The sequence below is a fragment of the Deinococcus aerophilus genome (assembly GCF_014647075.1).
Lineage (GTDB): Bacteria > Deinococcota > Deinococci > Deinococcales > Deinococcaceae > Deinococcus > Deinococcus aerophilus.
In genome coordinates, this window is the sequence record NZ_BMOM01000012.1 from 1 (window position 1) to 53,917 (window position 53,917).

At 69.1% G+C, this 53,917-nt stretch carries 58 protein-coding genes and 1 tRNA gene (1 of these 59 cut by a window edge); 28 read left to right on the plus strand and 31 right to left on the minus strand.

The window, feature by feature from the left end:
- Positions 1–661: 661 nt before the first annotated feature.
- From IEY21_RS08785 to IEY21_RS08805, 5 genes are all read left to right on the plus strand, one after another.
- Positions 662–1,084 (plus strand): hypothetical protein, encoded by a 423-nt coding sequence (locus tag IEY21_RS08785; protein WP_188903490.1) that lies wholly within the window; start codon positions 662–664, stop codon positions 1,082–1,084.
- An 88-nt stretch (positions 1,085–1,172) separates the two neighbouring features.
- Positions 1,173–1,898, plus strand: coding sequence for a guanylate kinase (gene gmk, locus IEY21_RS08790; protein WP_188903492.1), 726 nt, complete (start codon positions 1,173–1,175; stop codon positions 1,896–1,898).
- Between the two features lie 16 nt (positions 1,899–1,914).
- A complete protein-coding gene (locus IEY21_RS08795) occupies positions 1,915–2,460 on the plus strand; it encodes a macro domain-containing protein (RefSeq protein ID WP_188903494.1) in 546 nt (181 codons plus the stop codon).
- Between the two features lie 130 nt (positions 2,461–2,590).
- Positions 2,591–2,770, plus strand: a complete 180-nt coding sequence (locus IEY21_RS08800; RefSeq protein WP_188903497.1) for a hypothetical protein — start codon at positions 2,591–2,593, stop codon at positions 2,768–2,770.
- 12 nt (positions 2,771–2,782) lie between these two features.
- Positions 2,783–3,553, plus strand: a complete 771-nt coding sequence (locus tag IEY21_RS08805; RefSeq protein WP_229752994.1) for a monofunctional DNA glycosylase — start codon at positions 2,783–2,785, stop codon at positions 3,551–3,553.
- Positions 3,554–3,578: 25 nt separating this feature from the next.
- On the opposite strand, the gene IEY21_RS08810 is transcribed toward IEY21_RS08805, so the two are convergent.
- The 4 genes from IEY21_RS08810 to IEY21_RS08825 form a co-directional block, all read right to left on the minus strand.
- Complete coding sequence (locus IEY21_RS08810) at positions 3,579–4,193, minus strand: hypothetical protein (protein WP_188903499.1); 615 nt, start codon at positions 4,191–4,193, stop codon at positions 3,579–3,581.
- 73 nt (positions 4,194–4,266) lie between these two features.
- Positions 4,267–5,202: a methionyl-tRNA formyltransferase gene (fmt, locus tag IEY21_RS08815; protein WP_188903501.1), complete on the minus strand. Its 936-nt coding sequence runs from the start codon at positions 5,200–5,202 to the stop codon at positions 4,267–4,269.
- Positions 5,199–5,882 (minus strand): peptide deformylase, encoded by a 684-nt coding sequence (gene def, locus IEY21_RS08820; RefSeq protein ID WP_188903503.1) that lies wholly within the window; start codon positions 5,880–5,882, stop codon positions 5,199–5,201. The genes fmt and def overlap by 4 nt, the downstream gene beginning before the upstream one ends.
- 75 nt (positions 5,883–5,957) lie before the next feature.
- Positions 5,958–6,218 (minus strand): hypothetical protein, encoded by a 261-nt coding sequence (locus IEY21_RS08825; RefSeq protein ID WP_188903505.1) that lies wholly within the window; start codon positions 6,216–6,218, stop codon positions 5,958–5,960.
- Between the two features lie 92 nt (positions 6,219–6,310).
- On the opposite strand from IEY21_RS08825, the gene aguB reads away from it, so the two are divergent.
- The 3 genes from aguB (at position 6,311) to IEY21_RS08840 (ending at position 8,208) form a co-directional block, all read left to right on the plus strand.
- Positions 6,311–7,219, plus strand: coding sequence for an N-carbamoylputrescine amidase (gene aguB, locus IEY21_RS08830; protein WP_188903507.1), 909 nt, complete (start codon positions 6,311–6,313; stop codon positions 7,217–7,219).
- Positions 7,220–7,294: 75 nt separating this feature from the next.
- Positions 7,295–7,966, plus strand: a complete 672-nt coding sequence (locus IEY21_RS08835) for a class I SAM-dependent methyltransferase (RefSeq protein WP_188903509.1) — start codon at positions 7,295–7,297, stop codon at positions 7,964–7,966.
- Between the two features lie 86 nt (positions 7,967–8,052).
- A complete protein-coding gene (locus IEY21_RS08840) occupies positions 8,053–8,208 on the plus strand; it encodes a hypothetical protein (protein WP_188903511.1) in 156 nt (51 codons plus the stop codon).
- On the opposite strand, the gene truA is transcribed toward IEY21_RS08840, so the two are convergent.
- The gene (truA, locus tag IEY21_RS08845; protein ID WP_188903512.1) at positions 8,183–8,962 is read right to left on the minus strand and encodes a tRNA pseudouridine(38-40) synthase TruA; all 780 of its coding nucleotides are present in this window, start codon (positions 8,960–8,962) and stop codon (positions 8,183–8,185) included. The two genes, IEY21_RS08840 and truA, sit on opposite strands and share 26 nt — an antisense overlap.
- Before the next feature lie 61 nt (positions 8,963–9,023).
- Here truA and IEY21_RS08850 point away from each other — a divergent pair, with 61 nt between their 5' ends.
- Positions 9,024–9,857 (plus strand): LysM peptidoglycan-binding domain-containing M23 family metallopeptidase, encoded by an 834-nt coding sequence (locus IEY21_RS08850; protein ID WP_229752995.1) that lies wholly within the window; start codon positions 9,024–9,026, stop codon positions 9,855–9,857.
- Between the two features lie 14 nt (positions 9,858–9,871).
- Positions 9,872–10,102: an antibiotic biosynthesis monooxygenase family protein gene (locus IEY21_RS08855; RefSeq protein WP_188903516.1), complete on the plus strand. Its 231-nt coding sequence runs from the start codon at positions 9,872–9,874 to the stop codon at positions 10,100–10,102.
- 10 nt (positions 10,103–10,112) lie between these two features.
- On the opposite strand, the gene surE is transcribed toward IEY21_RS08855, so the two are convergent.
- On the minus strand, positions 10,113–10,895 hold the full coding sequence (surE, locus tag IEY21_RS08860) for a 5'/3'-nucleotidase SurE (RefSeq protein WP_188903518.1): 783 nt from the start codon (positions 10,893–10,895) through the stop codon (positions 10,113–10,115).
- A 126-nt stretch (positions 10,896–11,021) separates the two neighbouring features.
- The gene (locus tag IEY21_RS08865; protein WP_188903520.1) at positions 11,022–12,218 is read right to left on the minus strand and encodes a tetratricopeptide repeat protein; all 1,197 of its coding nucleotides are present in this window, start codon (positions 12,216–12,218) and stop codon (positions 11,022–11,024) included.
- Between the two features lie 253 nt (positions 12,219–12,471).
- Between IEY21_RS08865 and IEY21_RS08870 the strand changes: the two genes are divergently transcribed.
- Positions 12,472–13,170: a DsbA family protein gene (locus IEY21_RS08870; protein ID WP_188903522.1), complete on the plus strand. Its 699-nt coding sequence runs from the start codon at positions 12,472–12,474 to the stop codon at positions 13,168–13,170.
- On the opposite strand, the gene IEY21_RS08875 is transcribed toward IEY21_RS08870, so the two are convergent.
- From IEY21_RS08875 to IEY21_RS08895, 5 genes are all read right to left on the minus strand, one after another.
- Positions 13,094–14,317: a GNAT family N-acetyltransferase gene (locus IEY21_RS08875; protein WP_188903524.1), complete on the minus strand. Its 1,224-nt coding sequence runs from the start codon at positions 14,315–14,317 to the stop codon at positions 13,094–13,096. The two genes, IEY21_RS08870 and IEY21_RS08875, sit on opposite strands and share 77 nt — an antisense overlap.
- Entirely contained in the window at positions 14,302–15,357 is a 1,056-nt protein-coding gene (locus tag IEY21_RS08880) for an agmatine deiminase family protein (protein ID WP_188903526.1), read from the minus strand. The genes IEY21_RS08875 and IEY21_RS08880 overlap by 16 nt, the downstream gene beginning before the upstream one ends.
- A gap of 69 nt (positions 15,358–15,426) precedes the next feature.
- Positions 15,427–15,834, minus strand: a complete 408-nt coding sequence (locus tag IEY21_RS08885) for a hypothetical protein (RefSeq protein ID WP_229752996.1) — start codon at positions 15,832–15,834, stop codon at positions 15,427–15,429.
- A gap of 90 nt (positions 15,835–15,924) precedes the next feature.
- Positions 15,925–16,197, minus strand: coding sequence for a hypothetical protein (locus IEY21_RS08890; RefSeq protein WP_188903528.1), 273 nt, complete (start codon positions 16,195–16,197; stop codon positions 15,925–15,927).
- Between the two features lie 334 nt (positions 16,198–16,531).
- Positions 16,532–17,914 carry a ribonuclease R family protein gene (locus IEY21_RS08895; protein WP_188903530.1) on the minus strand — a complete coding sequence of 461 codons (1,383 nt, stop codon included), beginning with the start codon at positions 17,912–17,914 and terminating at the stop codon, positions 16,532–16,534.
- 214 nt (positions 17,915–18,128) lie between these two features.
- Between IEY21_RS08895 and IEY21_RS08900 the strand changes: the two genes are divergently transcribed.
- From IEY21_RS08900 to IEY21_RS08910, 3 genes are all read left to right on the plus strand, one after another.
- Positions 18,129–19,007 (plus strand): DUF4097 family beta strand repeat-containing protein, encoded by an 879-nt coding sequence (locus tag IEY21_RS08900; RefSeq protein ID WP_188903532.1) that lies wholly within the window; start codon positions 18,129–18,131, stop codon positions 19,005–19,007.
- Complete coding sequence (locus tag IEY21_RS08905; RefSeq protein WP_188903534.1) at positions 19,004–19,651, plus strand: SHOCT-like domain-containing protein; 648 nt, start codon at positions 19,004–19,006, stop codon at positions 19,649–19,651. Before IEY21_RS08900 ends, IEY21_RS08905 begins: the two co-directional genes overlap by 4 nt.
- Positions 19,652–19,739: 88 nt before the next feature.
- The gene (locus tag IEY21_RS08910; protein ID WP_188903536.1) at positions 19,740–20,093 is read left to right on the plus strand and encodes a DUF2089 domain-containing protein; all 354 of its coding nucleotides are present in this window, start codon (positions 19,740–19,742) and stop codon (positions 20,091–20,093) included.
- A 183-nt stretch (positions 20,094–20,276) separates the two neighbouring features.
- On the opposite strand, the gene IEY21_RS08915 is transcribed toward IEY21_RS08910, so the two are convergent.
- The gene (locus tag IEY21_RS08915) at positions 20,277–20,972 is read right to left on the minus strand and encodes a Crp/Fnr family transcriptional regulator (protein ID WP_188903538.1); all 696 of its coding nucleotides are present in this window, start codon (positions 20,970–20,972) and stop codon (positions 20,277–20,279) included.
- Positions 20,973–21,257: 285 nt separating this feature from the next.
- On the opposite strand from IEY21_RS08915, the gene IEY21_RS08920 reads away from it, so the two are divergent.
- The 7 genes from IEY21_RS08920 (at position 21,258) to IEY21_RS08950 (ending at position 29,329) form a co-directional block, all read left to right on the plus strand.
- A complete protein-coding gene (locus IEY21_RS08920; protein ID WP_188903540.1) occupies positions 21,258–23,093 on the plus strand; it encodes an acyl-CoA dehydrogenase C-terminal domain-containing protein in 1,836 nt (611 codons plus the stop codon).
- A 133-nt stretch (positions 23,094–23,226) separates the two neighbouring features.
- A complete protein-coding gene (locus tag IEY21_RS08925; protein WP_188903542.1) occupies positions 23,227–24,249 on the plus strand; it encodes a C39 family peptidase in 1,023 nt (340 codons plus the stop codon).
- 160 nt (positions 24,250–24,409) lie between these two features.
- The gene (locus IEY21_RS08930) at positions 24,410–25,279 is read left to right on the plus strand and encodes a peptidoglycan-binding domain-containing protein (RefSeq protein ID WP_188903544.1); all 870 of its coding nucleotides are present in this window, start codon (positions 24,410–24,412) and stop codon (positions 25,277–25,279) included.
- Between the two features lie 220 nt (positions 25,280–25,499).
- Entirely contained in the window at positions 25,500–27,329 is a 1,830-nt protein-coding gene (locus IEY21_RS08935; protein WP_188903546.1) for an N-acetylmuramoyl-L-alanine amidase, read from the plus strand.
- Entirely contained in the window at positions 27,329–27,688 is a 360-nt protein-coding gene (locus IEY21_RS08940; protein WP_229752997.1) for an MGMT family protein, read from the plus strand. The genes IEY21_RS08935 and IEY21_RS08940 overlap by 1 nt, the downstream gene beginning before the upstream one ends.
- 97 nt (positions 27,689–27,785) lie before the next feature.
- The gene (locus IEY21_RS08945; RefSeq protein WP_188903548.1) at positions 27,786–28,475 is read left to right on the plus strand and encodes a c-type cytochrome; all 690 of its coding nucleotides are present in this window, start codon (positions 27,786–27,788) and stop codon (positions 28,473–28,475) included.
- A gap of 92 nt (positions 28,476–28,567) precedes the next feature.
- Positions 28,568–29,329: a class I SAM-dependent methyltransferase gene (locus IEY21_RS08950; RefSeq protein WP_188903550.1), complete on the plus strand. Its 762-nt coding sequence runs from the start codon at positions 28,568–28,570 to the stop codon at positions 29,327–29,329.
- On the opposite strand, the gene ubiE is transcribed toward IEY21_RS08950, so the two are convergent.
- The 7 genes from ubiE to IEY21_RS08985 form a co-directional block, all read right to left on the minus strand.
- Entirely contained in the window at positions 29,326–30,054 is a 729-nt protein-coding gene (gene ubiE, locus IEY21_RS08955; protein WP_188903552.1) for a bifunctional demethylmenaquinone methyltransferase/2-methoxy-6-polyprenyl-1,4-benzoquinol methylase UbiE, read from the minus strand. The two genes, IEY21_RS08950 and ubiE, sit on opposite strands and share 4 nt — an antisense overlap.
- 109 nt (positions 30,055–30,163) lie before the next feature.
- On the minus strand, positions 30,164–31,354 hold the full coding sequence (locus IEY21_RS08960; RefSeq protein WP_188903554.1) for a glycine C-acetyltransferase: 1,191 nt from the start codon (positions 31,352–31,354) through the stop codon (positions 30,164–30,166).
- Between the two features lie 69 nt (positions 31,355–31,423).
- Positions 31,424–31,858: a GNAT family N-acetyltransferase gene (locus IEY21_RS08965; RefSeq protein WP_188903556.1), complete on the minus strand. Its 435-nt coding sequence runs from the start codon at positions 31,856–31,858 to the stop codon at positions 31,424–31,426.
- Between the two features lie 250 nt (positions 31,859–32,108).
- The gene (lpdA, locus tag IEY21_RS08970; protein ID WP_188903557.1) at positions 32,109–33,512 is read right to left on the minus strand and encodes a dihydrolipoyl dehydrogenase; all 1,404 of its coding nucleotides are present in this window, start codon (positions 33,510–33,512) and stop codon (positions 32,109–32,111) included.
- 179 nt (positions 33,513–33,691) lie between these two features.
- On the minus strand, positions 33,692–34,867 hold the full coding sequence (gene hemW, locus IEY21_RS08975; RefSeq protein ID WP_373290500.1) for a radical SAM family heme chaperone HemW: 1,176 nt from the start codon (positions 34,865–34,867) through the stop codon (positions 33,692–33,694).
- 98 nt (positions 34,868–34,965) lie between these two features.
- Positions 34,966–35,460 (minus strand): hypothetical protein, encoded by a 495-nt coding sequence (locus IEY21_RS08980; protein ID WP_188903559.1) that lies wholly within the window; start codon positions 35,458–35,460, stop codon positions 34,966–34,968.
- Between the two features lie 42 nt (positions 35,461–35,502).
- Positions 35,503–36,429 (minus strand): AEC family transporter, encoded by a 927-nt coding sequence (locus IEY21_RS08985; RefSeq protein ID WP_188903561.1) that lies wholly within the window; start codon positions 36,427–36,429, stop codon positions 35,503–35,505.
- Between the two features lie 111 nt (positions 36,430–36,540).
- Here IEY21_RS08985 and IEY21_RS08990 point away from each other — a divergent pair.
- Positions 36,541–36,617 (plus strand) — tRNA-Pro (locus tag IEY21_RS08990).
- A 257-nt stretch (positions 36,618–36,874) separates the two neighbouring features.
- Here IEY21_RS08990 and IEY21_RS08995 read toward each other — a convergent pair.
- Entirely contained in the window at positions 36,875–37,093 is a 219-nt protein-coding gene (locus tag IEY21_RS08995) for a hypothetical protein (RefSeq protein WP_188903563.1), read from the minus strand.
- Positions 37,094–37,248: 155 nt separating this feature from the next.
- On the opposite strand from IEY21_RS08995, the gene IEY21_RS09000 reads away from it, so the two are divergent.
- Positions 37,249–39,471: an MMPL family transporter gene (locus IEY21_RS09000; RefSeq protein ID WP_188903565.1), complete on the plus strand. Its 2,223-nt coding sequence runs from the start codon at positions 37,249–37,251 to the stop codon at positions 39,469–39,471.
- A 79-nt stretch (positions 39,472–39,550) separates the two neighbouring features.
- Here IEY21_RS09000 and IEY21_RS09005 read toward each other — a convergent pair whose 3' ends face one another.
- The gene (locus IEY21_RS09005) at positions 39,551–40,168 is read right to left on the minus strand and encodes a DedA family protein (protein ID WP_188903567.1); all 618 of its coding nucleotides are present in this window, start codon (positions 40,166–40,168) and stop codon (positions 39,551–39,553) included.
- 100 nt (positions 40,169–40,268) lie between these two features.
- Between IEY21_RS09005 and IEY21_RS09010 the strand changes: the two genes are divergently transcribed.
- Positions 40,269–40,952: an HAD family hydrolase gene (locus IEY21_RS09010; protein WP_188903569.1), complete on the plus strand. Its 684-nt coding sequence runs from the start codon at positions 40,269–40,271 to the stop codon at positions 40,950–40,952.
- Positions 40,953–40,968: 16 nt separating this feature from the next.
- On the opposite strand, the gene IEY21_RS09015 is transcribed toward IEY21_RS09010, so the two are convergent.
- From IEY21_RS09015 to IEY21_RS09025, 3 genes are all read right to left on the minus strand, one after another.
- Positions 40,969–41,460: a DUF4385 domain-containing protein gene (locus IEY21_RS09015; RefSeq protein ID WP_188903571.1), complete on the minus strand. Its 492-nt coding sequence runs from the start codon at positions 41,458–41,460 to the stop codon at positions 40,969–40,971.
- A 98-nt stretch (positions 41,461–41,558) separates the two neighbouring features.
- Positions 41,559–42,188: a Dps family protein gene (locus IEY21_RS09020; RefSeq protein WP_188903573.1), complete on the minus strand. Its 630-nt coding sequence runs from the start codon at positions 42,186–42,188 to the stop codon at positions 41,559–41,561.
- 47 nt (positions 42,189–42,235) lie between these two features.
- A complete protein-coding gene (locus IEY21_RS09025) occupies positions 42,236–43,138 on the minus strand; it encodes an MBL fold metallo-hydrolase (protein WP_188903575.1) in 903 nt (300 codons plus the stop codon).
- Between the two features lie 49 nt (positions 43,139–43,187).
- On the opposite strand from IEY21_RS09025, the gene IEY21_RS09030 reads away from it, so the two are divergent.
- Both IEY21_RS09030 and IEY21_RS09035 read left to right on the plus strand, forming a co-directional pair.
- Positions 43,188–44,159: a threonine ammonia-lyase gene (locus IEY21_RS09030; RefSeq protein ID WP_188903577.1), complete on the plus strand. Its 972-nt coding sequence runs from the start codon at positions 43,188–43,190 to the stop codon at positions 44,157–44,159.
- 94 nt (positions 44,160–44,253) lie between these two features.
- Positions 44,254–45,201, plus strand: coding sequence for an aldo/keto reductase family protein (locus IEY21_RS09035; protein WP_188903579.1), 948 nt, complete (start codon positions 44,254–44,256; stop codon positions 45,199–45,201).
- Between the two features lie 47 nt (positions 45,202–45,248).
- On the opposite strand, the gene IEY21_RS09040 is transcribed toward IEY21_RS09035, so the two are convergent.
- Complete coding sequence (locus tag IEY21_RS09040) at positions 45,249–47,009, minus strand: GGDEF domain-containing protein (RefSeq protein WP_188903581.1); 1,761 nt, start codon at positions 47,007–47,009, stop codon at positions 45,249–45,251.
- Positions 47,010–47,174: 165 nt separating this feature from the next.
- Here IEY21_RS09040 and IEY21_RS09045 point away from each other — a divergent pair, with 165 nt between their 5' ends.
- Positions 47,175–48,152 carry an ABC transporter ATP-binding protein gene (locus IEY21_RS09045; RefSeq protein WP_188903583.1) on the plus strand — a complete coding sequence of 326 codons (978 nt, stop codon included), beginning with the start codon at positions 47,175–47,177 and terminating at the stop codon, positions 48,150–48,152.
- Positions 48,145–49,017, plus strand: a complete 873-nt coding sequence (locus IEY21_RS09050) for an ABC transporter permease (RefSeq protein WP_188903585.1) — start codon at positions 48,145–48,147, stop codon at positions 49,015–49,017. The genes IEY21_RS09045 and IEY21_RS09050 overlap by 8 nt, the downstream gene beginning before the upstream one ends.
- Positions 49,018–49,101: 84 nt before the next feature.
- On the opposite strand, the gene IEY21_RS09055 is transcribed toward IEY21_RS09050, so the two are convergent.
- The 5 genes from IEY21_RS09055 to IEY21_RS09075 all read right to left on the minus strand — a co-directional run.
- Positions 49,102–50,058 (minus strand): metal ABC transporter permease, encoded by a 957-nt coding sequence (locus IEY21_RS09055; protein ID WP_188903587.1) that lies wholly within the window; start codon positions 50,056–50,058, stop codon positions 49,102–49,104.
- Positions 50,055–50,834: a metal ABC transporter ATP-binding protein gene (locus IEY21_RS09060; protein ID WP_188903589.1), complete on the minus strand. Its 780-nt coding sequence runs from the start codon at positions 50,832–50,834 to the stop codon at positions 50,055–50,057. Before IEY21_RS09060 ends, IEY21_RS09055 begins: the two co-directional genes overlap by 4 nt.
- Positions 50,831–51,736 (minus strand): metal ABC transporter substrate-binding protein, encoded by a 906-nt coding sequence (locus IEY21_RS09065; RefSeq protein WP_188903591.1) that lies wholly within the window; start codon positions 51,734–51,736, stop codon positions 50,831–50,833. Before IEY21_RS09065 ends, IEY21_RS09060 begins: the two co-directional genes overlap by 4 nt.
- A gap of 174 nt (positions 51,737–51,910) precedes the next feature.
- The gene (locus IEY21_RS09070) at positions 51,911–53,140 is read right to left on the minus strand and encodes a vWA domain-containing protein (RefSeq protein WP_188903593.1); all 1,230 of its coding nucleotides are present in this window, start codon (positions 53,138–53,140) and stop codon (positions 51,911–51,913) included.
- A gap of 14 nt (positions 53,141–53,154) precedes the next feature.
- Positions 53,155–53,917 carry the 3' portion of an AAA family ATPase gene (locus IEY21_RS09075; RefSeq protein WP_229752998.1) on the minus strand. It continues 134 nt past the right edge of the window, so the window shows 763 of its 897 coding nt (coding positions 135–897); its start codon lies beyond the right edge, outside the window — the gene reads right to left on this strand; its stop codon occupies positions 53,155–53,157.

Below are 53,917 nucleotides of genomic sequence, written 5' to 3' on the forward strand. Positions count from 1 at the left end.
CACGCCCCTCCTCAAACCACCCTTGAGGTCGGCTGGCAACTCGTTTTCCGTCCAATCTCATAAAATCTGTCAGGCCGCCAGCATTGCTCCGTCACCGCCTGCCTGAGAAAGCCTGGAATGAGATGGGATCAGACGTCGGGCCGAATCCGGCAAAACGTTGCCATACGGGTAGGAAATGTTATGTTGTGCGCGGAGCCGGGATTGCTCCTGGGGAAGTTGTTATTAGCCGGTCGTCGGTTCAAGTCCGACCCCTGGCTCCACAACAGTCAAGATGCGCTCTCTGAGCGCGTTTTTCGTTTGCCGCAGACGTTGATGTGGGCCGGGCGATGGCCGAAGGTTGCTCCGGGTTCTTGCTGTTCGGGGATTCTGCATTCGTGAAAAGTAAAGGTGACACAGAGAATCTTCTGTCAAGCTCTGTCATGATCACGGGTCAGTAGACGGAGGCCGGTTCTTTTTTCGGGAATCGTCTTCGGAACTTTTCTGTACAGGCCAGCTGCAGAAGAATACCAGCTGCAGAAGAATAAGGACCACTCCCCAGATCAAGTGTCTTCTTTTTTACAGCGAAAGATAAAGCGCGCGAGGTCTGGGGAACGTTTTATCTATAAAATACTTTACAACGGTGTTTCGGTGGCCCCATACTGTCTACTTGGAGGTCATCCCCATGACAACTTACAAGAAACTCAGCGAACAGGTCCATGAACTTAGCAATGCACAGCGCAGTGATACCTTTGTCCGGATGTTCCGCGACGCCGTGCGCGACGGCAAGTTTGAGGCAGCTTATCTGCCGGAACGCTTTACCCTGCCCAAGCAATTTACCCGCCGTGGCAGCGACGAGACCTACCAGCGCGACACCAAGGAAATGCTGTTTGAAGTCACGCCAAAGTTCGAGAAGTGGTTTGACGAAACGAACCGTGAACTGGCTGCCGCCCGCAAGGGAGGAGCCATCAAGCCGTCCGTGGAAGCAATTGAAGCCGGGCTGGTGGATTTCAAGCAGATGGCCGCCGAAACCCGTCAGAAAATGCAGGCCAGCTATGAGAAGGGGCAGGCCCTGGGCAAGAGCCGCGCCAAAGGCAAGCGCAAGTAAGCTGTCATTCGATGTAGAACGGGCGGCGGGTCGCAAAACGACCTTCCGCCCGTTTTCTTTGTGCGGACTTGCGGGTATCCTGACAGGAATGACGTTCGACCAGGTTGATTCCCCTGTCCCTCTGCCCACCGACCGGCCCGCCCGCCGGGGCCTTCTGATTGTGATCACGGGCGCGTCCGGGGTCGGCAAGGGCACCCTGCGCGAACGCTGGCTGGCCGGACAGAACGTGTTCTACAGCACCTCGTGGACCACCCGTGGTGCCCGGCCCGGCGAGCAGGAAGGCGTGGATTACGTGTTCGTCTCGCCGGAAGTGTTCGCCGAGAAGGCGCAGGCAGACGGCTTTCTGGAACACGCCACGTTCGTCGGGCACCACTACGGCACGCCCATCGAACCCATTGAAGCGGCGCTGGCGCGCGGGCAGGACGTGGTGCTGGAAATCGAGGTGGAGGGAGCCATGCAGGTCAAGGCCCGGCTGGGCGAGGAAGCCATTCTGGTCTTCATCATGCCGCCGAGTCTGACCGAACTGCGCCGCCGCCTGGAGGGCCGCGCCACCGAGACCCCCGAGCGCATCGAGAAGCGGCTGTTGCGGGCGCGTGACGAGATCATGCACGCCCATGCCTTCCGCTACGTGGTGGTGAACGACGACCTCAGCCGCGCGGTAGAGGAGTTGCTGGCCGTGCAGCGCGCCGAGCGTGCCGCCCAGCTGCCTCCCCAGGCGTGGAGCGCCGAGGACCACGCGGCTGTGGCGGCGGCGGCCCAGGTCCGCAGCGATCATCTCAGCCCCGAACAGCTCGCCCGCGTCGTCGAGTCCTGAAAGTGGAGGAGTAGGAATGCCGCTGGAACTGATTCAGGGAGACATTGCGGCCCAGACCGCCTGCGCCGTGGTCACGGCCGCCAACAAGGAACTGGTGGGCGGCGGCGGCGTGGACGGTGCGGTCCACCGCGCCGCCGGACCCGGGCTGTTGCGGGCCATCCGGCAGATCGGCGGCACCCCCACCGGTACGGCCGTGATCACGCCCGCCTTCGGTCTGGAGCGGCGCGGCGTGCGTCATGTCATCCATGCGGTGGGCCCGGTCTGGCGCGGTGGCGAGCACGGCGAGGCCGAACTGCTCGCCGGTGCCTACCGCCGCGGTCTGGAACTGGCCGTTCAGCACGGCTGTTCCAGCGTTGCCTTTCCGTCCATCAGTACGGGGGTGTACGGCTACCCGCTTCAACAGGCCGCGCGGGTGGGGCTGTCGACCATCCGCACTTTTCTGGCCGACCATCCAGAGCTGCTGGTCCGGGTGGTGCTGTATGACGCAGGCAGCCTGCAGGTCTTCCGGGCGGCGCTGGAGCAGCTTCAAACGGATCCGGATGCATGGTTTGACGTCCCGTGAATAACGCGCTATATTTTTTACATCACCGCCGAAGCAGGCGGCTTTTTTATTGTGTCCTCCGGCAGCTGTGTTAAGGCGTCTTGAGCCGCCTGGGGCGCAGCGGGCCGCGTGCGCCCGCAAGCTGGAACGCATGAGCGATGACACCCAGCCGGGCTATGACCCCGCCAACCAGTCTCCCGCCGAGGGCCAGAGCCAGCCGATTCCCGAACAGGACCGGGGCAAGGCGCCCAACATGGACCCTGCAGACAAGGACGGTCCGGCGGAGGGGGCGCGGGACGCGGTCGAGGACGACGACACTCCGGCAGGTTGAGCGGGGGGCGCCGTGTCGACCGGACCCGTGCTCAACGCGGCCCGCCCGGACAAGGAGCGGGCCGAACTGCTGGTCTGGATCAGGGAGCGTCTGCACGGCGAGTACGGGGACCGGCATCTGGACCCCCGGCGCGAGCCGATGCACGAGCTGATCAGCACCATCCTGTCGCAGCGCACCACCTGGCGCGACGAGGACGCCGCGTATCGGGAACTGCGCGCTCTGGGGGACTGGAACGCCATCATCGCTGCGCCGACCGAAGCCGTGGCCCACGCCATCCGCCGCAGCAACTACCCCGAGAGCAAGGCACCGCGTATTCAGGAAACCCTGCGCCGCATCCGCGACTCGCCGGGGGGCTACGATCTGGACTTTTTGCAGGACCTGCCCGTGAAGGACGCCCTGAAGTGGCTGACCGACCTGCCGGGCGTGGGTGCCAAGACCGCCAGTCTGGTGCTGCTGTTCAACTACGGGCACCCAGTCTTTCCGGTGGACACCCACGTTCACCGCATCACCACCCGGGTCGGCGCGATTCCCGTGATGGGCGAACAGGCCGCGCACCGGGCGCTGCTGAAGGTGCTGCCCCCCGACCCGCCCTTTCTGTACGAACTGCACCTGAACCTGCTCAAGCACGGGCAGCAGGTGTGCAGCTGGAGCGGCCCGAAGTGTGGGGTATGCGTGCTGCGGGATCGGTGCGACGCCTACACCATCTTCGGCAACAACGTGCCCAGTTTCAGCGAGACGGTGAAGGCAAAGGCCAGAACGCCGCGGGCCGGAAAACCTGCGTAAGGACGCGGGCGCCCCGCTCTGTCCCTCAGCCCCGCTCGCGCTCGCGCAGGATCAGCTGGATCAGGCCGAGCAGAACCAGTTCTTCCTCGCCTGCTCGCGTGGAACGCAGCTCCTCGATCTCGAAGCGGCGCGAGAAGATGCTGCGGCGCTTGCGTACCCGGAAGGCCGCCGTGCCGCCCGCGTCCGTGACGGTATAGGTCGGATTGACAAAGTAATCGAAGCCCGCCGCGATCACGTCCCCGATCAGGGGCACCGCGTCGATCACACCCTCGATGACGGCCAGCCACGGCTGATCATCGCGGATGGTAAAGCGCGTCTGGCCATCGGGGCCGAGCAGGTCATATCCCGCGGCCCACAGGGTCCGCAGCCCCTGGGCCTGAAGAGCCCCCACCTCCGCGCCGTCCGTGCGCACGATCACCCGCCGCGCCTTCCAGTCCAGCGCTCCGGCGAGCAGCCCCCGCGCCCGCATGCTGTGGGTCTGATGCTGGCGGGCCTCGTCGGAAAAGACCCGCACCTCATCGCGGATGCTGAAGGTCTTCTCCTTGACCACGGCGATCAACTGCCCCGAGGCGTCGGTGACGCGCAGCTCGGTAAAAAGGCTGAGCTTGAAGGTGATGGTGAGCGGAAAGGCGAGGTTCACGCCCGCAGGTACGCTGCTGGAGCGCGTTCGGTTCCCGGCAGACGCCGTTGCTGGCAATCACCGTTCCCAGGGGTTACGGTTCCCAGCGGTCAAACCGCGTGCCGGCGTCCACGCCCGCTGCGGGGGCCCACACGGCGGCAGGCTGCGCCTTGCGGGCTTCGGGCTGCACACTCTGCACCCGCACGGCCCCGACGCCGCACGCGATGACCACGCCACTCGCCTCCACACCCAGCACCTCGCCGGGAGCGCCCTCGCCCTGGGCCAGCTCCAGGCCGCCGAGCTTGAGCCGCGCGCCCCCAAGAAAGGCGGTGGTCTGCGGCCATGCGGCCACGCCCCGGTAGCGGTCCACCACTGCCCGCGCCGGGTCGTGCCAGCGCACGAAACCGTCTTCCTTGACGAGCATCGGCGCGTGGGTCGCCGCCGCCTCGTCCTGCGGGGTGGGGGAGAGGTCGCCCAGCCGGGTCAGGGCGGTGACGATCAGCCGCGCGGCCTGTCCGGAGAGCGCGTGCGACAGTTCGAGGCTGGTCCACCCGGGCTCAATAGGCAGCTCTTCTTGCAACAGCACCGGGCCGGTGTCCATGCCGGGATCGGTCTGCATGATGGTCGTGCCGGTGACCGTCTCGCCCCGGATCAGCGCCCACTGAATCGGCGCGGCGCCCCGGTAGGCGGGCAGCAGGCTGGTGTGGGTGTTCAGGAACCCGAAACGGGGCACGGCGAGCAACGCGGCGGGCAGAATCTTGCCGTAGGCGCAGGTGACGGCCACATCCGCCCCGCAGCCGCGCAGGGTCTCCTCGAAGGCCGTATTGCGCCGCAGCTTCTCCGGCTGGGCCAGCGGCAGTCCCAGCTCGGCGGCCCGCGCGGCGACCGGCGGCGGCGTCAGCTTCAGGCCGCGCCCGACCGGTTTGTCCGGCTGGGCCACCACAAGCATCACCTCGAAGTGTTCCCGGACAGCTTCGAGCACCGGCAGTGCGAAGGCCGGCGAGCCGAAGAAGGCGACTTTCGGGGTCAACCCCCGCTCCGCTCGCGGCGCAGCCGTTCGGCATTTGCCAGGTCGCTCAGCAGCGATTTGGAGCGCTGCTGCAGGGCGAGCAGTTCCTTGCGGTAGTCCTCGGTCACCTCGGCGGGCAGACGGTCGAGGAACAGCACGCCGTCGAGGTGGTCGAGTTCGTGCTGGAACACGCGCGCCAGATAGTCGTCGGCTTCCAGCGTGCGCTGAACGCCGTCCAGATCGGTGTACTGCACCGATACGGCGCGGGCGCGCGGCACGCCCTCCTCGTAGATGCCAGGAATGCTCAGGCAACCCTCCTGGTAGGACCGGTCCTTTTTCTTGTTGATGACGCGCACCACCGGATTGATCATCACGAAGTCGCGCAGCACCCGCGAACGCAGCGGTTCGTCGCCGCCCTCGTTCTCCTCCTCGTCGTCCTCGTATTCCACGGCCACGAACATCCGCACCGGCAGGCCCACCTGGGGCGCGGCCAGTCCCACGCCACGCGCCTCGAACATGGTCTCGAGCATGGTCTCGGCCACCTGCCGCACACTCTGCAGCCCCACCCCCGGCACGTTCAGGGAGTCGTTCACGCCCAGCGGCTTGGCCTTGCGGCGCAGCACCGGGTCGCCGTACAGCCGCAGCGGATAGACGCGCGGCTTGTCGGGGGCAGGAGTCAGCTGGTTGGTCGGCACCGTCATAATGCTCTGTTTTACCAGAGCTGGGCGAAGGGAACCGAGCGGCGATTCCTGTTTGGTGGCTGGCCGGAGCTGGCCCTATTCGCCGCGCCGCCCGAAGACCACGGCGGCGGCCAGCCCCAGCGCTCCGGTCAGGCCGAGCACCAGCGGCAGGTCATGGCCGCGCAAAGAGGCGTCGGCGCTCAGCGCCAGCCCGCCCGCGCCCAGCAGCACGGTCAGGGCCAGCGCGGGCCAGGTAACGCCGCCGCGCGACACCTGTGCTCCCCAGCCGGCTCCGGCGAGCAGCAGGCACAGCAGCCCGGCCCAGTCGGCTGCCAGCCAGCTGCGCGGATCGTCCATCAGGAGCTCGCCTCCGGGGGCCTCGCGTCCATGAGGGAAGCATACCGGTCCCGCTCCTGGCACGGCGCGGCGGCATCGGGTAGCCTCGGGGCATGACCGGCAAGACGCCCCCCCCCGCCTCCGTGAAGGTCAAGCTGGCCGTAATCCAGATGCACGTGACCGACCGGCTGGACGACAACCTGAAGCGCGCCGAGGCCCACGTGCGGGACGCCGCCCGAGCCGGAGCGCAAGTTGTGCTGCTGCCCGAGCTGTTCGAGAGCCTGTATTTCTGCCAGGTAGAGCGCGAGGACTACTTCGCGCTCGCGCACCCGCAGGCGGGCCACCCGTTCCTGGGGCGCTTTCAGAACCTCGCCGCCGAGCTGGGCGTGGTGCTGCCGGTGTCCTACTTCGAGCGGGCCGGGCAGGCGCACTACAACTCGCTGGTGTGCATAGACGCCGATGGCAGCGTGCTCGGCAACTACCGCAAGACCCACATCCCCGACGGCCCCGGCTACGAGGAGAAGTACTACTTCAATCCCGGCGACACCGGGTTCCGGGTCTGGGAGACCCGCTACGGCCGCGTGGGCGTGGGCATCTGCTGGGACCAGTGGTACCCCGAGACCGCCCGGGTGATGATGCTGCAGGGCGCGGATTTCCTGCTGTACCCCACCGCCATCGGCAGTGAACCTGCCGAGGTCGAGACGCCCAACAGCCACCACATGTGGCAGCGGGCGATGGTCGGCCACGCGGTCAGCAACTCCAGCTATGTCGGCGCGGCCAACCGCATCGGCACCGAGGTCGTGGGTGACCTGACCCAGACCTACTACGGCCACTCGTTCATCAGCGACTACACCGGGGAACTGGTCGCCGAGTTCGGCGAGGGAGATGAGGGCGCGCTGACCCACGACCTGAACCTGACCGAGGCCCGCAAGTTCCGCGCCGGCATGGGCTTTTTCCGCGACCGTCGCCCTGAACTGTACGGCCCGCTGCTGACCATGGACGGGGTGACGCGCCGGGGATGAGGGACCTGCGCGGTCTGTCTGTGGGGTCCTGCGGCCATGACCAGCAGCCCAGACCCCTTGCGGTGGCCTGAACCGGTGTCCGAGCAGCCTCATTCCCGCGCGTGGTACGCCCGGCTGGCCGCTGAACTGGGCGGCTACTGTCATCCATGGATCCGGGTGCTGGACGGCCCCGATCCGGAACTGATTTTCGATACGACCTTGCAAACCCTGCTGCACCCCGCAACCCGCGTGCTGGAGGCTGGGTGCGGCCATGGTCCGGACGCCCTGCGCTTCGGCGGGCAGTGCGCCCGCTGGGTCGCCTACGACCGCCAGCCCGAACTGCTGGAGCTGGCCCGCGCGGGCGCTCCACACGCCGTCTGTCACCTCTGGGATGGAAAGGGGGAGGTCCCCCAGGGTCTGTGCGGTCCCTTCGATCTGATCGTGTCGCGTCGGGGACCCACCTCTGTGATTGATCATCTGCCCGCCGTGGCAGCGTCCGACGCCCGTTTTCTGTACGTGGGGCCACGCCTGGACGTGCCGCGCGTGTCTGAGCGGCTGGCTGCGGTGGCCTGGACCATCCAGGCCGAGTGGCGTGTGTCGGTGCGGGCCTGGGCGCCCACCTGGGATGATTGGCAGACCCGCTGCGGGTTCATGACTGAGCCGGCGCTCCGCGAGGACTGGGACGCACACGCCACCGAACGCGGCATGCCCTACCGCGAGGAACGGTACATCGTCCTGGCCGGCCCCGGCGGTGGGCCTTTGCCTTGAGACGAAGGGATGGGCTCCCTCTCAAGGTGTTTTTGCCACCTTCTGTCTGTCTGACCGCGGCGTGGTGGCCGGGGTGCAGGGGAGCTATGCACCGCACCTTGCGGCTGCGGGTGCTGTTCGCCGTGAGTCTGGTGTTCGTGCTGTTGACCCCGGTGCTGGTCGTCACCTGCCTGATGTTGTGGACGGTTTTGCCCGGACCGGACCGGCGCCTGAGCGTCAGTCCGGGTAGCTCGCCCCGCTGAAGTACAGGCCGTGGGCCGGAACGTTCGCGCCCGCCCGCGCCCGCTCACGCGAGGCCAGAATGTCTGCCACCGCGTCCGGCTCCAGCCGCCCCGCGCCCACGAGCAGCAGCGTGCCCACCAGCCCGCGCACCATGTGGCGCAGGAAACTCTCGCCCGCCACCCGCACCTCCCACACTCCGGGTGCCGGATGAACGCTCAGGGCGCGCAGCTCGCGCACGGTCTGGCGGTCCTCCTGGGTGGCAAAGGCGGCGAAGTCGTGGGTGCCGACCAGCCGCGTGGCGGCGGCGTTCATGGCCCCGGCGTCCAGCGGCCCCGGAACGTGCAGCGCCCGCCCCTGCCACAGCGGATGACGCTGCGGGGCGCGCAGCAGACGGTACACGTAGCGGCGCTCGGTGCATGAAAACCGGGCATGAAAGCCCCCCGGGGCGGGTGCCGCGTCCAGTACTGCCAGCGTGGGAGGAAGGTGGGCGTTCAGTGCGCGGGCGAGCCGCGCCGGGGGCAGCGCGAAGTCGGCGGGCGCGTCCACATGCACCGGCATGGCCTCGGCATGGACGCCAGCGTCGGTGCGTCCGGCGGCCACCGGCCGGAACACGCCGGGCGTCAGCGCGGTAAATGCGTGGTGAAGGGTGTCCTGAGCGCTGGGAGCGTTCGGCTGGGACTGCCAGCCGGCGAAGGCCGCTCCGTCCCAGGCCACGGTCAGCCGCAGGCGGGTGAAGCCCTCGGGGGGAGCGTAGGTGGAACGGTCGGCGTGCATGGCGGCCAGGGTAGCGCCCGCTGTCATCATTAAGAAAGTCAGAACCGGTATGCTCCGGGGCGTGAACAATGTTTTTCGGGCGCTGTGCTGCGCTCTGCTGCTGTGTGGTGCGGCGCAGGCGGCCTCCTCCTACCGCGTCAAGGCGGGCGACACCCTCAGCGGCATCGCCGCGCGCGCCGGCGTGGGCGTGGCGCAGCTGCGGGCCGCCAACCCCAGTCTCAAGAACACCACCCGGATCCAGGCGGGCGCGGTCCTGACCCTGCCGGGCCGTTCGGTAGCGGCCACCAAACACCACGTCAAGGCGGGCGAGAACCTCACCACCATCGCGCGGCAGTACAGCCTGACGCTGGCGCAGCTGCTGCGGGTCAACCCCGCGTACGCCAGCGGCAAGTCGGTGTGGGCGGGCGCGGTGATCAACATTCCGGCCCGCTCGGCCCCGGCCTCCGGCGCACAGGCCAGCCGGACCCCGGCCGCCACCCTGCGCACGGCCAGCACCTCGCGCCACTCCAGCGCATGGCTGTGGCCGCTGACCGGGTACCGGCAGCTCAGCAGCGATTACGGACGCCGGGTTCTTGATGGCGAGGAGGAGATGCACTACGGCGTGGACATCGTGGCACCCACCGGCACCGTGGTCCGCGCGGCGCGGGCCGGGCGCGTGCTGGAATCCCGGCCCGACTTCGACCGTGGCTGGGGCTGGACGGTCGTGATCGAGCATCCCGACGGCTGGATCACCCGCTACGCCCACCTCAGCGTCACCCTGATCCGTCAGGGCGCACTCGTCGAGGGCGGACAGGCCATCGGGCGCGTCGGCAGCACCGGACGCAGCACCGGGCCGCACCTGCATTTCGGTACCTACCTGAAATGGGTTCCGCGCGATCCCCTGAGCCTGTACTGACTGCGAAGCCACCCATGAACACGGTTCATTACGCAGAGGCGCGTGGAGAACACGCCGGGGCAGCGCTGCGCGGCTTTCTGCATCACCTGCCCACCCGGCCCGGCTTTCTGGGCGCCGAGCTGCTGTCCAGTCCGGATCAGCCGGGGCTGTATCTGGTTGCCAGCCGCTGGGCCGGCCCGGTGCCGCTGCTGGACATTCCAGAGGGCACCAGGGCGTGGACCTTCACGGTGCTGGACGCCCGCTGAGGAGCGGGACCTAGAGTTCCGGCAGGTAACCCGTTACCTCGTCCAGCAGGTCATGGGCGGTCAGCTCCAGGCGCACCGGGGTCACGCTGATCAGCCCGGCCTGCACCGCACCGTAGTCTGTGTCGTCCTCGTGGGCGTCGGCGGCGCGGCTGGTCCCGGCGACCCAGTGGTACTCGCGGCCCTCGGGGTCCTGGCGGGTCACAATGCGGTCTTCCCACTGGTGGCGGCCCACCCGGGTCACACGCACGCCGACCGCCGCGCGGCTGGGAAAGTTCACGTTCAGCAGCGTGCGGGGGGGCAGGCCGCGGGAGAGCACCTGACGGGCCAGCCGCGCGGCGTAGGCGGCCCCGACCGCGAAGTCGTACTCGCCGTCCGGGCCGCTCTGCTGGCTGAAGGCAATGGAGGGCAGGCCCAGCGCCAGACCCTCGATGGCGGCGGCCACCGTGCCGCTGTGGGTCAGGTCGTCGCCCAGGTTGGGACCCAGATTGATGCCGCTGACCACCAGATCAGGCCGCCCAAGCAGATGCACGCCCAGCACCACGCAGTCGGCGGGTGTGCCGTCCACCCGGTAGGCCGGCAGGTCGCCGAAACCCGCCGCGGCGGTGTGCTTGAAGCGCAACGGACGGCGGATGGTGATGCCGTGGCCCACCGCCGACTGTTCCACGTCGGGGGCCACCACCGTCACGTCGGCGAACTCGCTCATGGCAAGGCCCAGGGCCTTGATGCCCGGCGAGAAGATGCCGTCGTCGTTGGACACCAGGATGCGGGGCCGGGGGGAAGCAGGATCGCTCATGTCGGGCAGGCTAGCGCGCCAGCGTCAGGGCGGGAATATGTTCTGAGCGCTGGGCCGATTCCGGCCCCCTGCGGAGCAACAGAGGGGGGCCGGAACCGGCAGTGCCCCCGCGGTGTTCCGGGCAGTCTACTTGCCCTGTTGGGCGAGTTTCAGGTAGTACGCGCTGGATTTGTCGCTGGGGTCCAGGGCCACGGCGCGGCCATAGGCCTCGGCAGCCCCGGCGTAGTTGCCCGCCTCGTAGCGGGTGCGGCCCAGCCACGCCCAGGCCTTGGCGTAGTTCGGGTTCTGGCTGGCGGCGTTCAGGAAGCCGCTCTGGGCCGCCGCCTTGTTGCCGCTGGCGTACTGGCTGTAGGCCGCGCGGAAAACGCGCACCGCGTCCAGGCCGTACTGCGCTCCTTCCTGCGCGAAGGCCAGATTGTACTTGTCGGCGTCGTTGGCCTCGGGCAGCGCCGTGACCCCCTGATACGCCGCCAGCGCCGCCTGGGCGTTGCCCAGCGTCAGCGCCAGCCGCCCGGCCTGCCGCCAAGCCTCGGCAAAGTTGGGGGCGGCGCGGGCGGCCTCCTGAAACCCGGCGAGCGCCTGCGCCTGACGTCCGGCATCCAGTTCGCTGTACGCGCGGCTGAAGGCGCGGGTGGCGGCCGGGCCGTAGGTACCGGCCCGGCGCGCGAGGTCCTGAAAGTACGTCAGCGTCTTGTCGCCGGGATTCAGCTTCAGGGCCAGGGTGTACAGGGCCTGCGCCCGGGCGTACTCCCCACTTTCCAGCGCGGTGCGGGCGGCCCAGGTCGCGCACTGGGCGTTCTGCGGGTCAAGCTGCAGGCACTGCCCGAAGGATGTGGCGGCCACGTCCGGCTGGTTGCGGACATACGCCGCGTAGCCCAGGTTGTACTGCGCGGTGGCGGCGGCAGTGGCCTCGGGGCTGCCGGCGCGGACGGGCGCCACCTTGAAGTAGGCGTTCCAGCCCAGTTCCGCCTGCCGCCAGAAGCCCACCTCGGTGTAGATCTGGGCGCGCAGCTTGAGGTACTCGGGATTGTTCGGCTCGGCGCTCACGGCGGCCTCGGCGGCGCCCGCAGCCTGTTTCCACAGCGTCTGGTCGATGTTGGCGCTGCCGCGCGGGTACGTGGTGCGGGCGCGGGCCGCCAGATCGCGGGCCTGATTGGCGGCCTCGGCGGCGCTGGCATACGTCACGGGCTGGGGGACGAAGGCCGGCTGGCCTGCCGGGGCGTCCGGGGCCGTCTGGGCCACGGCGGGCGCGGCGCTCAGGCCCAGGGCGAGCAGGGTCCCCAGCAACAGGCGGGCGGACGGGCGGCGTTTGGGGGTCGACATGGTGGAAACCTCCTGAAGTCAAGGGTGAAAGAAAAAGCAGATGCTCCTCCGACCCTAGGTGGGGGCAGTGGGGTGCGCGTGAGAAAATCCGCACTTCAGTGAATCTTCGGTTGATGTTTCTGAGGCAATGGAGTTGGGTCGCCGGCGGGCTCTGTTTTGGCCGGCGCTGTTCTCCCACCGCCGCGTCCCGCCAGACCGGATTTTGGCAGTGGGACTGACGTTCCTGACGGCAGGCGGGTGTTAGGGTCCGGCCATGACTCCGCCGCAGATGGCCCCCGGCACCACCGACGTGTTCTTCGATTTCCTGTGCCCGTACGCGTGGCGCGGTGTGGAACTGGCGGAAGCGCTGCGTGAACCGGACACCTCCTTCCGGCTGCGGCATTTCTCGCTGGTGCAGGGCAACCACCCCGGCAACGCGGGGCAGGCGGAGCCGCGGTGGTGGCTTACCGATCAGCCCATAGGCGAGGGCAGCCACGCCCAGCAGGCCAGCCTGCGGGCCTTCCTGGCGGCGGGCGCGGCAGCCCGGCAGGGGGAGGAGCGGAGCTGGGCCTTTACGCTGGACCTCCTGCGGGCGGTCCATGAACACAAGAAGCCGCTGGATGAGGACACGGTGCAGGCAGCGGCGCGGGCCGCCGGGCTGGACGCTGGGCAGTTTGCCGCCGACCGCGCCGACGAATGCGGCCTGCGCGCCCGCCTGCGGACCGATCTGGTCGAGGCCGCCGGGATCGGGGTGTTCGGCACGCCCACCTTCGTGTCGCCTGAGGGCAGCGCCGCGTACTACCGCTTCGAGAACCTGACCCGTGACCCCGCGACGGCGCGGCAGTGGTGGACTCTGTACGGCGAGGTACTGAGGTCGGGAGCGGGCATCGCCACCGTCAAGCGGGCGAGGCACCGTCCGGCCCACAAGACGGATCAGCCGGCGCCCCCGTTCCTGGCCGGGCAGCCGGCGTGAGGCCCAGCGCCCGCGCCACCGCGCCCAGCGGCGGCTGCATGCCGCTGCGCACCTCCATGTAGGCGCGGTACAGCGGGCCGAAGCTGTGCATCAGCACGGCCATCACACCGTGGTCGTCCACGGTCAGGCCCTGAATGCAGAAGCCGTGCCGCAGCTTGGGCACGAGCACGGCCGTGTTCGTGGCGTGGTGGTGGCTGCGGACCCGGTCGTAGCCCCCGGCCTGCAGCGCGCCCAGCACCGCGGGCAGCAGCCGGGTGTACAGCCCCCGGCCCCGGTGGGCGGGCAGCAGGGCGGTATTCACCATGTACGCAGTGCGGGCGTCCCACTGCCGCGAGTACTGCCAGCCCGCGACCTCGCCGGCATGGCCGACCAGCCACACGTAACGCGGAACTTCCGGCGGTTCGAGCCGGGGTGGAGTGGGCCAGTCCAGCGATACGCTGTCGTAGGCCGCCGCCTCCAGCCGCGTATAGATCCCGTAATAGACCTCGTAGGGCACGGGGCGCAGTACGTAGCCGCCGCCCAGATCGGTGTCCTCGCCCTGGCCCCCGGGCATCGGAATGGAAGGAACCGGCGTTCGCTCGGCTGGAGGTGTGGGGGGCAGCCCCAGCCGCCGCGCCGTGTCGCCGTGCGGCGCCCGGAACCCGCTGCGGACATGCATGGCGTCGTGGTACACCGGGTCCAGGCTCAGGGTCAGTGACACATTCAGGCCACCCTCGTACAGGTTGAGGCCCTGCAGGCAAAAGCCCGCCCGCAGCTTGGGAATCAGGACGCGGTTGTTGGTGGCGCGGTGGTGGCTCTGGACCAGCGTATAGCCCGCCGCGCGGAAGGCCGCGAGCAGATGCGGCAGCAGCCGGGTGTACAGGCCGCGTCCCTGGTGCTCCGGCAGCACGCCGCTGTCGGCCATGTACACCGTGCGCTCGTCGCGCTGGTGGGCGTGGCTCCAGCCGATCAGTTCGTCTCCCGCGAAGAGGCCCCAGGAGCAGCTTTCTCCCAGGGGGGGCGGGGGTTTGTGGGGCGGATCAAAGGCGTAACCCCAGCCGCCGCCGAAGATGCGCCCCTCCAGCCGGGCGCACGCCTCGCGGTACTGGTCCAGGGAAAGGCGCCGGGCCGTGAAGCCGCCGCCCAGGTCAATTACCGTCCGGTCCACACCGTCCCCGCCGGTTGCTGCTGGGTCACGCAGTGAAACGAGCCGCCGCCCTCGATGATCGCGCGGCTGTTCAGGCCGATGACCTCGCGGCCCGGAAACAGCGGCGTGAGCACCTCCAGGGCGCGGGCGTCGTTGGGGTCGCCGTACTGCGGCACGGCCACGAAACCGTTGCCGATGTAGAAGTTGGCGTAGGTGGGGGGCAGGCGGCCCTCGGCGCCCTCCAGCCGCCGGACAGGCAGCGGCAGCTCCACGATGCGGAACGGCTGACCGTCAAGGTCCGTCATCCCGCGCAGCGCCGCAAGGTTGGCCGCCATCACCGCGTGGTTGGGATCGCTGGGATCCTCGTCCACGCTGGTCACGATGGTGCGCTCGTCGGTAAAGCGGGTGATGGTGTCGATGTGGCCGTCGGTGTGGTCGTTTTCCAGCCCCGCGCCCAGCCACAGCAGCCGGTCTATGCCCAGGTAGGCGCGCAGCCAGTCGGCATACTGCTCCGCGCTCAGGCCCAGGTTGCGGGTGTCGGTCAGCAGGCACGAGCGGGTGGTCAGGGCCACGCCAGCCCCGTTCAGTTCCAGCGCGCCGCCCTCCAGCACCACCGGCAGGTCCCAGTGCGCGGCATCCAGCGTGCGGGCCACGTATTCGGGCACCTGGTCATCCTCGTGCCACTCGAACTTGCCGCCCCAGGCATTGAAGCGCCAGTTGATCAGCGAGACCTCGGAGCCGCGCGTCACGAACAGCGGGCCGTTGTCCCGAATCCACACGTCATTGAGGGGCACGTCGTGGGAGGTCACGTCCGCCCCGCTCAGGCGCTCGGCCGCGTCCTGACGGCTCTCGGCGTCGCGGACGAGCAGCTGCACCGGCTCGAAGCGGGCGATGGTGCGCACCAGCGCGGCGAACTCGGTGCGCACCGCTTCCAGGTGGCCGAACCACAGGTCGTTGTCGGCCGGCCAGCTCAGCCACGTTGCGGCGTGCGGGGCCCATTCGGGGGGCATGACGAAGCCCAGGGCCTGCGGGGTCGGATCGGTGGGGGAGAAGTGCTGCATGTTCCGCATTACAGCACCTCGGCCACCCCGGCGGCCGTCAGCGGAGCACGGTCAGCCCGCGGGGGACGGTCAGCGCTTTACCGTGAAGGTCAGGCGCGGTGGCCTGCGGTCCTCCTGCGGCCCGGTGGCAGCGCTCAGGCGCAGCGCTCCGGCAGCGGTCTGAACGGTGGGGCCCGGCAGCAGCACGGTGTACAGCCGCGCTGAGCTGCCGCGCACCACGAAGATCCTGGCGGCCACGTTTCCCGCCACGATGCACTGGGCGCGGGGGGGGCAGCGGCTGTCATTGACCCGCAGCAGGGTCACCCGGGTGTCGCCGACCAGCGCGCTTTGACCGGCCTGCAGCGTGAGTGTGGCGGCGCTGGCACCGGAAGCGCTGGCACCGGAACAAACGAGCAGGCCCAGCCCGAGCACGGCCCGGCGCAGGAAGCGGGTCACGGCCCCAGGGGGGCGCGGCGCGGTACAGGACAACAGAGACATGGGCCCACTGTGCGCCCTGTTCCTGACCATCATCTGAGGTGTCCGCGGGCGGCCCAGGCAGGGCGGCAACCGAAAACGTGCTGCCGGGCCTCAGCCCAGCAGGGCGGGCAGGTCATCCGCGTTCGCCAGGGCCCGGAACTGCGCAGCCTTGTCGGGCAGGCCCATGCGGTCGTAACAGGTGGCGAGTTTTAAGGCGAAGAACTCCACCGCGCGGCAGTCCTCGCGGCACTCGGCGGCTTCCAGGCAGGCACGGTAGTTCTGGACGGCCAGGTGGTATTGCGCCGTCTGCGCGGCCTGCTCGGCTCGGCAGTGGCTCATGCGCAGAGACACGATGTCGCTCTCTACCCGGCTCATGGCAGTCATAAACAGCAGTTTAAGCAGATCGCCGAGCACATGAATGAAAGGTGAAGCAGGATTGACGACACCAAATGTGCGTGCCTGACGTTATTTTTCGGCTGGAGACTAAATGTTCTGGGTTCATTTTTACGGCGCTTTAAACGTTGGGAGCGCGCTCGCTTCCGGGCGGCCTCCTGACCGGAGGAGCCGTGTGGTCGCCGGACCCTGGTGTTGGCCGAAAGGTGTTGGGTAGGGGGGCTGGAGACCGCTGAAAGGCTGGCTGAGGCTTTTTAGGCGACCACGGCCATCCCCGCAGCCCGCCCACCCCACAGTCCAGCCGCTCCTCGGTTCAGCTATGCGGTCACACGGGACGCGCCCGCACGCTCAGCGCGGGCAGGTTCACGTCCACCAGCCGCACCCGCAGCGCCGTGCCGACCGGGGCGGGTGTGTTGAGGGCCAGGTCATAGGCCAGGTCGGGCAGCAGCAGCGTGGCGCTCTGGCCGCGGCGGTCCACCACCACTGCGTCCCACTCGCGTTCCGGCTGGGCGGCGATAAAGCGCAGCGTGTGGTGGCGCCGGCTGAGTCTCTCGGCCTGGCGGGTGGCGTCGGCGTTCAGGCCCGCCTGGGCAATGTGGGCCGCCACCGTCTTGCCGCTCATGGGTTCGGTGCCGTCCAGATGGGCGCGCAGCTGCTGGTGCACCACCAGGTCCAGGTAGCGGCGCATGGGGCTGGTGGCCTGGGCGTACAGGTCCAGTCCCATGCCCCCGTGCGGCCCCGGCGACGGTTGAAAACGGGTGCGCGCCAGCGTCTTGCGTCGGGCCCACTGGGCCCCCAGACCGTCGCCGCGCACCTCGCGGGTGGGGGCGTCCTGGGTGGCGAAGGGCAACGGAATGTCGTGGTCGTCGGCGTAGATGGCGGCGGCCCAGCCCGCGAGCGTCATGCACTCCTGCACCACCTGTCTCATCTCGGGGCGGGGCAGCGGCGTGACCTCAGCGCCGTTCTCGTCGGCCCGCACGCGCACCTCCGGCAGGTCAATGCTCAGTGCGCCCTCGGCCTCGCGCAACTCCCGGCTGGCGCGCGCCAGCGTAGCGAGCGTCACGAAGGGTTCCTCGCCCGCTTCCAGCTGTTCCTGGGCCTGACCATAGGTCAGCCGCTGCACCCGCACCTGCGTCAGCGCCACGTCCACCGCATCGGCGTTGCCGTCCGTGTCCAGGTCCAGCGAGATGGACAGCGCGGGCATGGTTTCGTGCAGGCCCAGCCCGGTCTTCTCGATCAGGGCGTCGGGCAGCATGCCTACCGTGCGGTCCGGCAGGTACAGCGTGGCGCCTCGGGCGCGTGCCTCCAGATCCAGCGGGCTGTCCGGGGATACCAGCGCCGCCACGTCCGCCACATGGACCCACAGCCGCGTCAGGCCGCCGGGCAGGGCCTCGATGCCCACCGCGTCGTCCGGGTCGCGGTTGCCCTCGTCGTCGATGGCGTAGGCCGTCAGGTGCGTCAGGTCCAGCCGGGGTTCCCCGGCAAAATCGGGCACGTCCAGCGTCACCGGGTCCAGCGCCGCGCCCAGCCGGTCGGCATACGGGGTCCGGGCCTCGGACCACAGGCCCAGCCGCAGCAGCAGGGTATGGGCTGCCTCGGGTGTTTCTGACAGGCCCAGTTCACGCAGGGTCCGGCTTTTCTGGGCCTTGCCGCGCGCCAGCAGCTCGATCTCGGTGCGCCCGGCGGGCGTCAGTTCGGGAAGGGTCATGGCCCAGAGAATACGGGGCGCCGGCAACTGGCCGGAGCACACCACAGAATCCTACCGAATAGAAAGTCTGGTTTTAGAGACAGTGTGTGAAAACCTGAAATAGCAATCTTAAGCGCGCTGCAGACGGCTCGGCTGCTCAGGGCTTCCAAAGAATCTAATATCTAACTTGACATTATGGAATATCTATGTTTCTATTCTTCTCAAGGAGACGGATATGAATGAACAGCAACCGCCAGAAGATTTCCGTTCGCAGGTACAGCGTCTGGTCGCCGAGGGCAAACTCACCGCCGAGGAGGCCGCCGGTCTGCTGGAGCCCACGCAGCACAGCGCGGAGCCCGAGGCGTTCATGCCCCTGCCCCCAGGGGAACAGCCGGACGCAACGCCGCCCGATCTGGACCTCGTGGTCAGCGGCTACTCGCTGAATGTCGTGCATGATTCGTCGGTCCAGGGGCCGCAGCTCAGCGCCAACACCGAAGGCGCGGTCACGCTGAACGCCACCGGGCAGGGCTGGCGGGTGGCGCGGTCCAGCGACCAGGGGGGGAACTGGACCCACTGGAACAATGTGAAGGCCATCCTGTCTGTTCCGTTTGCGCCCCGGCATGTGCGTGCCCGGGTAGACGGCGGTAACCTCACCCTGCCCGACCTGAGCGGCGAGATGCAGGCGGACGTGAACGGCGGCAACATCCGCATGGGCCGCGCCGCGGGCTTGAAGGCGGACGTGAACGGTGGCAATCTGACCGCTGCGGAGATGAATGGCCCGACGCACCTCAGTGTCAACGGGGGTAACCTCACGCTGACCGGCGCACAGACCCTCAACGCCAGCGTGAACGGCGGCAACCTCAAGTGGGCCGGGGTGCTGTCGGGCGGGGACCACCGCGTGGAGGTCAACGCCGGCAACGCCACCCTGCACCTGCTGCCGGGCAGCGGCCTGCGCGTGAACGCGGACGTGACCATGGGCGCGTTCAAGGCCGACTTCCCGACCAGCCAGAGCGGCGGCTTCATGTCCACCCGTCACGCCGGACAGTTCGGCGACGGCTCGGCCACCCTGTCGTGCAAGGTGGCGCTGGGTCAGATCAAGCTGGTGACCTCATGAAAGAAAAGGTCAAACGCATCCTCGAACTGGTGCGGGCGGGCCGCCTGAGTCTGGAAGACGCCGGACCGCTGCTCGCCGCCCTGAGCACCCGGCTGGCCCTCTCGGCCAGCGACCGCGAACTGATCGCCTCATTGCTTGCCCGCGAGGAGCTGGATACCGGGCAGGTGGCCGAACACCTGCTGCTGCTGCGCGGCGTGTCCGCGGGAACTGTCCCGCCATCGCCCCCGCTGCCCCGCCGTCCCCAGGTCATCATCGGGGGCCACCGGGTCCGCGGTCTGGACGACCTGATGGACCGGGTCACGGGCGGCCTCGACGAGGTCGTGGAGCGCATCTCCGATGGCTTTGGCGGCTCTCCGGCGGCCTCCGGCGGCCCGGCACACGCCGGCGCTCCCCGGCACTCCTCCGCCCGCATCCTGCGCATTCAGGTGGAGTCCGCCGAGGGCGACGAGTACAGCGCCAACCTGCCGGTGAGCCTCGCGCCGCACCTGCACAAGCTGATTCCGCCGCACGGCATCCGGGCGCTGGAAAGTGCTGGCTTCAGCCTGGACACCCTGCAACTGCTCATCGGGGCCGATCCACCCCCCGGCGAGCTGATCAACGCCGAGGACAGCGAGGGCAACGAGGTCCACATCTCGCTGAAGTGAGGCGGGTGGGGAAGGATGGGGGGGGGTTCTCCGTCCTTCCCTTACCTGTGGTGGCCGGCCCTCCTTTTCTCCCCCTACAGTGAGGCCCATGCGTCCCCTGCCCCTGCCCTTTCCCGACGAAACCGAAGCGCCGCACGTCACCGAACTCCGCTTTCCGACCAGTGGCGTGACCGTGCGCGGCAGCTTTGAACTCAACGAGTTCGCCACCCTCACCCCCGAGAACCTGGAATTCCTGCGGCTGTACATCCGGGTGCGCGGCAACCTCAAGGAGGTCGAGCGGGTGCTGGGCGTCAGCTACCCCACCGTGCGCGCCCGCTTCGATACGCTGCTGCGCGCCATCGGCTACGAACCCGAACTCGCCGACCCGCAGGCCGAGATCCTGAGCAGCCTGGAACGCGGCGAGATCACCCCCGACGAGGCCGCGCGCAAGCTGCGGCGCTGAGCGGCTCCACCCCCAACCCGCACCGCTCGGCACAGAAGGCTCAGGCCCGCCCGCAGAGGCAAACGCGGTCGGCTTTCCCCTCCTGCCGGGCCAGCGGCGCCGCATGCGGACCGGCGGACAGAGATGGATGTGCATATGAAAACGCCGCCCCGGAAGGCGGCGCAGACCTGCGAGTGGGCGCGCTCAGTTGCCCTGATCGATGTACTGCTGCAGGGCCTCGAGCCGCACGATGATGGGCGTGCGCGCCCGCACGATGGCTCCGTCCTGCTTGAGCTTGCCCAGCGAGTGGCTCACCGTTTCGCGGGTGGCCCCCACCATGCGGGCGATGTCTTCCTGGTTGAGCTTCAGGTTCAGCTCGATGCCCTGGCTGTGTGGCCGGCCAAATTCGCGCGCCAGCCGGTACAGCAGGCTGGCCACACGTTCGGGGGCGCTGTACGCGCTGACCGTGGCACTCCAGGCCTGGGCCTCGAACAGCCGGGCGGCCATCAGGCGGATCAGTTTCATGGCCAGCTCGGGCTTGCTGTTCAGCAGTTTCTGCAGTTCGCTGCGCGGCAGCACGATCAGCGTGGTGCGCTCCAGCGCCTCGGCCTGGGTGGGGCGGCGTTCCTCGGGCTGCAACAGCAGCTCGCCGAAGGTGTCGTGCTGCCCGATCACGCTGAGGATGGCCTCCTTGCCGTTGGGAAACAGCTTGCTGATCTTGACCAGACCGCTGCGCACGAAATACAGCGCGTCGGCGGGGTCATCCATCCGGAAGATCACCTCCCCCGGACCGTAGGAGCGGTAGGGTGTGGAGACCGCCACCCGTTCCAGCTCGGCAAGTTCCAGGTCGGCAAACAGCTCCGTGCGTTTGAGATGCCAGACCAGGCTTGGATAATTCATGATCTTTAGCAGGATACTCGAAAAGAACAGTGTCATACACAACTGTCCCTTGACGGGAAGAATTTCTGCGTCGTGGACCCTGTGCTGGCCGCAGGCGTTCTGTCCCCCTGCCTCGTTCCGGATGGACCGCGCAAACGGAATGGGGATGACATCCCCGGCCAAAAGTTTTATACTCGGTTCAAGACTGTGCCGATCAACCGCCCGATCCAGGGAACGGTGACCGTGTGCGCTGCGCCGGGTATCGTCCCTCAGGGGCGTGATCCCCACGCCAAGGAGGAGAAACCCATGCCCAGCTACAAAGCCCCCCTGCGCGACATCAAGTTCCTGATGAACGAGCTGCTCGACGCCCCCGCCGAACTCGGCAAGATTCCGTACTACACCGGCAACGAGACTGCCGACGCCGACCTGATGGGTCAGGTGCTCGACGAGGCCGCCCGCTTTGTGGAAACCGAACTGGTTCCCCTGAATGCCGTGGGGGACCGGGAAGGCTGCGTTCGTCACGATGACGGCGAGGTGACCACCCCCACCGGTTTCAAGGCCGCGTACAAGAAGTACCGTGAGGCCGGCTGGACGGCCCTGGACGCCGACCCCAACTACGGTGGTCAGGGCATGCCGCACCTCGTGAGCAACGTGCTCGTCGAGCTGCTGAACAGCGCCAACGTGGCCTGGAGCATGTACCCCGGCCTGTCGCACGGAGCGTACAGCGCCCTGCACGCCGTGGGCAGCGACGAACTCAAGGACCTGTACCTGCCCAAGCTCGTCTCGGGCGAGTGGACCGGCACCATGTGCCTGACCGAGCCGCACGCGGGCACCGACCTGGGCATCATCCGCACCAAGGCCAAGGACAACGGCGACGGCACCTACGCGGTCAGCGGCACCAAGATCTTTATCAGTGCCGGCGAACACGACATGGCCGAGAACATCGTTCACCTCGTGCTGGCCCGCCTGGAAGGCAGCCCCGAAGGTACCAAGGGCATCTCACTGTTCCTGGTGCCCAAGTACCTGCCTACCGCCGACGGCAAACCCGGCGAGCGCAACGGCGTGGTCTGCGGCAGCCTGGAACACAAGATGGGCATCAACGGCAACGCCACCGCCCTGCTGAACTTTGACGGCGCCACCGGCTATCTGGTGGGCGAGGTCAACAAGGGCATGAACCACATGTTCATCATGATGAACGCGGCCCGGCTGGGCACCGGCCTGCAGGGTCTGGGCCTGGGCGAGGTGGCCTACCAGAACGCGCTGGCGTATGCCAAGGACCGCCTGCAGATGCGCCACACCCCGCGCGTGAACCCCAGCGAGAGCGCCGATCCCATCATCGTCCATCCCGACGTGCGCCGCATGCTGCTGACCGGCAAGGCCTACACTGAGGCGGGCCGCGCCATGGCGATGTGGCTCGCCCTGAGCATCGATATCGAGCATCACCACCCCGACGAAGCCAAGCGTAAGGAGGCGGGCGATCTGGTCGCTCTGCTGACCCCCATCGCCAAGGCCTTCATGACCGACAACGGCTTCAACATCGCTGTGCAGAGCCAGCAGGTCTTTGGCGGCCACGGGTACATCAAGGAATGGGGCATGGAGCAGTTCGTCCGTGACGCCCGCATTAGCCAGATCTATGAGGGAACCAACGGCATCCAGTCGCTGGACCTGCTGGGCCGCAAGGTCCTGATGGACGGCGGCAAGAAGCTGCAGAAGCTGGCCGCTACCCTGCAGGAGTTCGTCGAGGAACACGAGGGCGACGAGCACATCGGCGAGTACGTCACGCAGCTGGGCAAGGCCGCGCAGCAGCTGGGCAGCCTGACCATGGTGATTGGGCAGAAGGCCATGAACGGCGAGGGCGGTGCCGATGAGGTCAACGCCGCCGCGGTCGACTACCTGCGCTTCTTCGGCCACGTGGTCTACGGCTACCTGTGGGCCCGGATGGCGAAGGTCGCCCAGGACAAGATTGACGCTGGCCAGGACAAGGACGGTTTCTACCTGGGCAAGGTGCAGACCGCCCGGTTCTACTTCACGAAACTGTTCCCCGAGATCAAGACGCTGGCCGCCACCATCAAGGCGGGCAACGGGCCGCTGGCCGTGGACGACCGCGTGTTCGGACTGGAACAGCCGCTTGTAACGGCCTGATTCCTTCCTGAGCAGGAAGCGCCCGCGTCGGTTGATGTGGGCGCTTTTCCTTGCGTGGGCGTGCGGCGAATGGCATCCCGGCCACCTTTACACCTCAGTTGCGGATCATGAAGGCCCGCGAGGATGGAGCTATATGGCCCGCCGCCTTCTTTTCGTGCTCACCTTTGGCCTGCTGGGCGCGGCGGCGGCCCTGCCTGCGCAGACCAGCATTGCCGGCATCCAGCATGAGTACCAGCGCCTCAACAACTGCGGCCCGGTGACGGTGGGCATGGCCCTGAGCCGCTGGGGCGGCACGCTGAACCAGTACGACATCGCCCCGAAGCTCAAGGCGAACGGGGGAGACGTGAACGTGTCGCCCGAGGAACTCGCCGCCTTTGCCCGCGCGCAGGGCATGGCGGTGCACCTGGGCCGGGGCGGCAGCCCGCTGATGCTGCGCCGCCTGCTCGCCGCCGGCTTTCCGGTGATCGTGGAGACGTGGTTCGTGACCCACGACAGCGGCGGCATGGGCCACTACCGCCTGCTCACCGGCTATGACGATGCCAAGCAGCAGTTCTCGGCCCTCGACTCGTACCTGGGGCCACTGAGCTTTTCCTACGACAAGCTGGATGAGCTGTGGCGCTCGTTCGGGCGCACCTTCGTGGTGATGGCACCGGGGAAACGCGGAGCCGAGATGAACGACCTGCTGGGCTACCACGCCGATCCGCGCATGGCCAGGCGGGCGGCGCTGCGGGTGACCCTGGTCGAGGCCAGGCAGCGCGCAGACGCCGTGGCATGGCACAACGTGGGGCAGGCCAAGCTGGCTCTGGGGGATTCGCGCGGAGCGGTGCGGGCCTTCGATGCGGCCTTTGCTGCAAACCCCGACCCCGCGCTGGACCCCACCCGACCGGCGCGCGTGACCGGTGGCCTGCCGTGGCGCACGCTGTGGTATTCCTTCGGGGCGCTGGAGGCCTACACCCGCAACGCGCGCTACGCGGACGTGCTGCGCCTGACTGCCGCGGTGCTGCGCGACGCTCCGGCGCACGAGGAGATGTACTACTGGCGGGGCCGGGCGCTGGCCGGGCTGGGGAAGTCCGCCCAGGCGCAGGCGGCCTACCGCGAGGCGCTGCGGCTGCGTCCGGGCTACGCGGCGGCGCGGGCGGCCCTGGATCAGCTGTAAGGCCCTCCTGCCGGGTCGGTATCATGGCCTCCAGTGTGACCGGCCCGCTTTCAGTGGGCGACGGCCCGCGCTGAAAGCCGTGCCTGCGGGGCGCGGGACTCAATGAACGGCCCCGTCCTCCTCAGCCGCCGTCAGCTTGGACGTGTTAGCACTACAGGCGATGAGATGGTTTCATGCCCTGCCCCTCGCTCTGCTGATCTCTCCGGCCTGGGCCGCGCCCGCTGGGGGTGATCTGGACCGGGCTGCGCTGCGCGTGGCCGGAGTGCTGGATGGGGTGGTGCGCAACTGTCCGGACAACTTCGCGCAGATCGGCACCTCTCAGAAAAAGTGTGTCGGGGTGGGCATCACGGTGGAGGCGTCGCGCGTCAAGCTGGGCGCGGCGCTGGGAGCTGACCTGTTCGGCGTGTGGCGCAGCCGGGACGAGCAGCGCAGCGTGTTCAACTGGCTGCGGGTGGGGCAGGACCACGTGTTTGTGCGGCTGCAGCCCGATCCGGAGGGCCGCGCCCAGACGCTGGTGTACCTGGACGTGCCCCCCGCCGCGCCCCCGGCCCCGGCTGCGCCAGCCACCTCCGGCACCGGAGCCACCCAGATCGGCATCGTGGTGCTGACGCCGGTTCAGCCGGTGGGCCCATCCATCATCCAGGCCATGCCGGGGGGGACTCCGCAACCCGCCGACACAGCTGTTGCGCCGGCCTCGGCCACTCTCCCCATGTCCCCGGACGCCGCCCCGCCGGACGGTGTTCCGGCACCGGACCATCTGGCCCCGGTGCCGTTCAGCCGCACGCTGCAGCTTCAGGACCGGCGGCTGAACGGCCCGGATGTGCTCGCGGTGCAAAACCGGCTGATCGCCCTGATGAGGCCGCTGCGGGTGGGGCAGGGCGACGGCTGGTACGGACCGGTCACGGCCACGACGGTCCGGGTCTTTCAGCGGGCCAATGGCCTGAACCCGACCGGTGAAGTCGACCGCCCGACCTGGGACCGCCTGTTTTCCGGGGAGGCCACGCCGTTCGACGCCCCGGTGCTGCCCTGACCCCGGGTGGGCGGCGGTGTGGCCCCGGCGGGCATGAGAGCCGCAACCGCCCGCCGCCGCCATACTGGACCCAACACGGCGAGCCCCCCCTGGACGGCCTTTTCCCAGGGACGTCTGACCCTTCCTCTGATTTATGAGAGGTGTGGCACCCTCAAGAAACGAAGTTTAATGAGCTCCAGCGCGGCTTTCTCACCTTCTAGGCTGAATAGTGGGGGATGTCATGAAGCAGAATGTCATTTTCTTCTCATCTGCCCTGCTTCTGGGGGCCCTCGGTTCCGGGCAGGCGCAGACCGGGCCGCAGGTCAGTGACCCCTTTCAAAGGGGGGCTCCCACCCAGGCCGCGCCGGTGCTGCGCGGCCCCGCCGGTACCCCCGCCGCCAGCGCGCCCGCCGCGCCGTTGCAGCTTACCGGCGTTCAGAACGCCACCTTCGGCCCGCCGCGCTCGAGCAGTGACGGTTCCACGACCCGGATCGTGTTTGACCTGATGCCGGGCGTGAGCTACACCCTGACCCCCACCTTTACCGGCCTGCGCCTGGACGTGCAGGGCGCGCGCGTGCTGCCCGCCGTGACCGGCAAGCTGGGCAGCAGCGTGAATGAGTACCGCGCCGGGGGCGGTCAGGCCACCCTGATCACCCCCTTTCCGCTGTCGCTGACCGGGGGATGGAAGGCCATGGAGGCCACCCTGGAGCGCGGCACCCGGGTCCTGATCCTGGATTTCGGCGCCACCCTGAATGGCGGCGCCAGCGCGGCGCTCTCGGGGCGGGTCCGGGCGAGCGCTCCGGTCACCTCGGCGGGGGCACAGACGGCGCTGAGTGCTCCGCTGAACACGGCGGGTGTGGGCACCGCTGCCCGAGATACGGCGGCGCGGGGAAGCACCGAGTCGGCGGCCAGCCTCAACCTGCCGCCCGGGGACGCGGTCGCGCCCTCACCCGGCGGGGCCCTTCCCCCCGCACCCGCCCTGCCCGGCGCGGATTCCGAGATTCCCAGCGCCCTGGCTGGCCGCGTGCCGGGCACGTCCCGCGGCGCTCCGCTGACCCCGCCGCGCATCGGCCGGAACCCGGGGCAGACGCGGGTGGTGCTGGACCTGCCGCCCGGTACCTCCTACCGCATCGTGCCGGGCAGCATCGGTCTGCGCGTGGAGCTCAGCGGCGTCAACATGGCGGCGCAGGACCTGCAGGACATCAGCCCGGAGTTGCGGGCGTGGCGGGCCGAACCCGGCCCTGACGGCGTGGTGTTCACGCTGCTGACGGCCACCCCCACCACCGAGCGCAGCGGCTGGCGGGCGCAGCTGTTGCCGCCCTCCAGCGGCGACCTGTCGCGCCTGGCCATCGATCTGTCGCCCGCGCTGGCCGACCTGACGCCGCTGTCGGCTCAGGAAAAGCTGCTGGCCGCCGTGCCCCCCATTCCGGCGGCGCGCGGCACGGCGATTCTGGCCCTGAGCGCCAGCTACGTGCGCCCGCGCGTGGTGATTGACCCGGGCCACGGCGGCAAGGACCCCGGCGCAGTGGGGGCGGTGATCGAGAAGGAAACGGTGCTGGACGTGGCGCAGCGCGTGGCGACCCTGCTGGGCGCCGCCGGGGTGGACGTGGTCCTGACCCGCGACAGCGACCGCGACCTGAATCCGGTCAAGGACACCGACCTGACCATGCGCGCCCGCATGGGCACGCCCGGCACGCAGCTGTTCGTGAGCATTCACGTCAATGCCATGGACGCGGTGAGTGCCCTGCGCGGCTACGGCGTCGAGACGTGGTGGAATCCCAACCATCCGCTGTCGAGCAACCTCGCAGCGGTGCTGCAAAAGAACGTGGTTGCGACGACCGGCGCGTACTCGCAGGGCCTCAAGACCGGCCGTTCGCTGGCGGTGCTGCGCAACAGCCGTATTCCCGCCGCCCTGATCGAGATCGGCTTTACCAGCCATCCCGTGGACGGCATCAACCTGCAGGACACCAACTACCGCGACCGTGTGGCGCTGGGCATCGCGCAGGGCATCCGCGAGGCGCTGGTCACGGGCATTGTCGACGGCGGCGCGGTGGGGGGTGCGGGCAAGTAGTGGAGGGCGGCGAGGCCGGATTCCGGACGCGGGTGCTCGCGCTGGTGGCCCGCATTCCCCCGGGCCGGGTGATGACCTACGGGCAGCTGGCCATGCTGGCCGGTTCTCCCGGGGCGGCGCGGCAGGCCGGCTTTGTGCTGGGCAGTCTGGCAGGCAGCGACGAGTTGCCGTGGCAGCGGGTCATCAACGCCCAGGGCCGGGTCAGCACCCACAAGCTGGGGTTTGGAGACCTGCAGGAACGTCTACTGACCGCCGAGGGCGTGGTCTTTGATGCCTCGGGCCGCTGCGACCTGGGAACGCGGCAGTGGTGGCCCGAAGAAGAGGGGCCATCCACCCCGCCGGAACCTCTGCTGTTCTGAGTCCGCCCGCTCAGAACTTTTGCCGGGCCTCCCCGCACAGCAGGCTAAAGACTTCCGGTGCAGAACGTCCCGAGCCCGGCGGCGTATGCTGTGCAGCATGAACAGAACGCGACACAACCCCTGGGTGGAGGGCAGCCTGGCCTCCTGGATGGCGGGCGTCACCCTGGGTGTGATCCTGGGCATTGCCCTGCTGATTGTCACCCCCCGTCTGATGGGCGGCAGTGGGTCCACGGCGGAGGCCCCCACCGCACAGGAGCAGGCCACCGACTCGGCTCCCTCGGGCAGCGCTGAAACGGCCCCCGCCGCCTCAGAGGGTACGCCTGAAACCGCCACCACCAATGCTCCCACCGACCAGACGCCCGCTGCCGAACAGACCAGCAGCGGCGAACTGCCCGCCGCCCAGTCGCCCGCCGTGGCGGACACGACCACCGGCAATCCCCCCCAGCAGGACCCCAACGCGGTGGCCGAACCCGTGGCCGCAGGCGGCACCGGGGACGCCGCTCCCACGCCCAACGCGGCGGCGGGCAATGCCGAGGCGGGTGCTACGGTGTTCACGAGCAACTGTGCGGGCTGTCACGGCGCGCAGGGGGGCGGCGGCATCGGGCCCTCCCTGGTCACCGATGAGGGCCCGAAGGCCTGGACCCTGGCACAGTTCACCACCGTGCTGCGCGAGGGTGTGCTGCCCGGGGGCCGCGAACTCAGCGCCGTGATGCCCCGCTTCAGCGACGCCCAGCTCAGCGACACGCAGGTCGCCGATCTGCTCGCCCACATCCAGACCCTGAACTGAGCTTCCGGCTGAAGGCGCCGCCCGCAGGTTCCGGGGCGGCGTTTTTGTGGACCGGGTCTGGATGTCCTGCGCCTCAGGGTGCACAATCGGGCATGACCGCCAGCCGCGACCAGTTCAACGCCCACGCCGACCGGTATGCGGCCAGCGAGGTCCACCGCCACGGCCCCAGCCTGCCCGTCCTGCTGGACTTTGCGGCCCCCATCCCACAGGACCGTGCGCTGGACGTGGCTACCGGCACCGGCAACACGGCGCTGGCCCTCGCGCCGCAGGTGGGGGAGGTCGTGGGGCTGGATCTCGCGGAGGGCATGCTCGCCCATGCCCGCACCCGAGCCGAGGCGGAGGGACACGCCCACGCCACGTTTCAGCAGGGCAGCGCGGAGGCCATGCCGTTTGCCGACGCCTCGTTCACGCTGGTCACGTCGCGCCACGCGCCGCATCACTTTCTGAACCTCGACCGTTTTCTGGGCGAGGCCTTCCGGGTGCTGAAACCCGGCGGCCGGCTGGTGGTCGCCGACCAGATCAGTTCCACGCCCGAGCTGCAACCCTGGCTGGACCACTATCAGACCCTGCGCGACCCCAGCCACCACGCCCAGCGGACGGCGGCGGCGTGGCGCACGCTGGCAGAGGTGGCCGGCTTTCGCTGGACCCAGGAGACCACCGTGCCGTACCGCCTGGAGTTCGGGTGGTGGACCGCGCAGTCGGGCTGCACCCCCCAGACGGTGGCGCAGCTGCGTGAACACGCGGCGGTTCTGGGGCAGGGGCAACGGGAGGCGGCCGGACTGCATTACGACAGTTCAGGAACGCTGGTCGCCCACACCGAAACCATGCTCGTTGTGCGCCTGGAGCGGCCCTAGAGCTTGTCTCCCACGTGAATCGCCGCGATGCCGAAGGTGAGCAGGCGGTGGCGGGTCCGGAACCCGGTGGCGCGCATCAGGTCGGCCAGCCGTTCGGGCGGGGGAAAGGCCAGAACACTTTCGGGCAGGTAGGTGTACGCGCCCGCGTTGCCGCTGATCAGCCCACCAACGCGCGGCAGCACGTGCTGAAAGTAGAAGCGGAACACGCTGCCGAACAGCCCGGCGCGCGGCGGTGGAAACTCCAGAATCACGGCCCGTCCGCCGGGGGCCAGAACCCGCCAGAACTCCGCGAGCCCGCGTTCGTAGTCCGCGAAGTTGCGAAAGCCGAAGGCACAGGTCACGCTGTCGAAACTGCCGTCCGGGTAGGGAAGGTTCAGGGCGTCGCCCTCCTCCAGCCGGATGTCGAGGTGCCGGGCCGCCGCCTTCTCACGCCCGATGCGCAGCATCTGCGGCACGAAATCGCTGCCGACCACCTCGGCCCCCGGCGCACGGGCCTTGAGTTCCAGCGCAAAATCTGCCGTGCCGGTCGCCACGTCCAGCACCCGTGCAGGGTTAAACGCCAGGGCCTCATCGGCAGCTTCACGCCGCCAGCCCCGGTCCACCCCCAGGCTGAGGACGCGGTTGAGCAGGTCGTAGCGCGGAGCGATGTCGGCGAACATGGCCTGCACGTCCCTGCCCTTGTCCTGCTTGTCGCCCACGGAGGGTTTTTTCGGCGCAGCGGTCATGGAGCCGATGATAGCCGGGCGGGGCCGGGACACGCGGGAACCCGGACCCGCCGGTCCCCGCGTCACACCCTTCGTCTGCGGACGGCACCCTACCGCCCACCGGCGCAGATCAGACTCCGGCCACCTTCAGCCGCTTGCCCACCTTCTCGTAGGCCGCCAGGGCCTGATCCAGGTCGTCGCGGGTGTGCTCGGCGGTCACGATGTTGCGGATGCGGGCCGAGCCGCGCGGTACGGTGGGAAAGCCCAGCCCGACGGCAAAGACGCCCTCCTCGAACAGCATCCGGCTCGCCTCGAAGGCAGCCTCGGCCTCGCCGAAGACGACCGGCGTGATGGGCGTGACGCTGCCCATGGTGTCGAAGCCCAGCCGCGCCAGCTCGGCCTTGAAGTAGTGTGTGTTGTCCCACAGCCGGCGCATCAGCGAGGGGTCGCGCTGCACTTCCTCCAGCGCGGCGACCAGTCCGCCCACCACCGCCGGGGGCTGCGCGGTCGAGAACAGGTAGGGGCGGGCGCGGTTGATCAGCAGTTCCTTGAGGTCGGCGTGCCCGGCGGCGTAGCCACCCACCCCGCCCCACGCCTTGCTCAGGGTGCCCACCTGAATCACGTCATCGGCGTGTTCGAAGCCGAAATGATGCACCGTGCCGCGCCCGGCCTCGCCCATCACCCCGCTGCCGTGCGCGTCGTCCACATAGGTCACGGCGCCGTAGCGGCGGGCCACCTCGATGAGCTTGTCCAGCGGAGCCACGTCGCCGTCCATGCTGAACACGCCGTCGGTAACGACCAGCTTCAGGCCGTCCGTCTCGTTCTCGCGCAGCACCCGCTCCAGATCGGCGGGGTCGGCGTGCTTGTAGATCTTCTTGGTCGCCTTGGTGAGGCGCAGACCGTCGATGATGCTCGCGTGGTTCAGCTCGTCGCTGACCACCAGGTCGCCTTCTTGCAGCAGGGCACCCAGCACGCCCTGGTTGGTGGTAAAGCCGCTGTGCAGCACCAGCGCGCTGCCGGTGTGTTTGAACTCGGCGAGCTGCGTTTCGAGTTCCTCGTGAATGCGCAGGGTGCCGGCGATGGTCCGCACCGCGCCCGCGCCCACCCCCCACTCGCTCAGGTAGGCGGCGGCCTTTTCCTTGAGGCGGGGATGGTCGGCGAAGCCCAGGTAGTTGTTGCTCGCCAGGTTCACGACCTCGCGCCCGTCCACCCGCGTTCTGGCTCGGTTGGCTGCGTCCAGCACACGCGGCTTGATCAGCAGCCCGCTGCGGCGCAGGCCCGAGAGTTCGGCGTTCAGGCGCCCGGACAGGGAAGTTGACATGCGGTCAGTCTACGGGCGGCGCCGGGCCTGTGTCCGTGAGCGGGGGACGGTTGGGACGGGGCCACGGCGTCAGGGACGCACCAGCACGGTCTGCCGCCGGGCCTGCCGGAACCCCGAGGCCACGTAGAAGCCCTCGGCGGGCGAGTCGCGGGCGGTTAACAGGTACAGGCTGTTCACCCCCCGTTCCTGCGCCTGCGCCATATGCCGGGTCAACAGGGTTCGGCCCACCCCCCGGCCCTGCACCTGCGGATGCACAAACAGTTCCCTGATTTCATGCGTCAGCCCGTGGTCCTTGACCGAGTCGTGGCCCAGGACTGCCCCGAGGCACTGCCCGTCCTCCCAGGCCCCCACAGCAGACGCCCGGGGCAGGGCGAGCAGGTCGGACAGACACGCGCCGGCCGTGTCCAGCGTCCAGGCCTCCTGCCACGGCGCGGCGTTGAAGGTGGCCACGAAGGTCTGGGCGGCGGCCGGCACCTCCCCGGGGGTCAGCGGACGGAGTTCCATGCCACACCATGGCATGTCTGCGCCGGTTCAGGCGCCGGCGAAGCCTCCCGAAGGAGGCCCGCCGGACTGGGGGAGGGGTACTGACTGGGGGCGTCTCATCATGTTGGGACGGTAGCCGGAAACCCAGGACGCCAGGAAGAGATTTGCGGCCCCCAGCTTCTTTGCCCGCTGGCTGGAGCTGCCCTGACACGGGATACGACAGACCCCCGGGCTGGCCCCAGGGGTCTGGTCTCGGTGCGCTGCCCGGTCGTTACCGGTTCATGATGTGGATGGCCTGCTTGTGGCTGGCCTCCGCTGCTTCCAATACCGCCTCACCCAGGGTGGGGTGGGCGTGGATGGTCAGGGCGATGTCGCTGGCGGTGGCGGCCATCTCCAGCGCGAGTCCGGCCTCGCCCAGCAGGTCCGAGGCGTGCGGAGCCACGATGTGGACGCCCAGCAGCAGGTCGGTGTCCTTCTCCACGACCATCTTCACGAAGCCGTCGGTGGCCTGCAGGGTCATGGCGCGGCCCGAGGCGCTCATGGGGAACACGCCGGTCTTGACCTCGTAGCCCTTTTCCTTCGCCTCGGCCTCGGTCAGGCCGACCCAGGCGAGTTCGGGGCTGGTGTACACCACGCCGGGAATCGCCACGGCGTCCTGCTCGGCGGGCTTGCCGGCAATCACCTCGGCGGCGACCAGTCCCTCTTTCATGGCCTTGTGCGCAAGCATGGGGTTTCCGGCCACGTCGCCGATGGAGTAGATGTGCGGCACATCGGTCTGCTGGCGGGTATTGGCGGGAACGAAGCCGCGGTCGGTGACGGTCACGCCCGCCGCCCCCGCGTTCAGGCCGTCGGTGCGCGGACGGCGGCCCACGGCCACAAGCACCCGGTCAAAGACCTCGGTGGTCTTCTCGCCGGTCTTGACGTTTTCCAGCTCGACATGCACGCCGTCGCTCTTTTTCTCGGCCCGGTTCGCCTTGGTCTCGGTGGCGATCTCGATGCCCTGCTTTTTCATGATCTTGGCGAATTCCTTGACCGCGTCGGCGTCCGCGCCGGGGATGATGTTGGGCAGGAACTCGATGACCTTCACCTTGCTGCCCATGTTGTTGTAGACGTGCGCGAATTCAAAGCCGATCACGCCGCCGCCCACGCACAGCATCCGCCCCGGAACCGGATCGGGCACCACCAGCGCGCCGGTGCTGTCCACGATGACCTGCTGGTCGACCTCCAGTCCCGGCAGCTTGGCAGGCTCCGATCCGGTGGCGATGATCACGTTGGCCGCCGTGTAGGTCTTGTCTCCGACCTTGACGGTATGGGCGTCCACGAAGCTCGCCTCACCGACGAGATGGGTCACCTTGTTCGCCTTGAACAGCGCGCCCACGCCTCCGGTCAGCTTCTTGACGATGCCGTCTTTCCAGCCGTTGAGCTTGGCGATGTTCAGGTTCTGTTCGCCGAAGGTCAGGCCGAAGTCGGCGGCGTGGCGGGCGGCGGCGATCTGCTCTCCTGCATGCAGCAGCGCCTTGGTGGGAATACAGCCCACGTTCAGGCATACCCCACCCACGGTGTCGCGCTCGGCGCACGCCACCTTCAGGCCCAGCTGGGCGGCACGGATGGCCGCGTGGTAGCCGCCGGGACCCGCGCCGATCACCAGTACGTCAAAATCCATCGGTTTCGTCATGCGAGCAGTCTAACGCCCGTTTGGGGGGCCGTCCGTCACCTGTTGAAATAGCTGGACACCGGCGATTGACAAGCTCAAATGGTGGGTGGACGGGAAGCTGCCGCCGCGCCCCCGGCCCCGCGTGTCGTGCGGCGCGGCACCGTTCTGAACGCGGGGCACGCCGGCCGGAACAGCCGGGCTCACCCCTCCAGAAACTCCGTGACCACGCGGTTAAGCAGCCACCAGCCTTGAGGGGTGGCCCGCAGCTGGGAGCCGTCGAGTTCCAGCAGACCCCGCTGCACATTGGCGGCGATGGCCCCGGCGTAGCGTTCCGGCACGTTCAGCCCGCTGCGGCGCGAGAGATCGGTGAGGTCCACGCCGCGGCGCAGGCGCAGGCCCATGAACAGCGCGTCGGTCACGTAGTCCTCGGGGCCCACCGGCTCGGCCTCGCCGCGGGCACCGGTGAGCCACCCGTGCAGGTGCGGGTTGGTGCGCCGGGAGGTCAGCTCTGCGCCGCCCTGGGCCACGGGGTAGTGCCCGGCGGCTCCCGGTCCCAGTCCCAGGTAGGTGCGCCCCTGCCAGTACGCGAGGTTGTGCCGCGACTCCTGGCCGGGCCGGGCGTAGTTGCTGATCTCGTAGCGGGCAAAACCGTGGGCCGTCAGCAGCTCCTCGGTCCGCTCGAAGCCCGCACGCTCGTCGTCCTCGTGCACGGTCACGCCGCGCCGGGCGAACTCGGTGCCGGGTTCGATGGTCAGGGTGTAGGCGCTGATGTGGTCCACGCCCAGCTCCACCAGACCGTGAATGTCGGCGTCCAGCGGTTGCCCCGGCACGGCGGTGATCAGGTCGCCCGACACGCGCAGGCCCGCGCCGATCAGGGTCCCGACGGCCTCGCGGGCCCCCGCCGCGTTGTGCTGGCGGCCCAGGAACTTCAGCGTGGCGTCATTCAGGCTCTGCACGCCCACCGAGGCGCGGTCAAAGCCCAGGTCGCGCCACAGCGCTGCCCGCGCGGGACTGACGGTGCCGGGATTGACCTCCAGCGTGTTCTCGGCCCGGCCCCAGCCCAGATGCCGGCGCACGCTGTCCACCAGGGCCCCCAGCTCGGCGTCCCGCAGAAAACTGGGGGTGCCGCCGCCCAGATACACGGTGTCCAGTTCAACCTCATAGCGCGAGGCCAGTTCTGCGGCCTCGTGTTCCAGTTGCGCCAGGTACGCCTCGACCTGTCCGGCCCGGCGCGTCAGGACATGAAAGTCACAGTACGGGCAGATGCTGGGGCAGAACGGCACGTGAACGTACAGGTGGCGCACCACCGGGTCCAGCGCGGGTTCCTGGACACCGGCGCCGGCTGCGGCAGGGAAGGCGGGGGGAACGGAGCGCACGGCGGGCAGTTTACGCGGGCGGGCGGCGTATCACCGTGAGGCCGAGCGGCTGCCCGACCGAACGTTCCGGTGGACACTCCGGCGGGGGCGAAGGAGCTTCAGCGCCCGTGCGGCGTGGCGTCCATCCAGGCTTCCAGCGCCTTTTGCAGGGCGCCCGCCGTCGTGACGAGCACCGGCGCGTCCAGCGAGGCCACCGCCGAGGCCGCCGCGCTCTGGCCCTGGCGCTTGCCCGCGTGAAGTCCGGCAGGGGCGCTCCAGGCAGGAAAAGGGCCGCCCTCGGCATATTCCAGGCCCCCAGTGCCCGCCAGCATGGCCGCGGGAAGGTTCACCTCGGGGCCGGCTGCCAGCGCCTGCCGGCCGATCACGAGCACGCCGCGTGGTCCCACCTCGCGCACCGCCGCGAGCAGGGGCGTGAGGCCCTCGTGCACGATCAGGTCCACGGAGCCCTTGCCGTCCACGGCTTCCAGGGCGGCCGGCAGGGCGGAGGCGAGTTCGGGGGGGGCGGCCACCAGCCACGGGTGGCCCCCCGCGCGGCCCTCGAAGCTGGCGCGGGCGCTGCCGTACAGATCGGTCCAGGTGCGGATGTGTTGCATGGCGCTCAGGATAGGGTGGCCGCAGCGGGCCGGCGGCTTGCCCTACCCCAGCCCCGGCAGCAGCGCCACCACCGCCGCGATGGTCAGCACCGATCCCAGGGTCGTGACAAGCACCACGCCCGAGACCGTCCCGGCGTCGCCGCCGTACTCCTGCGCGATCAGCAGGGCATTGACGGCGGTGGGCATGCTTGCCGAGAGAATCAGGACGGCCAGCGATTGCCCCTGCAGGCCCACCAGCCTGCCCACGCCCAGCGCGATCAGCGGGCCGCCGATCAACCGGGCTGCGCTGGCCAGCCACACCCGGCGGTTCAGCGGCGGCCAGCCCCCCGCTCCCAGCTGCAGCCCCAGCGACAGCAGTACCAGCGGCAGGGTGGCCTGCGCGAGCAGCGACACCCCGCGGGTCACGCCCTGCGGCACCGGCACGTTCAGCAGCCTCAGGATCAGGGCGACCAGGGCCACCCACACCGTTGGAAGCCGGAAGATCGAGCGCAAAATACCGCGCGGCCCGGAGCGCTGGTCGGGGCCGGAGGCGGAGCCGTACAGGGCCGGGCCGACGATGTACATGGCGACGATGGACACCAGGAACACCACGGTGGCCCGGTCAAAGCCGCCCTCGCCGAACACGAACAGGGCGATGGGCAGCCCCATGTTGCCGCTGTTCCAGATGCCCGCGCCCGCGCTCAGGCTGCGGCGCTCGGCGTCGGGGCGGCCCAGGCCGGTGAGCCAGCCGAGCAGCAGAGACAGGCCCATGACGAGCAAGAAGGCCACGCCCAGCTGACCGGCCTCGGCCGCGTGGACGGGCGTGCGCAGGATCACGTCCAGCACCAGGGCCGGAATGAGCAGATACATGGAGAGCCGGGCGATGGTGAGCTGATCGATGCGCATCTGCGAGGCCAGCAGCGCCCCCAGGCCGGCCACGATCACCACGGGAAGCAGCACACTGCTGAGCGCCTGAAACATCTGTGCCATCGTGGCATGAATGGACCGGCAAAAGGCGCACGAGCGGCCCGCCTGGAAGGGCCCTCCGCGCGCGGCCCTTGACCGATCCGCTCCTACCGTCTATATTTCTGTGGCTGGCAGCGAGGCGTAGCGCAGCCTGGTAGCGCACTACCTTGGGGTGGTAGGGGTCGTGAGTTCAAATCTCGCCGCCTCGACCAGCAGAGAAGTCCCTCCTAGAGGGGCTTCTTCTTTATTTTCCTCCGGCCATATCCCGCTCCTGTCCCTGGAGGGTGGGCCGTACGCGCCTCAGGGGGATTCCGGCCTGTGCGTGTCTGGTGCGGCTTTTTCTAAGGTTTCTGCCCGTGTGCCTGGCCGTTAAAGGGGCCAGGCACACGGGCAGAAGTTTTATGGCGGCGGGCAGCGGCGCACCCCCACAGAAGCCGGCGGTCGGTGCTCTTCCCCGGGCCGGTGGCCCTCAGGAGGCGGCGATGAGTTCCGTCTCGGCCGCCGGCTCCGATTCTTCAACCTCGTCCAGCCAGGTCCGTAATTCCCGCAGCTGCTCACGGCTCAGGACAAGTCCGCCGCCGCCGCGAACCGGGTGATGCGTCGTGATATGTAAGCCCTTCTCGCCGAAGGCCAAACACAGCGAGACGGTTCCCGTACGCAAGGTCAACTCTCTTAATGCCAGCTTCATGTAACGCGAAGCATTTCATGTCGTTGCGGCAAAAGCTATCTGGAACATCACATCGGCTCCCCCCTCTTTGGGGGCACTGACGCGGCCTTTCCGGGGGCGTCATGAGGGTGGTGGGGCCTGCCAGGCCGCGGGCAGGCGTGCTCTAGAGTTGGCGCGTGCAACTTCTGTCGCGTCTCGCGTCCCGCCATCCCTGGACGGTGCTGCTGGTGTGGGGACTGGCCGCGCTGCTCAGCCTTCCGCTGGCAGCCCGCGCCCCGGCTGCCCTGAACGCCGATCCGGCGGGGGGCCTGAGCGACTCGGAGGCGACCCGCGTGACCGACCTCCTGCGCGACCGCTTTGGCGAGCGCGATACCAACACGGCCATCCTGGTCACGCGCAGCGAGCCGCCGCTGACCACCCCACAGGGGCAGGCCACCTACGACACGTTTCTCGCGGGCCTTGCCCGGGTGCCGGGGGTGTCGCGGGTGGTGGCGGCCACGCCGGGCGGCCCGCTGCCCACACAGGCCCCGGACGGCGGGCTCGCGCTGACGGTGGCCCAGATTCCCCTGGGAGACGGCGGCACCCCGGCCCTGAGCGCCGTGCGGGCGTATGTCCGCGGTTTTCAGGCCACGGAGCGCTCGGCGGCCCTGAGTGTCCGCGTGACCGGTGGGCAGGCCATTGCGGACGACTTCACCGCCTTTGCCGAGGCCGATACCAAACGCAGCGAGTTCACGGCCCTGCCGCTGATTGCCGGGCTGCTGCTGCTCGTGTTCGGTGCTCTGGTGGCGACCGGGCTGCCGCTGGTGGTGGGCCTGCTGAGCATCAGCGTGGCGATGGCGGCGCTGTACGGCCTGACCTTCCTGATGCCGGTGAGCACCTTTGCCCAGAGCGTCATCACCATGCTGGGTCTGGGCGCGGGCATCGACTACGCCCTGCTGATGGTCAACCGCTTTCGCGAGGAACTCCGGCGCGGGGGAGACAGCCGCGCCGCCGCCGGGCGCACGGTCGCCACGGCGGGCCGCAGCGTGGCCTTCAGCGGCCTGACGGTGGCGATTGCCATGGCGGGCCTGATCCTGCCCCCGGTGGCCTTTGTGCGCAGCATCGGCATCGGTGGGGTGCTGGCGGTGCTGCTCACGGTGCTCGCGAGCCTGACGGCCCTGCCCGCCCTGCTGGCGCTGCTGGGCGAGCGGGTCAACAGCCCCCGGCTGTTCAAGGTCACGTGGGCACAGAGCACACGCGCTTCGGCGGGCTGGACGGCCTTCGCGCGGCGCGTCACGGCGCGTCCGTGGCTGGGGGCGCTGCTGCCCACCGCCGCGCTGCTTATCCTGGCCGCGCCGGCCCTGACCATGAAGACGGGGTATGCGGGGGCCTGGGGGCTGGTGCCGGGTGTGGAGAGCCGTGACGCGCTGGACGACGTGCGCAGGCTGGGCGCGGGCGGCCTGCTCAGCCAGTTTGAGGTCGTGCTGGACCTGCAGGGCGAGCGCTACACCCCGGCGAAGCGCGGGCAATTCCAGGCAGTGGTGGAAGAGCTGCGCGCCCTGCCCGGCGTGAAGGCCGTCCTGAGCCCCTTCCTGACACCCGCCGACCTCGGCGCAGGCGGCGGAGGCCTGGACGCCCTGAGTGCCCTGACGCGCCGCTCGTTCAGCGCCGACCGCACCCTGCTGCGCGTGACGGTGGTGCCGGACGACACCCTGCGGGCCCAGGACATCGCGGCCTTCGAGGCGCGGCTGCGTGACACGCTGCGCGGCAGCGGCTTCGCCTACCTGCTGGGGGGCGCGCCGGTGGGCGGTGAGGAGTTCAGCCGCGCGATCACCGGCACGCTGCCCAGCGTGATCCTCACGGTGTTCGCGGGCACCTTCGTGCTGCTGATGGTGGCCTTTCGCAGCGTGCTGATTCCCCTCAAGAGCATCGTCATGAACGCCCTGACAGTCGGGGCGGCGGTGGGCGTGGTGACCCTGGTCGTCCAGCAGGGCGTGTTCGCCCGGCCCCTGGGCATTCCCGACGATGTGGGTGTGCTGGACGCCTCGCTGCCGGTGCTGCTGTTCGCGGTGATGTTCGGCCTGAGCATGGACTACGAGATCTTTCTGCTGTCGCGGGTGCAGGAAGAACATCTGCGGGGAGCCAGCAACGACGAGGCGGTGGTGCTGGCCGTGGGCCACACCGCACGCATCATCACGAGCGCGGCCGTGATCATGTTCATCGTCTTTGCCGCCTTCATGTTCGGGCGGGTGATCGCCACCAAGAGCATCGGCCTGGGCCTGGCGGTGGCTGTGGCCCTGGACGCCACGGTGGTGCGCCTCATTCTGGTGCCCGCCTTTCTCAAGCTGGCGGGCCGCTGGAACTGGTGGCTGCCCGCGTGGCTGGACCGGCGGCTGCCGCACATCCGCATGGAGCATTGAGGCCAGGAGGTCTTGAGACGGCGGCGCAGGGGCCGCTCTCCGGCGCGGTCAACCCGGCGTCAGTGTGCTCCTCCTGGTGCTATTCCTGCGCCTGTGCCCTGGCCTGCTGTCGGCGCCGCACCAGCCAGATCGCCGCCGCCACGAGCAGCCCTCCCACAATGACCGTCGAGATGGGCCCGACATACTCTTCCACCCGGTCATAGTTCTCGCCCAGCAGGTAGCCGGCTCCGGTCAGCAGGCTCGACCACAGCGCCGAGCCGAGGGCGCTGTACAGCAGGAACTTGGGCAGCGGCATCTCGCTCATGCCCGCCGGCAGGCTCAGCAGACTGCGGATGCCGGGCACCATGCGCCCGAACAGCACCGCTCCCGCGCCGTGGCGGTCAAACCAGTCGTCGGCCTTGCGGATGTCCTTGCCGCTCAGGGCCAGCCACTTGCCGTGTTTGTCGGCCCACTCGATCAGCCGGTCCTCGCTGAAGACCCGTCCGACGTAATACAGCGGCAGGGTGCCGAGCACGCTGCCCAGCGTGCCCATCAGCACCACCCCCACCACGTTGAGGTCGCCGCGCGACGCCGCGAAGCCCGCCGAGGGCAGAATCACTTCACTGGGAATGGGCGGAAAGACATTCTCCAGGATCATCAGCAGCAGGATGCCGAAGTATCCCAGGCTGTCCATCAGATTCTGAATCCACTCAACCATCGCGGGGACAGCCTAGCGGCTCGCCGGGCCCTTGCCGTTCTCAAAAAGGTTGAGACCCCCTAAAGTCGGGGGCCGGGAGCCGGCCTCTACACTGCGGAGCATGACTTCCCCCCTGCGCGCCGTCGTGTTCGATTTCGACGGCACCATCCTGGACACCGAGACCCGCGAGTTCTACCACTGGCAGCAGCTGTACGGCGAACACGGGCGCGAGCTGTCGCTGTCCGAGTGGCAGCGCGGCATCGGCACCTGGGACGCCTTTGATCCGTGGGCCGGCCTGCCCGAGACCGTGCAGCAGCGGCGCGAACAGGTCCACGCCGAGCTGCGCGCCCGCATCTTGGCCGACATCGCCGAACAGGACCTGCGCCCCGGCGTGCGCGAGGTGCTCGAGGGCGTGCGCTCGGCGGGACTGCGGCTGGCGCTGGCGACCAGCAGCGACCGGGAGTGGGTAAGTCACTGGCTGGAACAGCACGAACTGCGCTCTCTGTTCGAGGTGCTGTGTACCCGCGACGACGTGCGGCGGGTCAAGCCCGATCCCGAGCTGTACACCCTGGCCGCCGGGCGGCTGGGACTGCGCCCCGGGGAGTGCCTCGCGGTGGAGGACAGCCTGAACGGTGGCCTCGCCGCCGTCGCCGCCGGCCTGCGGGTCGTGGTGGTGCCCAACGAGGTCACCTACACCCAGCCGTTTCCGCCCGACTGGCCGCGCCTCAACGACGGCTTCGCGCTGGGCCTGGTCGGGCTGCTGGCGGCTGCGGGCGAGGGGGTAGGAGAAGGGCTTCCCGGCTGAGGCCCAACCCGCTGCCTCAGCCGTACTGTGCGCGGTGGGCCTTTTTCAGCCGGGCATAGTCCTCGTTCGCCTCGGCCTCGTCCCACCGCGCCTTGAAGATGCGGGCGGCCTCGGCCTTGACCGGGTCCTCGGGCTGGCGGGGCAACTCGGCGCGGCCGTGGGCCCCGCTCTGGCCCTTCTTGTCCTGGGGCACGGGACCGTCGTATTTCTTGCCGCCCTTGTGGTTGGCGTAGCGCCGCGCCCGGGTAAAGCCCATCTGCAGAAATTTACGGGCCATGTCCGCGCCCACGAAGTCGCCGGCCCGCAGATACTCCTCGAACATGCCGAAGATGGCCTCGCTGCTCTCGCGGGCCGCCTCGGGTGTGGCGAAGCGCCAGTGCGGCAACAACTCGCCCTTGTAGGGCTGAACCAGCAGCACGCCCTGCTCGCCCCGTCCGACCCGGTACAGCTCGGGGTGGGCGCGCAGATCAAGTTCTGCGTAGTGAAGGGAATAGTCGAATTTGGGCATGGACGAACCTCTCAGACGAACCTCTCAGGCACCGCACCACACGGAGGCGGGCCGCTGGAAACATCCGGCAGCCCGCCCACACGCTCTGACTTCGCCGCTCAGTTCAGGCGGTCGTCGTCCATGATGGCCTGCAGCATCCAGCGGATCATGTCAATGGTCGCCGCGTAGCCGTTGTACATGTCGGCGGTGGCGGGGTCGTTGGCCTCGTCCACGGTCTGGCTGTCGTCGCGGTAGCCGCGCGACACCCGGGTCAGGTCGTTGACGAGATCGGCGAGCTGCGCGCGGGCGTCCCGGACGGTCTCGTTGGGCACCTTGACCACGCTGTAGCGCTCGATGTCGCTGGGCGCGGCGATGGGGCTGCCGCCCAGGGCCACGAGACGCTCGGCCTGCTCGTCAATGCTGGGGAAGATCTTTTCGATGAACTCGTCATAGGCGAGATGCAGGTCGCGGAAGAAGCGGCCCCGGATGTCCCAGTGGTACTTCTTGAACTTCAGGTACAGGCTGATGCTCGTTGCGAGGTTGCGCTGCAGGGTCTCGGCCACCGTGGTGAACTCCTGCTCGGTCAGGTAGTTGTGGTCCACCAGCGCGTTAAAGGCGGTGTCCAGGTGCGCGGCGTCGGCCTTGGCCTCACCGCTAGGAACCACACCGGGCTTGGCCGCCTTGGCCTTGCTGGCCTGACTGGCGGCTTTGGCTTTGGCCTGTTCGGGAGCCTTGCTCTTTTTGGTCATGGCTCCACGCTACCCCTGGCCACGCGGAGCGGACCATGCGGATTCCTTTACGCTTGGGCGCTGAAGATGAGCTTGTTGTCCATGACCTTCATCTCCAGCCGGCCACCCTCCAGCAACTCGGTGAGGTGTGCGCTCACCACCGCGCGGTTCAGGACCACCGCGCCTGCGTTCGTCATGGTGATCCCCAGCGCCCCGCAGACGCGGGCGAGCAGCTCGTCAATGCTGGCCTCGCCCGCCTGCACCGCTCGCAGCACCGCCGCCGTGGTGCGTTCGTAGGCGGCGAGGTTGGCCGCCACCAGTCCGGCCAGGTCGGAGGTGGGATTGCCGTGGCCGGGCAACACCGTGCGGACCCCTTCCAGGCGGGCCAGCTTCGCCGCACTGCGTTTTTGCAGCCCCGAATCGGCACAGAAGGTCAGCGGGTGCTTGTTCAGGGCGTCCTCGCCGAACAGGGCGTCGGCGGCGTACAGCACCTCGCCCACCCGCACGGCGTACATCAGGGAGGCGTGTCCGGCCACCTCGATGAGTTCCACGTCCGCCCCGCCAATCCGGGACAGGCCCGGTTCGGGGGCGAGGCGGGCCGGGCTGGGGGGCGCGAGCAGGAACTTGCTCTGCAGTTCGCGCGGCGGGCGGGCGCCGAACAGCGTCAGCGGCTCCAGGATCGGGTGCGTGATCACGGCGTCTTCCAGCGGCGGCGCAAAGACCTTGAGATCGGGAAAGCGCTTCAGGATCAGGCGGTTGCCGCCGTGGTGGTCGGCGTGGCTGTGGGTGTTCATGATGCCGCCCGGCGTGAGGCCCGCTTCCTCCAGCACCCGCAGCAGCTTGCGGGCGTGAGCATCGTCCAGCCCGGTGTCAATAAGCAGCGCCGTCTGTCCGCTGCCGGCCACCACGAAACTGTTCACCGCGCCGGGCAGGTACCACACACCGGGGGCCAGAGGGATCAGGGACGTCATGCGCTTCATGCTAGCGGCGCGCTAGCGTACGGCGCAGGAGGTTCCGTTCATGCCCCCCCACCCCCCGCTGGTTACCCCCGCCGAGATTCAGGCCGCCCACGCCCGGTTGCAGGGCCGCATCTACCGCACGCCCCTGGTGCCTTTTCCCGCGTTGCCCGCGCTGTGGCTCAAGGCCGAGAACCTGCAGTACGGCGGAGCCTTCAAGCTGCGCGGAGCGTTCAACAAGCTGCTGTCGCTGACTCCGGCACAGCGGGCGCACGGCGTGGTCGCGCATTCCAGCGGCAACCATGCCGGGGCAGTGGCCCACGCCGCGCGGGCGCTGGGTATCCCGGCGGTGGTGGTGATGCCCGCCGGGGCGCCGCGGACCAAGCTGGAGGCCACCCGCGCGTGCGGCGCGGAGGTCGTGCTTGTGGGCAACGCCAGCGAGGAGCGTGCGGCGAGGGCCGCCGAACTGGCCCGCGACCGGGGCCTGACCCCGGTGCCGCCCTACGACGACGCGCACATCATCGCCGGAGCGGGCACGGTGGGGCTGGAGATTCTGGAGGACCGGCCGGACGTGGAAACCGTGCTGGTGCCGGTCAGCGGCGGCGGGTTGATCTCGGGCGTGGCGGCGGCGGTCAAGGGCCTGCGCCCGGACGTGCGCGTTATCGGAGTGGAACCCGAACTCGCGGCGGACGCGCGCGCCAGCCTGCACGCCGCAGAGCGTGTCTCCTGGGAAGCCGGGGAGGTCGCCCGCACCCTGGCCGACGGCCTGCGCGTGCAGCAGCTGGGAGAACTGACCTGGGCGCACATCCGCGCCCACGTGGACGACATCGTGACCGTCAGCGAGACACAGCTGCGCCGGGCGGTGCGCGACACGGCCCGGCGTGCCCATCTGGTGGCCGAGCCCAGCGGCGCGGTGACGGTGGCGGCGGCGCTGTACGGCGGCCACGATTTTGGCCCTGGCCCGGTGGTCGCGGTGGTCAGCGGCGGCAATCTGGACCTGAGTCTGCTGACCGAACTCCTGAGCGCTGAGGCGTAGGCGTTCCCGTTGCGCGCTTTGCTCAGGGCCCCCGCCCCTTTACCCAGCATTGACCTGACGCCCTTCCCATGCTTTAAGAGTTAAAGTACCGGTCATGGAATTCCGGAATCTTGGCAGAAGTGGTCTGAAAGTCAGTGAAGTGGCGCTGGGGGGCTGGGAAACCTACGGCGTGGGCGTGAACGAGCAGCAGATGGTCCGCGACATCGTGACCGCCGCCTACGAGGGTGGAGTCAACTTCTTCGATCAGGCCGACGTGTACGCGCGTGGCCGCAGCGAGGAACTGATGGGCGCGGTGCTGCGCGAACTGCCGCGCCACACTCTGGTGCTGTCGAGCAAGGTGTTCTGGCCCATGAGCGATGACGTGAACGACCGCGGCCTGAGCCGCAAGCATGTGCTGGAGAGCATCGACAAGTCGCTCAAGCGTCTGGGCACCGATTACCTGGACATCTACTTTGCCCACCGCTACGACCCGGACGTGCCGATGGAGGAGATCGTGATGGCCTTCGATCAGGTGATCCGCGACGGCAAGGCGCTGTACTGGGGCACGTCCATGTGGCCGGCCGCGCGCATCGCCCAGGCCGTCGAGTTTGCCCGCGCCCACGGGTTGCACGCCCCCGTGACCGAGCAGCCCGAGTACAGCATGATGCGCCGCGAGCGCGTGGAAAAGGAGATCCTGCCGTACACGGCGGGCGCGGGCATCGGCCTGGTGGTCTGGAGTCCGCTCGCCATGGGCCTGCTGACCGGCAAGTATGACGACGGCAAGCCCGAGGGCGCCCGCCTCACCGAGAAGGAGAACTGGGGCAAGAACTTCCTGACCGAGGAGAACATCCAGAAGGTCCGCGATCTCAAGCCCATCGCCGACGATCTGGGCATCACGCGCGCGCAGCTGGCGCTGGCGTGGCTGCTGCGCCAGCCGGGGGTCAGCAGCGTGATCACTGGGGCCACCAAGGTCGGCCAGATCCAGGACACCGTCAAGGCGGCCGGCGTGCGCTTAAGTGACGACGTGCAGCAGAAGATCGAGGACATCCTCAACCCGTCCTGATTCCCACCTGCCTGCGGTCCGGTCCTCCTGTGGTGGGCCGGCCGTCTTCAATTGTGGGAGGCTGCAGGGCCCGCATCCGCCGCCACCGGCGGATACACCTGATTGCGCCCCCGGCGTTTGGCCTGATACAGGTGTTCGTCGGCGACCTTGAGGTGGCCGTCCAGCCCGCTGGGATGGCCCAGGGCATACCCGATGCTGATGGTCAGGGTCATGCCGGGCAGCAGGCTTTCCCAGGCGTGGCGGGCCACGGCGGCCCGGCAGGTGTCGAGCAGGGCGTGGGCGGCTCCGGCCGGGTCGGGTTCGTCGGGGGGCAGCGGCAGGGCCACCACGAACTCCTCGCCGCCATAACGGCCGAGCAGGCTGCCTGCAGGCAGGGTGGCGGCGAGCAGCTGGGCGGTCGTCCGCAGCGCCTGGTCGCCCAGCGCGTGCGAGAGCAGATCGTTGACCCGCTTGAAGTGGTCGATGTCCACAAAGGCCACCAGCAGGGGAGGCGCGGGCTGGTCGGGTGATCCGGCGGCGGCCGAGAGCCGCCGGAGGCCCTCTTCCAGGCCGCGCCGGTTGAGCAGGCCGGTCAGGATGTCCTCGCGGGCCTGCTGCTCGGCAAGGCGCAGCCGCTCCTGCCACGAGTGCGCTCCGTCGTCGGTCAGGGTGGGCTCGGCGTCCAGTTCCTCCATGCGCGCCTCGGCCTCGGCGAGCCGGTCCATGAACAGCCGCCCCTCCTCCAGCGCCTCGCGGGTGGTCGCCAGCGCGGCCGCGAGGTCCCCGGCCCGCTCCTGCCACTGCGCCATCATGTCCAGCATGCGCTGGTTCTCGCGGAAGCGTCCGTGCTGACGCCCCACCTCCAGCGCCCGGCGGAAGGCCGGCTGCGCCGCTTCCCAGTTGTGGCGGGCCAGGTGGACCTCGGCCAGGGCCAGGTAGGGTTCCGGGTAGCTGACATATTTCAGGGCCTCGGCATGGTTCAGCGAGGCGTAGGCGTGGTGGGCGGCGGCCTGGACCTCGCCGGCCAGCAGTTTCAGGCGCGAGTGGTGGGACTCGCACAGCATCAGCACGGTCCGGTCGGGCGAGTCGACCAGGGCGGCGTGACAGGCGATGATGGACTGCAGCCCGCGCCGTACCGCCTCGGCCTCGGCCTGCGCCCGCCCCCGCTCGCGGGCCTGCCGGGCCAGGACCACGTAGGCGTGGGCGCGGCCCTCGTGCACGAAGGGCCACATCTCGTGTTGCAGGTGCCGTTCCAGCGTGACCAGCTGTTCCTCGAGCAGGCTCAGCTGGTGCAGGGCCAGCTCGGGCTGGCCGCTCACGCTCGCCAGCCACGCCAGATTGACCAGGGCAAACGCCGCCGTGTGTCCGGCCCCGGCGGCGCGGGCAAGCCGCAGCGCCAGCGTCAGGTCACGGCGCGCGCCCACCTCGTCCCCGGCGGTCAGGCGGGTCAGCGCACGGGCGTTGATCACGCCGGGATGCCGCTGCGTCAGCGCGTGTTCCTTGACCAGCCGCAGGGCGTGGGCGACGTGTTCCAGCGCGAGCACCTGGGCCGAGGTCTCGGTGCAGATGATGGCCAGATCGGTGAGCGCCTCGACCGCCGCGTCGGCCGAACCGGCCCGCAGCGCCAGTTCCAGCGCGCCCTCCACCAGCTGCCGCGCGGCCTCCCACGAGGAAAGCTGCACGTACCGGGCCAGGGCATTCAGGGCGTAGGCACGCTGCGTGTCGTCCTGCGCGTCCTCCCAGCGGGCGAGCAGCGGCCGTGGCACGCCGGCGCCCGGTGGCAGCGGCGGCGGCGGACTGCACACCGGGTCGGGAAGGGGGCCGTTCACTGCCGCCATTGTGGCGTGCCGTACCGGGTCTTGCCGTTAGTCGTAGCTAAATATAAATATGGACAACCGTCCCCGCTGCCGGGGCCGGGACACGCCCAAGACCGTGTGAGAGACTGCAACCTTTGACGCATGAGGCCGCGCGCCGTGAAGGCCTATGCTGCCTGTATGAGCGCCGCTGCCCTTCCCTCCATAGAAACGCACGACCTGCGCAAGGTCTACCGGGGCCGCGCGGTGGTGGATGGCCTGAGTCTGAGGGTCGAGCCGGCCGAGGTCTTCGGGTTCCTGGGACCCAACGGCGCGGGCAAGAGCACCACGGTCAAGATGCTGCTGGGCCTGGTCCTGCCCAGCGGCGGCGAGATGCGGGTGCTCGGCGGATCGCCGGCCGACCCGGCGGTGCGCGCCCAGCTGGGCTTTTTGCCCGAGCAGTTCCGCTTTCAGACGTGGATGACCGGGGAGGAGTTTCTGCACTTTCACGGTCGGCTGGCGGGCATGCGGGCCGATGAGCTGCGCGCCCGGGTGCCGCAGGTGCTGGAAACGGTAGGCCTGGGCGGGCGCGGCGGCGAGTCGCTGGGCGGCTACAGCAAGGGCATGCTGCAACGCTGCGGGCTGGCCGGAGCGATCCTGGCGCGTCCCCGGCTGGTCTTTCTGGACGAGCCGACCAGCGCCCTGGACCCGATCGGCCGGGTGGAGGTGCGCGAGATCATCGAGGGCCTGCGCGCCGAGGGCGTGGCGGTGTTCCTGAATTCCCACCTGCTCTCGGAGGTGGAACAGGTGTGTGACCGGGTGGCCTTCGTCAAGGAGGGCCGGGTACTGCAGCAGGGCAGCATGCAGGAGCTGATGGGCGGTGTGATTCCGGTGGGCATCCGGGTGGACGCGCTGCGTCCGGGCCTGCTCGAGGCCCTGGCCCGGCTGGGTGAGGTCCGCCACACCGACACCCAGACCCCGGGCCGCGCCGACATCGAGCTGTGGCTGGCCCGGACCGACGCGCTGCCCGCCGTGGCCGACGCGATTCATGCGAGTGGTGCGCGGCTCTACGCCCTGACCCCGCGCCGCCCGGACCTGGAGCAGATGTTCCTGGAACTGATCGAGGCGGGACCGGGCACCGCCGCCCACCGTCCGGTCCCGGAGGCCGCCCATGCATAACGCCCTGCTGATCGCCGAACTCTCGCTGCGCGAGGCCACCCGCAAGCGGCTGGTGAGCGTGCTGCTTATTCTCAGCACGGCTTTCATCGGGTTTTACCTGTATGGCATCTACCGCCTGGAACTCAATCTGGACCAGCGCTCGCTGGACGCCGGGCTGGACGGGCGCAGCCTGAGCGGGCTGTCCAATCTGCCGGTGATGTACGCCGCGATGTTCGGCATGTACCTCGTGTACTTCCTGGGAGCGCTGATGTCGGTGCTGTCCACCGTCGGCTCGGTGAGCGGCGACATCGAGAACGGCGTGATGCAGAGCGTGATCGCCCGGCCCATCAGCCGCGCGCAGCTGGTGCTGGGGCGCTGGATCGGCTTTACGGTCGTGAACGTGGTGTACGTGGCGCTGCTGGGGGCCGCACTGATCGGCGGGGTGTACGCCATCACCGGCTACCTGCCGCCCGCGCCCGTGCCGGCCCTGGGCCTGATCCTGCTCGCCGTGACCCTGCTCACCGCCCTGACGGTGCTGGGCAGCACGCTGTTCACCACCCTGGCCAACGGCATCGGCGTGTTCGTGCTGTACGGCGCGGGCTTTACGGGCGGCATCCTCAGCGCCATCGGCACCTTTGCCGACAGTCCCACGCTGGCGACCCTGGGCCGCGCCGCCAACATCGTGATGCCCACCAACTCGCTGTGGCTGGGGGCCAGCTACCACCTGCAGCCCGACGTGCTGCTGCAGATCAGCCAGCGGACCCGGGGCGCCAACCCCTTTTTCGGCTCGGAGCCGATTCCCGCCGCGCTGGCGGTCTGGGCCGCCGTGCTGGCCGCGCTGGCCGTGGCGGCGGCCATGTGGCGCTTCAGCCGCCGCGACCTGTAAGCCCGGGCGGGCGAAGGAAGATATGAGAAGAAGGCCCTCTGGCGGCGTGCCAGGGGGCCTTCTTCTTGGGCGGGCAGGACCTTTTCAGTCCGCGGCGCTGTCGCTGCGCTTGCCGGAATCCCCGGCCTGCCTTCTGCCCAGGACCGCCCGTGGGGAACCCGGGTTGCCCTGCCCCTCGCCCAGTTCGCCGGCGCGCTCGGCAAGCTGTTGCCGGCGGCGGGCCAGCTGGCCGTGTTTGGGCGCGAAGATGAAGGCGAGGACGAACAGGATGCTCTGCACGAGCACGATGCTCGCGCCGGTCGCGCCGTCCAGAAAGTAGCTGCCGTAGGTGCCGATCACGCTGGATCCCACCCCGCAGGCCACGGCAATCCACAGCATCCGCGAGAAGCGGTCGGTGAGCAGGTAGGCGGTCGCGCCGGGGGTGATCAGCATGGCGACCACCAGAATCACGCCCACCGTTTGCAGCGCCGTCACGATGGTCAGGGCCAGCACAGTCAGCAGCACATAATTCAGCACGCCGGTGTTCAGGCCGATCGAGCGGGCATGGGTCGAGTCGAACACGTACAGCAGCAGGTCCTTGCGCAGCAACAGGGTCACGATCAGGGCGACGGCTCCGGCAATCACCGTTTGCCACAGCTCCGAGTCGCCGATGCCCAGCACGTCTCCGAACAGGATGTGGCTGAGGTGTACGTCGCTGGACACCTTGGAGATCATCACCAGTCCCAGCGCGAACAGGGCCGTGAACACCACCCCGATCACGGTGTCCTCCTTGACCCGCGAGCGCGACTGAATAAAGCCGATGGCGCTCACGCTGAGCAGTCCGAAGAAGAAGGCGCCGATCACGAAGGGCAGGCCCAGCAGGTACGAGATCACCACGCCGGGCAAGACGGCGTGCGACACGGCGTCGCCCATCAGGGACCAGCCCTTGAGAATCACGAAGCACGACAGCACGGCGCACACCATTCCCACCAGTGCGCTGACGAGCAGGGCCCGCAGCATAAAGTCGTACTGCAGCGGGGCAAGCAGAAATTCCAGGGTCATGGGCGGGCCTCCGGGCGGGAAGTGGGAGCAGCGTGCAGCGGCGAGCGCCCGCCAAAAGTGTGGGCCAGGTTCTCGGCAGTCAGGACGGCGCCGGTGGGGCCATACAGCAGCACGGTGCGGTCGGCAATCAGGGCCACCTCGTCGCAGAAGCTCTCCAGCGTGCCCAGGTCATGGGTGCTGACCAGCATGGAGCGGCCCTCGCGGCGCAGTTCGCCCATCAGCGCGATGATGGCCTCGCTGGTGCCCACATCCACGCCGCCGAAGGGCTCATCCAGCAGCAGCAGGCGGCCTTCCTGGGCCAGCGCACGGGCCAGAAAGGCGCGTTTGCGCTGCCCGCCACTGAGTTCCCCGATCTGCCGCTCGGCAAAGGCGCCCATGCCTACACGCTCCAGACTTTCCTCCACCAGCCCATGGTCCGCGGCGCTGGGACGGCGCAGCCAGCCCATCTTGCCCTGGCGGCCCATCATGACCACCTCGCGCACGCTGACCGGAAAGTTCCAGTCCACGTCCTCGCTCTGGGGAACGTAGGCGATCAGCCCGGCCTTCTGGGCGCGGTTCACGGGCTGCCCGAACACCTGTACCGTGCCGCGCAGCGGCGGCAGAAATCCCATCACGGTCTTGAACAGGGTGCTCTTGCCCGCGCCGTTCATGCCCACCAGACCGCAAACGCTGCCGCCCTGCACCTCCAGGGTAGCCTGCCGCAGCGCCAGACGTCCGCCGCCGTAGGCCACGCTCACGTTGTGAACCTCCAGCGCGTTCATCCGGTCGTGCGTCATCGGGTTCCCAGCCCCTTGAGGATGGTGTCGGCGTCCTTTTGCAGCAGCTTCAGGTAGGTGGGCACGGCCCCCCGCGCGTCGGTCAGGGAATCCACGTACAGCACGCCGCCAAAGCGGGCGCCGGCCTCCTTCGCCACCTGTTCCATGCCGCGGGTGGGCACGGTGCTCTCGCAGAACACGGCGGGAATCTTCTCGGCGCGCACCGCGTCAATCACCGCCTTGATCTGGCGCGGCGTTCCCTGACCTTCCTCGGCATTGACCGGCCACAGGTAATGTTCGGACAGGCCGTAGTCGCGCGTCAGGTACGAGAAGGCCCCCTCGCACGTCACCAGCGCCCGCTGATTCTTGGGCAGACTGGCCAGCTGCGTTCTGAGCCGGGTGTCCACCGCGCGAATCTGATCGCTGTATTTCCTGGCGTTCGCATTGAAGGTCTTTGCCCCGGCGGGATCAAGCTTCACGAACGCCTTGCGGATGTTCTCCACATAGATCAGGGCGTTCTTGGGGGACATCCAGGCGTGCGGATTGGGTTTGCCCCGGTAGGCATCCGAGGTGATGTTGACCGGCGTGATGCCCTCGGTCAGGGTCACGCTGGGAACCCGGCCAAGCTGACGGGTGAACTTCTCGAACCAGCGCTCCAGATTCAGGCCGTTGTTGAGGATCAGGCTGGCCCCACGCGCGTTCACCAGATCGCTGGGCGTGAACTGATAGCCGTGAATCTCCGCGCCGGGTTTGGTGATGGACACGACGTTCAGGCGGTCTCCCGCCACGTTCTGTGCCATGTCGGCGAGGATCGTGAAGGTGGTCAGCACGGTCTTCTTGTCCTGGGCCTGTGCCAGGGCCGTTCCACCTGTTCCGCCGCACAGCAGCGCCGTCAGCAGAAGATGTTGAGGAATGAACTTCATATTTTTAGTTAAGCCTAAAAAAAACTTGAAGTCAAGCTCAGTCGCCGGCGGTTGTCACTGGGAGGCCGTCGCAGTCGGGTCAGGGGTCGGTGCCCTCAGCCGCAGAACTTCCCGCCCCTCGCAGCGAAGGTGGCGGGGTGAGAAAGGCAGAAGGCCGGTGCAGGAACCGGGATGTTATGAACGGTGCAACCGGGCGCCCAGACGCAGCAGGTCGTCCATGCCGCCGGCGGGCAGCAGCGCGTCCAGGTGGGGCAGCGCCGCGCGGATGGCCCGCTGCACCGGTTGATAGCCCGGCAGCGCGGCCAGGGGCGAGAGCCACACCACCCGGCCCGCGCGGCGCTTCAGGTCACGCAGGGCACGTTCCAGAACCTCCACCTCGCCGGTGTCCAGGCCGTCACTGAGAATCAGCACCACCGTGTCGCGGTTGACCCGTTCGCGTTCCTGGCGGGCCAGCTGCAACAGGTTCTCGCCGATGCGGGTGCCGCCGCCCCAGGCCTCTCCCAGATCGGGCAGCGCGAGCGGCTGCCCCGGACGCGTGCGGCGCAGGTGGGGAGTCAGCCGGGTCAGGCCGGTGGAAAAGGCGTAGACCTCCACCCGGCGCGAGCGCAGGTGCAGCGCCTGGGCAAAACGCAGCAGCAGCGTGGCGTCCTTGCCCATGCTGCGGCTGCCGTCCAGCACGAGCAGAAAGCGCGGCGCACGGCGCGGGCGGCCCAGCCAGCGCAGCGCGGCCGGGTCGCCGGCCGTGCGGGCGGCGGCACGCAGGGTCCGGCGGGCGTCCAGCTTTGGGCCGCGGGCCATCGGACGCAGCCGCCGGGCCTGACCCAGTTCCACCACCCGGATCAATGCGGAGGCCGCCCGCAACAGTTCATTGAGGTCGTCGGCTGCCGTGTGCACCGCGCCGCCCGCCCCCGCATTCGGGCTGAGGCGGGTCTGGACCGTCTGCAGGTCGCCGTCCGCGTCGTCCGGATGGTCCGCCGCCTTTCCCTGCGGTTTCGCCGGGGCCGGGACCAGCTCGGGCTCCTCGCCAGTCTGGGGAGGGGCCGGGGTGGGGACCTGTCCCTCTTGCCCCTGTGGTGGGCGGGGCGTGGCTGCGGGGTCCTGCTCCGCGCCGGGGGCCCCGGTCTCGGACAGCAGTGGCGGCAGCTCGGGGGGCGGCGGTTCGCCGTCGCGGCGAAAGAAGACATTGAATTCGTGGTCAAAGCTCCGCGTCTGCTCGGGGCGGTCGGTGAGGACGGCGCGCAGGGCGTCGCGCAGCTGCCTCCGGTCCAGCAACTCCACGGCCCCGGCGGCCCGCAGCGCGTCCGCCGCCTCGCCGGGGCCGATCAGAAAGCCGTGGCGTGTGCGCAGCCGGGCGGCGAAGGCCGTGATGCGGGCCGCGAGGTTGGCCGGAACGGGCTCACTCACTGCTGCCCTCCCCGTCAATCCTGCCCGGGAGTCTGGGCCGCCACGCCCCGCAGGGTCGGCGCGGCAAGCAGCTGGTCCTCGCGCAACTTGAGAACCGCGCCCAGTGTGGCCTCGATGCTGGGCGCGTCCAGATGGTCGCGGTGCAGGCTCAGCAGCGCCGCCGCCCAGTCCAGCGTCTCGGCCACGCCAGGCGGCTTGCCCAGCGGCAGCTGGCGCAGCGCATGTACGGCGTCGGTCACCTGCCGGGCCAGCGCGGCGTTCACCCCGGGCAGCCGGGCATGCACGATCTCCAGTTCCTGGCGGGCCGAGGGGTACTCGACCCAGTGGTACAGGCAGCGCCGGCGCAGGGCGTCACTCAGTTCGCGTGAGCGGTTGCTCGTCAGAATCACGTGGGGCCGCGTGCGCGCGGAGATGGTCCCTAGCTCCGGCACGGTGATCTGCCACTCGGCGAGCAGCTCGAACAGGAAGGCCTCGAAGGCGTCGTCGGCGCGGTCAACCTCGTCGATCAGCAGCACCGGCGAGACGTCCTCGCAGATGGCCTGCAGCAGCGGGCGGGCCATCAGAAAGCGTTCGCCGTACAGCTCGTCGTCGTCCACCCGAGCGCCCCCCACCTCGGCGGCGCGCAGGTGCAGCAGCTGCCGGGCGTAGTTCCATTCGTACAGTGCGGCCTGGGCGTCCAGGCCCTCGTAACATTGCAGGCGGATCAACCGGGTGCCCAGCACCCCGGCGAGCGTCTTGGCGGCCTCGGTCTTGCCCACGCCTGCCGGGCCCTCCAGC

Excerpts from the sequence above, each read along its gene's own strand:
- gmk (WP_188903492.1), top strand. The coding sequence starts at position 1,173 with ATGACGTTCGACCAGGTTGATTCCCCTGTCCCTCTGCCCACCGACCGG.
- IEY21_RS08855 (WP_188903516.1), top strand. The coding sequence starts at position 9,872 with ATGAACACGGTTCATTACGCAGAGGCGCGTGGAGAACACGCCGGGGCA.
- IEY21_RS09055 (WP_188903587.1), bottom strand. The coding sequence starts at position 50,058 with ATGACCCTGGAATTTCTGCTTGCCCCGCTGCAGTACGACTTTATGCTG.
- surE (WP_188903518.1), bottom strand. The coding sequence starts at position 10,895 with ATGAGCGATCCTGCTTCCCCCCGGCCCCGCATCCTGGTGTCCAACGAC.
- IEY21_RS08945 (WP_188903548.1), top strand. The coding sequence starts at position 27,786 with ATGAACAGAACGCGACACAACCCCTGGGTGGAGGGCAGCCTGGCCTCC.
- IEY21_RS08900 (WP_188903532.1), top strand. The coding sequence starts at position 18,129 with ATGAATGAACAGCAACCGCCAGAAGATTTCCGTTCGCAGGTACAGCGT.
- IEY21_RS08870 (WP_188903522.1), top strand. The coding sequence starts at position 12,472 with ATGACTCCGCCGCAGATGGCCCCCGGCACCACCGACGTGTTCTTCGAT.
- IEY21_RS08785 (WP_188903490.1), top strand. The coding sequence starts at position 662 with ATGACAACTTACAAGAAACTCAGCGAACAGGTCCATGAACTTAGCAAT.
- IEY21_RS08915 (WP_188903538.1), bottom strand. The coding sequence starts at position 20,972 with ATGAATTATCCAAGCCTGGTCTGGCATCTCAAACGCACGGAGCTGTTT.
- IEY21_RS09025 (WP_188903575.1), bottom strand. The coding sequence starts at position 43,138 with ATGACGTCCCTGATCCCTCTGGCCCCCGGTGTGTGGTACCTGCCCGGC.
- IEY21_RS09045 (WP_188903583.1), top strand. The coding sequence starts at position 47,175 with ATGAGCGCCGCTGCCCTTCCCTCCATAGAAACGCACGACCTGCGCAAG.
- IEY21_RS08840 (WP_188903511.1), top strand. The coding sequence starts at position 8,053 with ATGCACCGCACCTTGCGGCTGCGGGTGCTGTTCGCCGTGAGTCTGGTG.
- IEY21_RS08960 (WP_188903554.1), bottom strand. The coding sequence starts at position 31,354 with ATGTCAACTTCCCTGTCCGGGCGCCTGAACGCCGAACTCTCGGGCCTG.
- def (WP_188903503.1), bottom strand. The coding sequence starts at position 5,882 with ATGACGGTGCCGACCAACCAGCTGACTCCTGCCCCCGACAAGCCGCGC.
- IEY21_RS09005 (WP_188903567.1), bottom strand. The coding sequence starts at position 40,168 with ATGGTTGAGTGGATTCAGAATCTGATGGACAGCCTGGGATACTTCGGC.
- IEY21_RS08910 (WP_188903536.1), top strand. The coding sequence starts at position 19,740 with ATGCGTCCCCTGCCCCTGCCCTTTCCCGACGAAACCGAAGCGCCGCAC.
- IEY21_RS08880 (WP_188903526.1), bottom strand. The coding sequence starts at position 15,357 with ATGCAGCACTTCTCCCCCACCGATCCGACCCCGCAGGCCCTGGGCTTC.
- IEY21_RS09035 (WP_188903579.1), top strand. The coding sequence starts at position 44,254 with ATGGAATTCCGGAATCTTGGCAGAAGTGGTCTGAAAGTCAGTGAAGTG.
- IEY21_RS08920 (WP_188903540.1), top strand. The coding sequence starts at position 21,258 with ATGCCCAGCTACAAAGCCCCCCTGCGCGACATCAAGTTCCTGATGAAC.
- IEY21_RS08825 (WP_188903505.1), bottom strand. The coding sequence starts at position 6,218 with ATGGACGATCCGCGCAGCTGGCTGGCAGCCGACTGGGCCGGGCTGCTG.
- IEY21_RS08890 (WP_188903528.1), bottom strand. The coding sequence starts at position 16,197 with ATGACTGCCATGAGCCGGGTAGAGAGCGACATCGTGTCTCTGCGCATG.
- IEY21_RS08950 (WP_188903550.1), top strand. The coding sequence starts at position 28,568 with ATGACCGCCAGCCGCGACCAGTTCAACGCCCACGCCGACCGGTATGCG.
- IEY21_RS08935 (WP_188903546.1), top strand. The coding sequence starts at position 25,500 with ATGAAGCAGAATGTCATTTTCTTCTCATCTGCCCTGCTTCTGGGGGCC.
- truA (WP_188903512.1), bottom strand. The coding sequence starts at position 8,962 with ATGCACGCCGACCGTTCCACCTACGCTCCCCCCGAGGGCTTCACCCGC.
- IEY21_RS09030 (WP_188903577.1), top strand. The coding sequence starts at position 43,188 with ATGCCCCCCCACCCCCCGCTGGTTACCCCCGCCGAGATTCAGGCCGCC.
- lpdA (WP_188903557.1), bottom strand. The coding sequence starts at position 33,512 with ATGACGAAACCGATGGATTTTGACGTACTGGTGATCGGCGCGGGTCCC.
- IEY21_RS08925 (WP_188903542.1), top strand. The coding sequence starts at position 23,227 with ATGGCCCGCCGCCTTCTTTTCGTGCTCACCTTTGGCCTGCTGGGCGCG.
- IEY21_RS08930 (WP_188903544.1), top strand. The coding sequence starts at position 24,410 with ATGAGATGGTTTCATGCCCTGCCCCTCGCTCTGCTGATCTCTCCGGCC.
- IEY21_RS08995 (WP_188903563.1), bottom strand. The coding sequence starts at position 37,093 with ATGAAGCTGGCATTAAGAGAGTTGACCTTGCGTACGGGAACCGTCTCG.
- IEY21_RS08905 (WP_188903534.1), top strand. The coding sequence starts at position 19,004 with ATGAAAGAAAAGGTCAAACGCATCCTCGAACTGGTGCGGGCGGGCCGC.
- IEY21_RS08800 (WP_188903497.1), top strand. The coding sequence starts at position 2,591 with ATGAGCGATGACACCCAGCCGGGCTATGACCCCGCCAACCAGTCTCCC.
- IEY21_RS08795 (WP_188903494.1), top strand. The coding sequence starts at position 1,915 with ATGCCGCTGGAACTGATTCAGGGAGACATTGCGGCCCAGACCGCCTGC.
- IEY21_RS08965 (WP_188903556.1), bottom strand. The coding sequence starts at position 31,858 with ATGGAACTCCGTCCGCTGACCCCCGGGGAGGTGCCGGCCGCCGCCCAG.
- IEY21_RS08980 (WP_188903559.1), bottom strand. The coding sequence starts at position 35,460 with ATGCAACACATCCGCACCTGGACCGATCTGTACGGCAGCGCCCGCGCC.
- IEY21_RS09050 (WP_188903585.1), top strand. The coding sequence starts at position 48,145 with ATGCATAACGCCCTGCTGATCGCCGAACTCTCGCTGCGCGAGGCCACC.
- IEY21_RS08865 (WP_188903520.1), bottom strand. The coding sequence starts at position 12,218 with ATGTCGACCCCCAAACGCCGCCCGTCCGCCCGCCTGTTGCTGGGGACC.
- IEY21_RS09020 (WP_188903573.1), bottom strand. The coding sequence starts at position 42,188 with ATGACCAAAAAGAGCAAGGCTCCCGAACAGGCCAAAGCCAAAGCCGCC.
- IEY21_RS09010 (WP_188903569.1), top strand. The coding sequence starts at position 40,269 with ATGACTTCCCCCCTGCGCGCCGTCGTGTTCGATTTCGACGGCACCATC.
- IEY21_RS08895 (WP_188903530.1), bottom strand. The coding sequence starts at position 17,914 with ATGACCCTTCCCGAACTGACGCCCGCCGGGCGCACCGAGATCGAGCTG.
- IEY21_RS08985 (WP_188903561.1), bottom strand. The coding sequence starts at position 36,429 with ATGGCACAGATGTTTCAGGCGCTCAGCAGTGTGCTGCTTCCCGTGGTG.
- aguB (WP_188903507.1), top strand. The coding sequence starts at position 6,311 with ATGACCGGCAAGACGCCCCCCCCCGCCTCCGTGAAGGTCAAGCTGGCC.
- IEY21_RS09015 (WP_188903571.1), bottom strand. The coding sequence starts at position 41,460 with ATGCCCAAATTCGACTATTCCCTTCACTACGCAGAACTTGATCTGCGC.
- IEY21_RS09065 (WP_188903591.1), bottom strand. The coding sequence starts at position 51,736 with ATGAAGTTCATTCCTCAACATCTTCTGCTGACGGCGCTGCTGTGCGGC.
- IEY21_RS08885 (WP_229752996.1), bottom strand. The coding sequence starts at position 15,834 with ATGTCTCTGTTGTCCTGTACCGCGCCGCGCCCCCCTGGGGCCGTGACC.
- ubiE (WP_188903552.1), bottom strand. The coding sequence starts at position 30,054 with ATGACCGCTGCGCCGAAAAAACCCTCCGTGGGCGACAAGCAGGACAAG.
- IEY21_RS09060 (WP_188903589.1), bottom strand. The coding sequence starts at position 50,834 with ATGACGCACGACCGGATGAACGCGCTGGAGGTTCACAACGTGAGCGTG.